Origin of the sequence: Nonomuraea sp. NPDC050680 (genome assembly GCF_040654555.1) — a bacterium.
Classification (GTDB): domain Bacteria; phylum Actinomycetota; class Actinomycetes; order Streptosporangiales; family Streptosporangiaceae; genus Nonomuraea.
Map to the genome: position 1 here is coordinate 56014 of NZ_JBFAIF010000021.1, position 56579 is coordinate 112592.

At 70.6% G+C, this 56579-nt stretch carries 50 protein-coding genes (2 of these 50 only partly in view); 23 read left to right on the forward strand and 27 right to left on the reverse strand.

What is annotated here, in order from left to right; all coding sequences use genetic code 11:
- From AB0H88_RS42280 to AB0H88_RS42310, 7 genes are all read left to right on the forward strand, one after another.
- Window positions 1-822 carry the 3' portion of a zinc-binding alcohol dehydrogenase family protein gene (locus AB0H88_RS42280; RefSeq protein WP_357654248.1) on the forward strand. It extends 141 nt beyond the left edge of the window, so only the last 822 of its 963 coding nucleotides appear in the window; the start codon falls outside the window, past its left edge; the stop codon is at window positions 820-822.
- Window positions 823-971: 149 nt separating this feature from the next.
- Entirely contained in the window at window positions 972-2795 is a 1824-nt protein-coding gene (locus tag AB0H88_RS42285; protein WP_357654249.1) for an ABC transporter substrate-binding protein, read from the forward strand.
- Window positions 2796-2798: 3 nt separating this feature from the next.
- A complete protein-coding gene (locus AB0H88_RS42290; protein WP_357654251.1) occupies window positions 2799-3806 on the forward strand; it encodes an ABC transporter permease in 1008 nt (335 codons plus the stop codon).
- Window positions 3803-4708, forward strand: a complete 906-nt coding sequence (locus AB0H88_RS42295) for an ABC transporter permease (protein ID WP_357654253.1) — start codon at window positions 3803-3805, stop codon at window positions 4706-4708. The genes AB0H88_RS42290 and AB0H88_RS42295 overlap by 4 nt, the downstream gene beginning before the upstream one ends.
- Window positions 4709-4710: 2 nt before the next feature.
- Window positions 4711-5700, forward strand: coding sequence for an ABC transporter ATP-binding protein (locus AB0H88_RS42300; RefSeq protein ID WP_357654255.1), 990 nt, complete (start codon window positions 4711-4713; stop codon window positions 5698-5700).
- Window positions 5697-6707, forward strand: coding sequence for an ABC transporter ATP-binding protein (locus AB0H88_RS42305; RefSeq protein ID WP_357654256.1), 1011 nt, complete (start codon window positions 5697-5699; stop codon window positions 6705-6707). The genes AB0H88_RS42300 and AB0H88_RS42305 overlap by 4 nt, the downstream gene beginning before the upstream one ends.
- A 4-nt stretch (window positions 6708-6711) precedes the next feature.
- Window positions 6712-7629 carry a GNAT family N-acetyltransferase gene (locus AB0H88_RS42310; RefSeq protein ID WP_357654258.1) on the forward strand — a complete coding sequence of 306 codons (918 nt, stop codon included), beginning with the start codon at window positions 6712-6714 and terminating at the stop codon, window positions 7627-7629.
- A gap of 89 nt (window positions 7630-7718) precedes the next feature.
- Here AB0H88_RS42310 and AB0H88_RS42315 read toward each other — a convergent pair whose 3' ends face one another.
- Window positions 7719-8828, reverse strand: coding sequence for a DUF1343 domain-containing protein (locus AB0H88_RS42315; RefSeq protein WP_357654260.1), 1110 nt, complete (start codon window positions 8826-8828; stop codon window positions 7719-7721).
- 57 nt (window positions 8829-8885) lie between these two features.
- Between AB0H88_RS42315 and murQ the strand changes: the two genes are divergently transcribed.
- Together murQ and AB0H88_RS42325 are read left to right on the forward strand one after the other, a co-directional pair.
- Window positions 8886-9785 (forward strand): N-acetylmuramic acid 6-phosphate etherase, encoded by a 900-nt coding sequence (gene murQ / locus AB0H88_RS42320; protein WP_357654262.1) that lies wholly within the window; start codon window positions 8886-8888, stop codon window positions 9783-9785.
- Between the two features lie 109 nt (window positions 9786-9894).
- Window positions 9895-10947 (forward strand): serine hydrolase domain-containing protein, encoded by a 1053-nt coding sequence (locus tag AB0H88_RS42325; RefSeq protein ID WP_357654264.1) that lies wholly within the window; start codon window positions 9895-9897, stop codon window positions 10945-10947.
- Window positions 10948-11670: 723 nt separating this feature from the next.
- Here AB0H88_RS42325 and AB0H88_RS42330 read toward each other — a convergent pair.
- The 5 genes from AB0H88_RS42330 to AB0H88_RS42350 are packed head-to-tail and all read right to left on the reverse strand — an operon-like array spanning window position 11671 to window position 15921.
- The gene (locus AB0H88_RS42330) at window positions 11671-12996 is read right to left on the reverse strand and encodes a cytochrome P450 (protein WP_357654266.1); all 1326 of its coding nucleotides are present in this window, start codon (window positions 12994-12996) and stop codon (window positions 11671-11673) included.
- The gene (locus tag AB0H88_RS42335; protein WP_357654268.1) at window positions 12993-13571 is read right to left on the reverse strand and encodes an ATP/GTP-binding protein; all 579 of its coding nucleotides are present in this window, start codon (window positions 13569-13571) and stop codon (window positions 12993-12995) included. Before AB0H88_RS42335 ends, AB0H88_RS42330 begins: the two co-directional genes overlap by 4 nt.
- On the reverse strand, window positions 13552-13902 hold the full coding sequence (locus tag AB0H88_RS42340) for a DUF742 domain-containing protein (protein WP_357654269.1): 351 nt from the start codon (window positions 13900-13902) through the stop codon (window positions 13552-13554). Before AB0H88_RS42340 ends, AB0H88_RS42335 begins: the two co-directional genes overlap by 20 nt.
- Complete coding sequence (locus AB0H88_RS42345; protein WP_357654271.1) at window positions 13899-14306, reverse strand: roadblock/LC7 domain-containing protein; 408 nt, start codon at window positions 14304-14306, stop codon at window positions 13899-13901. The genes AB0H88_RS42340 and AB0H88_RS42345 overlap by 4 nt, the downstream gene beginning before the upstream one ends.
- 55 nt (window positions 14307-14361) lie before the next feature.
- Complete coding sequence (locus AB0H88_RS42350; protein ID WP_357654272.1) at window positions 14362-15921, reverse strand: hypothetical protein; 1560 nt, start codon at window positions 15919-15921, stop codon at window positions 14362-14364.
- 408 nt (window positions 15922-16329) lie between these two features.
- Here AB0H88_RS42350 and AB0H88_RS42355 point away from each other — a divergent pair, with 408 nt between their 5' ends.
- On the forward strand, window positions 16330-17301 hold the full coding sequence (locus AB0H88_RS42355) for an aldo/keto reductase (RefSeq protein ID WP_357654273.1): 972 nt from the start codon (window positions 16330-16332) through the stop codon (window positions 17299-17301).
- A gap of 89 nt (window positions 17302-17390) precedes the next feature.
- On the opposite strand, the gene AB0H88_RS42360 is transcribed toward AB0H88_RS42355, so the two are convergent.
- Window positions 17391-17768, reverse strand: a complete 378-nt coding sequence (locus AB0H88_RS42360; protein WP_357654275.1) for a hypothetical protein — start codon at window positions 17766-17768, stop codon at window positions 17391-17393.
- A gap of 213 nt (window positions 17769-17981) precedes the next feature.
- On the opposite strand from AB0H88_RS42360, the gene AB0H88_RS42365 reads away from it, so the two are divergent.
- Window positions 17982-18566, forward strand: coding sequence for a DinB family protein (locus AB0H88_RS42365; protein WP_357654277.1), 585 nt, complete (start codon window positions 17982-17984; stop codon window positions 18564-18566).
- A gap of 89 nt (window positions 18567-18655) precedes the next feature.
- Here AB0H88_RS42365 and AB0H88_RS42370 read toward each other — a convergent pair whose 3' ends face one another.
- The 3 genes from AB0H88_RS42370 to AB0H88_RS42380 all read right to left on the reverse strand — a co-directional run bounded on the left by AB0H88_RS42370 (window position 18656) and on the right by AB0H88_RS42380 (window position 20951).
- Window positions 18656-19204, reverse strand: a complete 549-nt coding sequence (locus AB0H88_RS42370) for a hypothetical protein (protein ID WP_357654279.1) — start codon at window positions 19202-19204, stop codon at window positions 18656-18658.
- Window positions 19205-19253: 49 nt separating this feature from the next.
- A complete protein-coding gene (locus AB0H88_RS42375; RefSeq protein WP_357654281.1) occupies window positions 19254-19718 on the reverse strand; it encodes a hypothetical protein in 465 nt (154 codons plus the stop codon).
- 333 nt (window positions 19719-20051) lie between these two features.
- Entirely contained in the window at window positions 20052-20951 is a 900-nt protein-coding gene (locus AB0H88_RS42380; RefSeq protein ID WP_357654283.1) for a TIGR03619 family F420-dependent LLM class oxidoreductase, read from the reverse strand.
- Window positions 20952-20969: 18 nt separating this feature from the next.
- Between AB0H88_RS42380 and AB0H88_RS42385 the strand changes: the two genes are divergently transcribed.
- Window positions 20970-21824 (forward strand): phosphotransferase, encoded by an 855-nt coding sequence (locus AB0H88_RS42385; RefSeq protein ID WP_357654285.1) that lies wholly within the window; start codon window positions 20970-20972, stop codon window positions 21822-21824.
- 54 nt (window positions 21825-21878) lie between these two features.
- On the forward strand, window positions 21879-22148 hold the full coding sequence (locus AB0H88_RS42390; protein WP_357654287.1) for a zf-TFIIB domain-containing protein: 270 nt from the start codon (window positions 21879-21881) through the stop codon (window positions 22146-22148).
- 109 nt (window positions 22149-22257) lie between these two features.
- Here the strand turns inward: AB0H88_RS42390 and AB0H88_RS42395 are convergent, their stop codons facing one another.
- The 3 genes from AB0H88_RS42395 to AB0H88_RS42405 form a co-directional block, all read right to left on the reverse strand.
- Window positions 22258-23250 (reverse strand): hypothetical protein, encoded by a 993-nt coding sequence (locus AB0H88_RS42395; RefSeq protein WP_357654289.1) that lies wholly within the window; start codon window positions 23248-23250, stop codon window positions 22258-22260.
- Between the two features lie 37 nt (window positions 23251-23287).
- Complete coding sequence (locus tag AB0H88_RS42400; RefSeq protein WP_357654291.1) at window positions 23288-24880, reverse strand: ABC-F family ATP-binding cassette domain-containing protein; 1593 nt, start codon at window positions 24878-24880, stop codon at window positions 23288-23290.
- A gap of 235 nt (window positions 24881-25115) precedes the next feature.
- On the reverse strand, window positions 25116-25637 hold the full coding sequence (locus AB0H88_RS42405; RefSeq protein WP_357654292.1) for a CGNR zinc finger domain-containing protein: 522 nt from the start codon (window positions 25635-25637) through the stop codon (window positions 25116-25118).
- Between the two features lie 25 nt (window positions 25638-25662).
- On the opposite strand from AB0H88_RS42405, the gene AB0H88_RS42410 reads away from it, so the two are divergent.
- Together AB0H88_RS42410 and AB0H88_RS42415 are read left to right on the forward strand one after the other, a co-directional pair.
- Window positions 25663-25833 carry a hypothetical protein gene (locus AB0H88_RS42410; RefSeq protein WP_357654293.1) on the forward strand — a complete coding sequence of 57 codons (171 nt, stop codon included), beginning with the start codon at window positions 25663-25665 and terminating at the stop codon, window positions 25831-25833.
- A 70-nt stretch (window positions 25834-25903) separates the two neighbouring features.
- A complete protein-coding gene (locus AB0H88_RS42415; protein ID WP_357654295.1) occupies window positions 25904-27676 on the forward strand; it encodes a long-chain fatty acid--CoA ligase in 1773 nt (590 codons plus the stop codon).
- A gap of 45 nt (window positions 27677-27721) precedes the next feature.
- Here the strand turns inward: AB0H88_RS42415 and AB0H88_RS42420 are convergent, their stop codons facing one another.
- From AB0H88_RS42420 to meaB, 3 genes are all read right to left on the reverse strand, one after another.
- Complete coding sequence (locus tag AB0H88_RS42420) at window positions 27722-28816, reverse strand: acyltransferase family protein (RefSeq protein WP_357654296.1); 1095 nt, start codon at window positions 28814-28816, stop codon at window positions 27722-27724.
- Window positions 28813-29430 carry a TetR family transcriptional regulator gene (locus AB0H88_RS42425; protein ID WP_357654298.1) on the reverse strand — a complete coding sequence of 206 codons (618 nt, stop codon included), beginning with the start codon at window positions 29428-29430 and terminating at the stop codon, window positions 28813-28815. The genes AB0H88_RS42420 and AB0H88_RS42425 overlap by 4 nt, the downstream gene beginning before the upstream one ends.
- Before the next feature lie 103 nt (window positions 29431-29533).
- Window positions 29534-30499 (reverse strand): methylmalonyl Co-A mutase-associated GTPase MeaB, encoded by a 966-nt coding sequence (meaB, locus tag AB0H88_RS42430; RefSeq protein ID WP_357654300.1) that lies wholly within the window; start codon window positions 30497-30499, stop codon window positions 29534-29536.
- Window positions 30500-30606: 107 nt separating this feature from the next.
- On the opposite strand from meaB, the gene AB0H88_RS42435 reads away from it, so the two are divergent.
- Entirely contained in the window at window positions 30607-32232 is a 1626-nt protein-coding gene (locus AB0H88_RS42435) for a protein kinase (RefSeq protein WP_357654301.1), read from the forward strand.
- 60 nt (window positions 32233-32292) lie between these two features.
- On the opposite strand, the gene scpA is transcribed toward AB0H88_RS42435, so the two are convergent.
- From scpA to AB0H88_RS42460, 5 genes are all read right to left on the reverse strand, one after another.
- Complete coding sequence (scpA, locus tag AB0H88_RS42440; protein ID WP_357654303.1) at window positions 32293-34524, reverse strand: methylmalonyl-CoA mutase; 2232 nt, start codon at window positions 34522-34524, stop codon at window positions 32293-32295.
- Window positions 34521-36311 (reverse strand): methylmalonyl-CoA mutase subunit beta, encoded by a 1791-nt coding sequence (locus AB0H88_RS42445; RefSeq protein WP_357654305.1) that lies wholly within the window; start codon window positions 36309-36311, stop codon window positions 34521-34523. Before AB0H88_RS42445 ends, scpA begins: the two co-directional genes overlap by 4 nt.
- Before the next feature lie 66 nt (window positions 36312-36377).
- Window positions 36378-38264: a peptidoglycan-binding protein gene (locus tag AB0H88_RS42450; protein ID WP_357654306.1), complete on the reverse strand. Its 1887-nt coding sequence runs from the start codon at window positions 38262-38264 to the stop codon at window positions 36378-36380.
- Window positions 38265-38343: 79 nt separating this feature from the next.
- Window positions 38344-39282, reverse strand: coding sequence for an S-methyl-5-thioribose-1-phosphate isomerase (gene mtnA, locus AB0H88_RS42455; RefSeq protein WP_357654308.1), 939 nt, complete (start codon window positions 39280-39282; stop codon window positions 38344-38346).
- Window positions 39283-39327: 45 nt separating this feature from the next.
- Window positions 39328-41184: a potassium transporter TrkA gene (locus AB0H88_RS42460; RefSeq protein ID WP_357654310.1), complete on the reverse strand. Its 1857-nt coding sequence runs from the start codon at window positions 41182-41184 to the stop codon at window positions 39328-39330.
- A gap of 117 nt (window positions 41185-41301) precedes the next feature.
- On the opposite strand from AB0H88_RS42460, the gene AB0H88_RS42465 reads away from it, so the two are divergent.
- Together AB0H88_RS42465 and AB0H88_RS42470 are read left to right on the forward strand one after the other, a co-directional pair.
- Entirely contained in the window at window positions 41302-42732 is a 1431-nt protein-coding gene (locus AB0H88_RS42465) for a protein kinase (RefSeq protein WP_357654312.1), read from the forward strand.
- An 80-nt stretch (window positions 42733-42812) separates the two neighbouring features.
- Window positions 42813-43922, forward strand: a complete 1110-nt coding sequence (locus tag AB0H88_RS42470) for a DUF5925 domain-containing protein (protein WP_357654314.1) — start codon at window positions 42813-42815, stop codon at window positions 43920-43922.
- Window positions 43923-44015: 93 nt separating this feature from the next.
- On the opposite strand, the gene AB0H88_RS42475 is transcribed toward AB0H88_RS42470, so the two are convergent.
- On the reverse strand, window positions 44016-46211 hold the full coding sequence (locus AB0H88_RS42475; RefSeq protein ID WP_357654316.1) for a DUF6493 family protein: 2196 nt from the start codon (window positions 46209-46211) through the stop codon (window positions 44016-44018).
- Window positions 46208-46363: a hypothetical protein gene (locus AB0H88_RS42480; protein WP_357654317.1), complete on the reverse strand. Its 156-nt coding sequence runs from the start codon at window positions 46361-46363 to the stop codon at window positions 46208-46210. The genes AB0H88_RS42475 and AB0H88_RS42480 overlap by 4 nt, the downstream gene beginning before the upstream one ends.
- 83 nt (window positions 46364-46446) lie before the next feature.
- On the opposite strand from AB0H88_RS42480, the gene AB0H88_RS42485 reads away from it, so the two are divergent.
- The 3 genes from AB0H88_RS42485 to AB0H88_RS42495 are packed head-to-tail and all read left to right on the forward strand — an operon-like array spanning window position 46447 to window position 50717.
- Window positions 46447-47499: a peptidase C39 family protein gene (locus AB0H88_RS42485; RefSeq protein WP_357654319.1), complete on the forward strand. Its 1053-nt coding sequence runs from the start codon at window positions 46447-46449 to the stop codon at window positions 47497-47499.
- Window positions 47500-47502: 3 nt separating this feature from the next.
- Window positions 47503-49458, forward strand: a complete 1956-nt coding sequence (locus AB0H88_RS42490; protein WP_357654321.1) for a prolyl oligopeptidase family serine peptidase — start codon at window positions 47503-47505, stop codon at window positions 49456-49458.
- Window positions 49455-50717 (forward strand): M20/M25/M40 family metallo-hydrolase, encoded by a 1263-nt coding sequence (locus tag AB0H88_RS42495; RefSeq protein WP_357654323.1) that lies wholly within the window; start codon window positions 49455-49457, stop codon window positions 50715-50717. Before AB0H88_RS42490 ends, AB0H88_RS42495 begins: the two co-directional genes overlap by 4 nt.
- Here AB0H88_RS42495 and AB0H88_RS42500 read toward each other — a convergent pair.
- Window positions 50714-52273 carry an FAD-dependent monooxygenase gene (locus AB0H88_RS42500; protein ID WP_357654325.1) on the reverse strand — a complete coding sequence of 520 codons (1560 nt, stop codon included), beginning with the start codon at window positions 52271-52273 and terminating at the stop codon, window positions 50714-50716. The genes AB0H88_RS42495 and AB0H88_RS42500 overlap by 4 nt on opposite strands.
- Window positions 52274-52368: 95 nt before the next feature.
- Between AB0H88_RS42500 and AB0H88_RS42505 the strand changes: the two genes are divergently transcribed.
- Both AB0H88_RS42505 and AB0H88_RS42510 read left to right on the forward strand, forming a co-directional pair.
- The gene (locus AB0H88_RS42505; RefSeq protein WP_357654327.1) at window positions 52369-53019 is read left to right on the forward strand and encodes a TetR family transcriptional regulator; all 651 of its coding nucleotides are present in this window, start codon (window positions 52369-52371) and stop codon (window positions 53017-53019) included.
- Between the two features lie 39 nt (window positions 53020-53058).
- On the forward strand, window positions 53059-53655 hold the full coding sequence (locus tag AB0H88_RS42510; RefSeq protein WP_357654329.1) for a TIGR03086 family metal-binding protein: 597 nt from the start codon (window positions 53059-53061) through the stop codon (window positions 53653-53655).
- On the opposite strand, the gene AB0H88_RS42515 is transcribed toward AB0H88_RS42510, so the two are convergent.
- The 3 genes in view from AB0H88_RS42515 to AB0H88_RS42525 are tightly spaced (at most 51 nt apart) and all read right to left on the reverse strand, a layout consistent with a single transcriptional unit that may run on beyond the window.
- On the reverse strand, window positions 53622-55181 hold the full coding sequence (locus AB0H88_RS42515) for an FGGY-family carbohydrate kinase (RefSeq protein WP_357654331.1): 1560 nt from the start codon (window positions 55179-55181) through the stop codon (window positions 53622-53624). The two genes, AB0H88_RS42510 and AB0H88_RS42515, sit on opposite strands and share 34 nt — an antisense overlap.
- 51 nt (window positions 55182-55232) lie before the next feature.
- On the reverse strand, window positions 55233-55712 hold the full coding sequence (locus AB0H88_RS42520; protein WP_357654333.1) for an RpiB/LacA/LacB family sugar-phosphate isomerase: 480 nt from the start codon (window positions 55710-55712) through the stop codon (window positions 55233-55235).
- 38 nt (window positions 55713-55750) lie between these two features.
- Window positions 55751-56579: the 3' end of a dihydroxyacetone kinase family protein gene (locus AB0H88_RS42525; protein WP_357654335.1), read on the reverse strand. The gene runs 905 nt beyond the window's last position; only the last 829 of its 1734 coding nucleotides appear in the window; its start codon lies beyond the right edge, outside the window — the gene reads right to left on this strand; the stop codon is at window positions 55751-55753.

The following is a 56579-nucleotide window of genomic DNA, read 5'->3' on the forward strand; positions in this document are numbered from 1 at the left end:
CTGCCGCCCCGCCACCCCGCGATCTCGCCCGGCCACCAGGTGGTCGGGCGCGTGGTCGGCGGGGACGGGGACGTGGGGCAGCGGGTGGGGGTCGCGTGGCTGCGGTGGACCTGTGGGGCCTGCCGGTACTGCCTGGACGGTAAAGAAAATCTTTGCCTTTCGTCGGCCTACACCGGGTGGGATGCCGACGGCGGTTACGCTGAGTATCTGACCGTGCCCGCCGCCTACGTCTACGCCCTGCCCGAAGGGGCGCCCGCCGAGAAGCTGGCGCCCCTGCTGTGCGCCGGGATCGTGGGCTATCGGGCGCTGCTCCGCTCCGACCTGCCGGAAGGCGGGCGGCTCGGGGTCTACGGGTTCGGCGCGTCCGCCCACCTGACCGCGCAGGCGGCGATCGCCCGAGGGGCCGTCGTCCACGTGGTCACCAGGTCCCGCGCCGCCCGGGAGCTGGCCCTGGAGCTGGGCGCCGCCTCCGCCGGAGACCGTCCGCCCGAGCCGCTGGACGCGGCCATCCTGTTCGCGCCCGTGGGCGATCTGGTGCCCGTGGCGCTGGCGGCGCTCGACCGGGGCGGCACGCTCGCCGTGGCCGGGATCCACCTCACCGACATCCCCCCGCTGAACTACGAGCGCCACCTCTTCCAGGAGAGAACACTACGGAGCGTGACCGCCAACACCCGGGCCGACGGACGGGCCTATCTGGACCTGGCATTCGGGCGTCCGCCGCACGTGACGACGACGCCCTATCCCTTTGACAGGGCGGCCTCCGGGCTCCGCGATCTTGCAGACGGGCAGGTCAACGGGGCTGCGGTGCTTATGCTGGCCTAATGGCGCCGAGCGCCATCGACATGGGGCATGAAGGAAAGTTACATTAGCCTCACAACACCTGGAGATTATTGACGTGACCTGTGCGTGACCGTAGGGTCCGGCTAATCCCACGCGATCCTCAACAGGTCCGACACTCCCCGGAGCGGTACATGAAGCGACTAGCGGCGGTAGTAGCGTTGCTGGGCCTGGCCACTGCCACAGCGTGCAGCAGTGGCTCCACCAACAAGTCCAGCTCGGGCGGCGGTGGCGGGCTCTTCACCACGATCGACGTCAACAGGCCGGGCCTCGATGCCTCGGCCCCGGCCAACCCATACAACCCCAAGGGCAACTCGTTCTCGGGCTTCAACGCGATGAGAATCGCGTGGGTCAAGAACCACCTGACGGACCCGAACCAGGCTCTGCCCGGCATCGCGGCGAGCTGGGAGATCGCGCCGGACAACTCCGCGATCACGCTGAAGCTCCAGCCGAACGCCAAGTGGTCCGACGGCAAGCCGGTCACCGCCGAGGACGTCAAGATGTCCATCGGCATCGCCTACACGCAGGGGAGCACGGCCTTCTCGGTCACCCCGGGCGCGGCGGGCGCCGCCGCGGAGGTCACGGTCGTCGACAACCAGACCTTGAAGATCACGCAGGACATGGCCAGCCCCAGTCCGAAGTTCGCCCGCGGCGTGCTCGACACGGCCGTCCTGCCCGCCCACGTGTGGAGCAGCGTCCTTCCCGCGGACTTCTGGGACAAGCTGAAAGCCGCCCGTGGCGACGGCGCGGAGGCGGAGAAGGCCCGCGCGGAGATCACCGCCCTGGGCCAGAAGGTGATCGCCTTCGCCCCGCCCAAGGACGTCTCCGCCGGTCCGTTCGTGCTGGAGCGGGTCAATCCCGGAGAAGCCCTGCTGGTCAAGAACAAGAACTTCTTCAACGCCGCCAACGTGGCCCCGTCGCAGGTGAAGTTGCTCAACTACACCGGCAACGAGCAGATCTGGAACTACCTCACCGCCGGCAAGCTCGATCAGTCCGGGTTCGTCGCCGCTCCCACGGACGTGATGAACCGGATCAAGCAGGGCCCGGGCAACGAGGTCATCAAGGGCTACTCGCCGGTCGCCGTGGGCATGGCCTTCAACCAGTCCAAGAAGCCCTACGACAACGTGCACGTGCGCAGGGGCCTGGCCTACCTCATCGACCGCGACCAGGTCACCAAGGTCGCCTCGCCCGAGGGCGGCACCCCGGCCGTCACCACCAGCGGCATCCACCAGAAGGCCGCGCAGGCCTGGATCCCCGACACGCTTCCGAAGCTCGACCCGTACAAGCCCGACGCGGCGAAGGCCGAAGCGGAGTTCAAGTCGGCCGGGCTGACGAAGAAGGACGGCAAGTGGACGCTGGCCGACGGCAAGCCGTGGAAGGTGTCCATGCACGCGCCGGCCGGCTTCTCCGACTGGCTGTCGGCGCAGGAGAACATCAAGAGCCAGCTGGTCAAGGCCGGCATCGACGCGGAGATCCAGACCAGCCCCGACTTCCCCGTCTACCTTGAGGAGCTGGCGGCGGGCAAGTACGACGTGGGCTTCTGGCTCATGGCGCTCGGCCCGGCGCCGTACGACATCTTCCAGCGGCTCTACGGCGCCTCCAACGGCTGGACCAACGTCGCGGGCAAGATCGAGCACTCCCCGGCGGGCAAGAACGGCAACTGGATGGGCGGCCCCGAGCAGATCGAGGTCGACGGCGCAAAGATCGACCCGGGTGAGCTGACCGGCAAGCTGAACTCGGCCAACGAGGAGGCGGCCAAGCCGATCATGGCGCAGCTGGCGACGGCGGCCAACCAGGACCTGCCGGTCATCCAGCTCTGGGACTACGTCAACAACCAGTTCGTCAACAACAGCCGATTCACCGGCTGGCCCCACGACGACGAGATCCTTCGTCTCGGCACCGGCGTGCTCGCGTCCGGTGTGTGGATCCAGCTCGGCATGGTCAAGTCGAAGCAGTAACTTATGACACTTATCGCACGACGACTCGCGGGCCACCTGGCCCGCGGTTTCGTCATGATCCTCGTTGTGGCGACGATCAGCTTCTTCATCATCAACAACATCCCGGGCGACCCCATAGCGGCCCAGTACGAGAAGCTGCTCCAGGGCGGCATGGCTCCGGAGGCGGCCACGCAGACCGTCAAGGTGCTGTACGGGTTCCAGCCGACGGGCTCGCTGTGGCAGCAGTACACCGACTACATCGGCGGGCTGCTCCACTTCGACCTCGGTACCTCGGTCAGCCGTCCGGGACAGCCCGTGCTCGGCGTGCTCGGCGAGGCGGCCAAGTGGACCATCCTGCCGGTGCTGGGGGGCACGCTGCTCAGCTTCCTCGTCGGCGTCATCCTCGGCGTCTACGCGGCCATCAAGCGCAAGAGCAAGCTGGGCGACGCCCTGGCCATCTCCGGCTCGCTGCTGCACGGCATTCCGCAGTATGTGCTGGCTATGCTGCTCGTGGTCATCTTCGCCACGCTCATCCCCATCCTGCCCGCCGACGGGCCGGTGGACATCATGTTCGAGCCGGGCTTCAACGCCGGCTACCTCGGCTCACTGGCCGAGCACGCGGTGCTGCCGATCGCCACCTACGCGCTGTCGGCCTACGGCGGCTGGGTGCTGGCGATGAAGTCGAGCGTGGTCACCGTGCTCGGCGACGACTTCATCCTGGCCGCCGAGCTGCGCGGCATGAAGCGCTCGATCATCTTCCGCTACATCGCGCGCAACGCGATCCTGCCGCTGTTCACGATCCTCGCCCTGTCCCTCGGGCTGCTCCTCGGCGGCGCGGTGTTCATCGAGAAGATCTTCAACTATCCCGGCCTCGGGTGGCTGCTCATCGAGAGCATCAACACCCGGGACTACGCGCTGATGGGCGGGGCGTTCCTGCTGATCACCGCCGCCGTCATCGTGGCGAACATCGTGGCCGACCTGTTCTACACGGTGATCGACCCGCGGGTACGCAGCGGAGAGGACTCGACATGAGCACCGTGCTCATCCCTGAGACGGCGTCCGCCGCCGCGACCATGCGCCGTAACTTCTGGCTAGGCGTCTGGCGGGTGATGAAGCGCAAGCCGAGCCGGCTGGCCGGTGCGGTCATCGTCGCCGGCTTCGCGTTCATGGGCGCCTTCGGGCCGATGTTCTATCCGGACCAGCTGCCGGACGACTCCAACGCCATCACCCAGGCGCCGAGCTGGGCGCACTGGTTCGGCACCGATCCGCAGGGCAGGGACGTGCTCGCGCTGGTCATCACCGGCTCCCGCTACGTGCTGCTCAGCGCCGCGGTGACAGCGGTCATCACGGTGGTCTTCGGCACGACGCTCGGCCTGTTCTCCGGGTTCAAGCGGGGCCGCTGGGACAGCGTGCTCATGCGGATCACCGACATGAAGCTCACCATCCCCGCCTTGCCGCTGCTGCTGGTCCTGGCGATGGTCTGGAAGTTCGGCAGCCCGATCCAGATGGGCCTGGTGCTCGGCCTGCTCGGCTGGGGCGGGGTGGCGCGGGCCGTGCGCGCCCAGACGCTGTCCCTGCGCGAACGCGGCTTCATCGAGGCCGCGCGCGGGCTGGGCCTGTCCACGAGGCACATCATCAGCAAGGAACTGCTGCCCAGCATGGCTCCGTACATCGCGATGAACATGCTCATCGCGGTCACCGGCGCCGTCTACGCGCAGGTGGGCCTGTTCTTCCTGGGTGTGCTGCCGTACGAGGCGAACAACTGGGGCGTGATGCTCAACCTGGCCGTGTTCCAGGCGGGCGCCATGATCACGCCCAACGCCCTCGGTTATCTGCTGGGGCCGCTGCTGGCGATCCTGCTGCTCACCCTTGGCATCGTGCTCGTGGTCGACGCCATGGACGAGATCTTCAACCCCCGGCTGCGTGAGGAGTAGCAGTGGCGGACCAAGCGCCGGGAGTGCGCATCGACGGCCTCACGGTCGTCTACAAGACGCCGGCGGGCGAGTTGCCCGCCGTACGCGGCATCAGCCTGACCCTGGAGCCCGGCACGATCACCGGCATCGTCGGCGAATCCGGCTCCGGCAAGTCCACGCTGGCCCTGTCGCTGCTCAACGCGGTGCAGCCGCCGGGCAGGATCGCAGCGGGCAGCGTGGAGATCGACGGGCTCGGCGACGTGGTCGGGCTCGCGGGCGAGCAGCTGCGCAAGGCCAGGGGCGCCCACATCGGGTACGTCTTCCAGGCCGCCCAGAACTCGCTCAACCCGCTCAAGACCGTCGGCAAGCAGCTGCTCGATTTGGGCCGCTCGCACGGCGTCGAGGACCCGCGCGGCCTGGTCCGCGAGGCCAGGGAACTGCTGGGCCGGATGGGCCTCGACGGGGCCAGAGTGCTGGACTCGCACCAGCACGAGCTGTCCGGCGGTATGCGGCAGCGGGTCGGCATCATGCTGGCACTGGTGCTCAACGCGCACCTGGTGGTGCTGGACGAGCCGACGACCGCACTGGACATGATCACCCAGGCGAACATCCTGAAGATCGTCCGCGAGGTGCACGCCGAGCGCGGCCTGACCACCCTGGTGATCACGCACGACATCGGCGTGGTGGCCGAGGTGGCCGACCGGCTCGCGGTCATGTACGGCGGACGCCTGGTGGAGCAGGGGCCCACCAGGCAGGTGCTGGGCGCGCCCCGCCATCCCTACACCAGGGGCCTGATCAAGGCGATCCCCCGGCTGGTCGGCGACATCGACGAGGCCCAGGCGCTGCCGGGACGGCCGCCGACGCTGGTCACGGTGCCCAAGGAGGGCTGCGTGTTCAGGGAGCGCTGCCCGCAGCGGATGGACGTGTGCGACACCGTCGATCCCTCGGTGGTGGCGGACGGGGCGAGGATCGTGGCCTGCCACGCGGTGACGGTGAAGGAGCACGCTTCGTGATTACCGGGACGGGCATCACCAAGACGTACAAGCAGCGCGGCAACATGCTCGGCAAGCGGGAGGTCCCGGCGCTGCGCGGCGTGGACTTCGCGATCGCCAAGGGCGGGTCCGCGTCGTTCATCGGCGAGTCGGGCTGCGGCAAGACCACGCTCGGGCGCATCATCGCCGGGCTGGAGACCTACGACGCGGGCGAGATCGCGATCGACGGGACGCCCATGTCGCCGCTGAAGGTCAAGCAGCGGCAGCCGCACTTCCGCAAGATCCAGATGATCCACCAGGACCCCTACTCGGCGCTGAACCCGACCCGGACGATCTACCAGACCCTCCAGGCGCCGCTGGCGCTGCGGGCCGGGCAGACCGGCCGGCCCAAGAAGTGGATCGACGAGCGGGCCGCCGAGGTGCTGTCGCTGGTCGGCCTCGACCCAGGAACGGTCCTGTCGCGCTACCCGCACCAGCTCTCGGGCGGCATGCGGCAGCGCGTCGTGATCGCCCGCGCGCTGACCGTCGACCCCGAGATGCTCGTCGCCGATGAGGCGGTCTCGATGATCGACGTGTCGCTGCGGCTCGGCATCCTGGCGCTGCTGAAGGACCTGCGCGAGCGGCTGGGCGTCAGCGTGCTGTTCATCACGCACGACGTGGCCACCGCGCGCTACATCGGCGGTGACGGCGAGCTGTACGTGATCTACCGCGGCCAGGTCGTGGAGCGCGGGCCGGTGGACACGATCATCGCCGACCCGGTGCATCCGTACACGCAGTCGCTGCTGTCGGCCATCCCCGTGCTGCACGGGCTGGAGCGGCCCGGTGAGGAGCCGGTGGTGCCGCTGGAGTCGTTCACCGAGGCCCAGTCCGAGAGTGGGTGCCTGTTCGCGGCCCGGTGCCCGTTCCGCGGTGACGGATGCACGGACGAGCGACCGCTGCTCCAGGTGACGGAGGGTGTTCCGCAGGAGCACGCCTGCTACTACCCGCAGCGGCGCAGCGTCATCGCCCGCCCGATGAGCGAGGTGTGACCCCGTGGCCCACGTCGGCGACACCGTGACGCCTGTCCGGGAGGCGAGCGGCTCCGAGGAGCTGCGGGACGCCGCGGAGGTGGCGCGGGCGGCGCTCACGCTGGACTCGGGCGAGGGTCCCGCCCTCGTCGACCGGTTGGCGAACCCGCCCGCCGGTCGGCGCTGGACCGCCCTGGTGATCGATGGCGGGGTCGTCATGGCCTCCGTGTCGGCCAAGGATCCGGCCATCGGACATATCGACCTGCTGGCCGTACACCCCGAGGTGCGGGGCCGGGGACACGGCCGGGAGCTGGTCCGCGCGGCCGAGGAGTGGCTGCGGTCGGCGGGAGCGAGGCAGGCGCGCTTCGCCGGGAACCCGCCCTGCTACGCCTGGCCGGGCATCGACGTGCGCTACACCGCGGCCGCGTGCCTGGCGGAGAGTCTCGGCTACGAGCGCTATCACGTGGCCTGGAACATGACCGCCGACCTCGGCGCGGACCTGTCCGTCGAAGAGGAGCCGGCACGGCTGGCCGAGGCCGGAGTGAGCGTGCACGCGGCCGCGACGGACCGGGATCTCGCGACGGACCGGAAGCGTGCGGACCGCGAGCGGGTTGTCGCGTTCGTGCGTGAGCACTGGAACGAGAACTGGGCCTGGGAGGCCGCCAACGCCGCCGGGCTGCACTACGCCGAGCGCGACGGCCGGATCCTGGGGTTCGCCGCCTGGGGGGCGCGGCCCGCCTGGTTCGGGCCTATGGGGACGGCGCCCGAGGCGCGCGGGCTCGGCGTGGGCGGCGTGCTGCTGCGCCGCTGCCTGGCCGAGATGCGCGCCGCCGGACTGTCCAGCGCGCAGATCGGCTGGGTCGGGCCGCTGCGGTTCTACTCGCGCGCCGTGGGCGCGCGAGCCGAACGCGTCTTCTGGCTCTACCGACGCGATCTGGCGTGATGTCACACGCCGGTACGGATTCCGCCACCTCCGGTGCGCCGCTTCGCGCGGCCACCGTAGGTGCTCACCCCGTGACCTGTGGTGCGCCGCTAATAGAGGAGCCGTCCTTCGGGATGGACGGGGTCGGGGCAGAGGGCACGTGGGTCCTGCCCGGCGTCCAGGCACCTCGTGAGCGTGTCGGAGCCCCACAGGTGGTCCATGAACAGCTCGGGCCCCCACCAGGCCAGCTCGCCCGCGTACAGCGTGCGGGCCACGTGCAGCATCGACAGACCGGTCAGCACCGGCCGGTACGCCTCCCGGTCGTGCACGTGCAGCTGGACCCCGTGCACGGTCGTGCCCGCGTGCTTGTGGAAGGTCGGCGTGAACCAGGTCTCCCTGAAGCGCACCCCGGGCAGTCCGAGCGCGTTGAGCGCGGGCACGAACCGGTCATCGACGTACGGGGCGCCGACCAGCTCGAACGGCCGGGTGGTGCCGCGTCCCTCGGAGAAGTTCGTGCCCTCGAACAGCCCGGTGGCCGGGTAGGCGTACGCGGTCTCGACGGTCGGCATGTTGACCGACGGCATCACCCACGGCAGCCCGGTCTCGGCGAACGTCATTCCGCGCCGCCACCCGTCCATGGTGACCACGCGCAGGTCCAGGTCGAAGCCGAACAGCGTGGCCAGCTCGCCCGCGGTCCTGCCGTGGCGTACCGGCAGCGGGAACCTGCCGACGAAGCTGGCGAACTGCGGATCGAGCGGCGGTCCCTCCTCGACGGTCCCGCCGAGCGGGTTGGGCCGGTCCAGCACCACGAACCGCAGGCCCAGCCGGCTCGCCGCGGCCATCAGGTCGTACATGGTCCAGATGTAGGTGTAGAAGCGGGTGCCCACGTCGGCGATGTCGAACACCAGTGTGTCGACCCCGGAGCCGGCCACCACCTCCTCCAGTGCCGCGCCGGAGACCTTGTGCGTGTTGAAGACGGGCAGGCCGGTTCTGGGGTCGATCGTGTCGGACTCGCTGCCGTTCGCCTGGGCGGTGCCCCGCATGCCGTGCTCCGGGCCGAACAGCGCCGTCAGCGGCACTCCGGCCGCGCTGAGGGCGTCCGTCGTGGGGGTCAGATCAGGCAGGACGCCCGTGGGGTTGGTGATCAGGCCGAGCCGGGCGCCGCCGGCCAGGGTGGGATCCGTGGCCAGCCGTTCAGCGCCAGTGCGTACGTACGTCATGAACCCATTGTCTGAAAGATATTTACAAGAGAGAAGTAGAGGGTGGAAATTAGCGTCATGATTGATCCGCTCCCCGAGCTGCCCACCGAACAGAGCGATCCCCGCTACAGCCAGATCGACCGGCTGCCGACAGAGCAGGTCGCCCGGCTGATGAACCAGGCCGACGCCGCCGTGCCCGCCGCGGTCGCCGTCGCGATCCCGGTCATCTCCGCCGCCATCGACGCGATCGCCGCGCGCATGGCCGAGGGCGGGCGGCTGCTGTACGTCGGCGCCGGTACGTCGGGGCGGCTGGCCGTGCTCGACGCCTCCGAGTGCCCACCGACGTTCGGCACCGATCCGTCGCTCGTCCAGGGCATCATCGCGGGCGGACCGGACGCGCTCACCCGTTCCGTCGAGGGCGCGGAGGACGACGCCGCCGCGGGCGCCGCCTCGCTCGCGGAGCTGGAGGTGGGCCCGCTCGACTCGGTGGTGGGCGTGTCGGCCAGCGGACGGGCCCCTTTCGTGCTCGGCGCGCTGGCGGAGGCGGCCCGGCGGGACGCGCTGACCGTCAGCCTTTCGTGCAACGACGGCGCGCCCTTGTCGGCCGCCGCTGAACACGCGATCGAGGTGGTGGTGGGTCCCGAGGTGGTGACCGGCTCCACCCGGCTCAAGGCGGGCACGGCTCAGAAGCTGGTGCTCAACATGATCTCCACCATCTCCATGGTCCGGCTCGGCCGTACGTACGGCAACAAGATGATCGAGATGTCGGCGATGAACAGCAAGCTGGCGGACCGGGCGCTCCGCATGGTGCGCGACATCACCGGTGCCGACCACGACACGGCGGGCAAGGCGCTGGACGCGGCGGGCGGACAGGCGAAGATAGCGGTGCTGATGATCCGGCACGGGCTGGACGCCGGCGGGGCCCGCGCCCTGCTGGAATCGCACGGCGAGCGACTCAGCGACGCGCTGAGCAGCTGACCGGCTGAGCGGTTCATGACCGCGCTGACGGGGCGGCGCCCGCGCTGACCGGAACCGCTCGTGGGCGCGGTGAACCCACGAGCTGGTGGACTTACGGGGAGGCTGAACGATGTCCGATCGGCTGGACGCGATCCTGGCGGACGGGGTGCCGCGCGTGTGCTCGGCGGCGGTGGCGATCATCTCCGTGGACGGCTCGGTGGCGGCCTCGGCCGTCGCCGGGGAGCTCGTCCGCTATGCCGACCTCGAGCACACCCTGACCGCCGACCGGCCGGCGGCGGCCCGCGACTCGGTCTTCGACCTGGCCTCCATCAGCAAGCTGTTCACCACGACCGTGGTGCTGTCGCTGGCCGAGGAGGGCCGCCTGGACCTCGACGAGCCGGTGACGGCCTGGCTGCCGGGCGCCGATCCTCGGGTCACCCTGCGGCGCCTGCTCACGCACACGGCCGGTCTCCAACCCACCCGCCGCATCGACCTCGAACTGCCCGACGCCGATCCGGCCGCGCGCATGGCGGCGATGGTCGGGACCCCGGTCACCGGCCCGGTCGGCGGGCCGTACCTGTACACGGACGTGGGCATGGTCATGGTGGGCCGCATCGCCGAACTGGCGGGCGGCGCGCCGCTGGACGCGCTGGTCGGCGAACGGGTCACCGGCGTGCTCGGCCTGAGCGACACCGGCTACCGCCCGGGCCCGGCGACGCTTCCGCGGATCGCCGCCACCGAGTGGAAGCCCGAGCGCCAGGGACCTGGCTGTGTGCGCGGCGAGGTGCACGACGAGACCGCCTACGGCCTGGGCGGCGTGGCGGGGCACGCGGGCGTGTTCGCGACGGCCGACGACCTGCTGGCGTTCGGCGAGACACTGCGGCTGGGCGGCGGCCCGCTGCTGCGCCCGGAGACCGTGGCCGAGATGGTCCGCGACCAGGGAGCGGAGGGCGCCGCGTTCCGGCACGGGCTCGGCGTACGGATCGGCGACCCGGCCATCGTGGGCCCGCTGCGCGCCGCCTTCGGCCATTCCGGGTTCACCGGCACCTCACTGGTCGTCGACCCGGTTCGCGGGTTGACCGTGGTGCTGCTGACGAACGCCGTACACCCGGTGCGAGGCCGCGACGGCATCCGCGGCCTGCGCCACGCGGTCGCCGAGGAGGCGCTGCGACTCGCGGGCTGAAGTGCTCATGCGGTCGTCGGCGACGAACCTGCCAGTCACGAATGGTGACTGCCGTACTAGTGAATCTCGTGTCGGGCGATCTCGAGCGCTGTCCACTCGTCCAACGAGAGCTCATAGACAGAAGAAAGCGCCTCCAGACTTTGCCGCAGTCCTACCATCCGGCGATCACCGGCGGCGGGTGGTGTGGGCGGAGATGTCCGCAAAGAACGGCACATCGTCCGCCTGTGCGTCAAGGACGTGAGGGCGTGAAATGAGGTGCCCCGGAGTGTCCTGGACAATTGATCAAGCGTGGTTTCCTCCCCACTGCATCAGCCCGCACACGTCCCCCGCACAGTCGCATGCCGAGCGACTGACGTGGAACGCACCGCGTGACCACGGCCGTAACGTGCGCGTCATCGCGTGGACGTGCGAGTGCAGCAGCCCCTCCTGCGAACTGTGCCAGACGGGCGGCCAACGGTTCATCCGACGCACCCGATTCGGGCCGAGCGAGTGGATCATCGACGAAAGCGACCGATGGAATGCCAGGCAGGCGGATGCGCAGTGGAACGCCTTGCTGCTCGGTCTTGTCCGCTGAGGAGACGGATGCGGCAGCGGTCCGCGACCGTAGTGGCGCACGTCGGCTCGGCGGAGGTTCGACAGCTCGCAGATCACCCGCTTCGGTCTCGTGAGTTCTACCAAATTCGTCCGTAGTGCTCCGGCCTTCAGTTCACGCCCGCGAGGAGTTCAAGAGGACCAGGGGGCCGAGGTCACATAGCCGGCGGACTTCGGCGGGGAGATCGGCGCCGAAGGGGTCGAGGACGACGGGGAGTGCGGCGCCCAAGGGGATTCTCCCGGCTGATCGGGGCGGATGGGGGTGAAGCGCACCGGCAGGTGCGCCAGCGACCGGTGGAACGGACCCGGCCGCCACAGCAGTTCCTCGCGCGGCACGGTCAGTTCGAGGTCGCACAGGTGAGAGGTCAGGCGCTCGATCGCGGTCATGGCGATGAGCAAGGCCGGGTCGCTGGCCGGGCAGCGGTGCGGCCCGGCGCCGAAGCCCAGGTACGCGCCGCCGTCGGAGCGCAGTTCCTCAGGCACGTTGACAGGCTCGGTGTTGGCCGCGGCATAGGAGACGAGGACCAGCTCGGCCGGCTGGATCCAGGTGCCGTGGAAGTGCACGGGCCGGCGCACGAAGTACGGGCCGTAGTTCGCCATGGCGGGCTCGGCGCGCAGGGCTTCCATCAGGGCGTCGTACGTGCTGAGCGCGCCGTTGGAGAGGGAGCTGTAGTAGCGGTCGTCACTGACCATCCGGGAGATCGCATTGGAGATCAGACTGGACGTGGCGTCGAAGCCCGCGGCCAGTACGAGCACCAAGGCCTGCATCAGCTCTTCGACCTCCAACCCGGCTGGATGATCGATGAACCAGGAGGTCAGGTCGTCGCCCCGCTGGGCGTACTTGGCCTGGACCAGCTCGCCGATGTAGCGGCTGAACTCATCGCTGCCCCGCGCGCCCACCTCCCCGTCCGCCTCCATCATGTCCGACAGGGCCTTGCTCAGGCCGACGCTGTCGGAGTCGGGCCGCCCGAAGAGCAGGTTGAAGATACGCAGCGGGATGGGCCGGGCGAACTCGGCGGCCAGGTCGGCCTCGCCCTTCGCGGCGAACTGGGTGATGAGCGAGTCGGACACCTCGATCACCATCTGGCGCAGCTTGTGCGGCTGGACCAGCGTGAAGCAGTCGGAGATCACCTTCCGGTAGCGGGCGTGCTCGGCCCCGTCGGAGTACAGCGCGTTGGGCCGGTAGCCGAGCATGGCGATCATTCCCGCGGCGTCCGGAGTGTCCGGGAGCCGGGTCTGCCAGGCGCTGGGGTTCTTGCTCCAGACACCGCCGGAGTTGGTGAGCACGTCCAGGGCGGCCTGATAGCCGATCACCAGATGGGCCTCGATGCCCGGGGCGATCTCCACGGGCGCGACCGCGCCGTGCCGTCGGCGCAGCTCCGCATAGACCGCCTGCGGGTCCCTGGCATATTCCTCCCCGTACAGGCGCCCGGCGTCGGGCATGTAGCGCAGGGTCATGTCAGTACCAGCTCTCTGATGTGCTCCACCAGCGCGATCAGCGAGGCGCGGGCGGAGGCGGGGTCGCGGGCGTCGCACACCACCAGCGGCGTGCTCGGGTCCAGGTCGAGCGCCTTGCGGACGGTTTCCAGCGGGTAATCCGGCGAGTCGGCGAAGTGGTTGACGGCCACCGCGTAGCGGATGCCGGAGTTCTCCACCAGGTCGAGTACGGCGAAGCTGTCGTCGATGCGGCGGGTGTCGGCCAGCACCAGCACGCCCAGCGCGCCGCGGACCAGCTCCTCCCACAGGACCTGGAACCGGGTCTGTCCCGGCGCCCCGAACAGGTAGAGCACCACACCCGGCAGGGTGAGACGGCCGAAGTCGATCGCGGTGGTCGTGGTCGTCTTCTCGTTCACGCCGGTGAGGTCATCGACCAGCGTGCCCGCCTCGGTGAGCACCTCCTCGGTGTTGAGGGGCTTGATCTCCGAGAGCGCGCTCACGATGGTCGTCTTGCCTACGCCGAACGGCCCCGCGATGACCAGCTTGACCGGGATGTGTTCGGTACTGATACGGCTGTCAGAGAGCGCGGAGGCCACTGAGCACCAACTCCAAGATCTCGATGTCCGGCAGGTCGGCGATGGGCGGATCGCGGGTCAGCAGCGTTCCGCCGCCGACGAGCCCGGCGACCAGCAACCGCACCACGCAGTACGGCAGGCCCAGATGCGCGGCGCATTCGTACACCGACAATGGCCCGTCTCGCAGCAGGGCCAGGAGATGCGACCCCGGAGGGTCGAGCCCCTCGGTGGCGGCGTCGGGCACGATGGAGACCAGGGTCGTGCGTTCGACGGTGATGTGCTCGGGCACGGTCAACCTCGCGGCGGCCATGTAGTCCGGGACGACCCGCCGCCGCTGCCGTCCGGAGGTCATGTCCGGACGCCCGGCACCCTGGCCGCGCTGGCCTCGTTGAGAGCCTTGATCAGCTTCTGCACCTGGAGCTGCACCTCGTAGGCCAGCGAGCCGATGTTGACCGCTCCGGTGGCGGCGACGACGATGGCGGCGCGGTCTCCGGCCGGGGCGACGTAGTAGTAGCCGCTGCCGGCGGAGATGACGATGTCGACCACCTCGCCCTCGGTGCCGTTGCTGAGACCGTCGCACAGGGCGCGGGCGGCTCCCAGGACGGAGCTCGTCATGGCGGCGGCACGCTCACCGCTCTCGGCGCTGACGTCGGCCGAGCCACCGAGGATGAGCCCGTCACGGCTCAGCACCACGCCGCGGGTGACTCCGGGCAGTGCCAGCAGAGGCGACAGGACCCAGGACACGTCGAGGGACAACGGGCGACCCTTGGTCTGAACACGACCGGACGCACTGTGAGTGTCCATGGAGCGGTCAATTCCCTTCGGTGTTGTCATGCTGCTGGGGCGGGAGCGCTTCGCGGCGGCCCGCTTCGGCCCCGACCTGGAAGTCTCCCCACCGCTTCTGGGCCTCTTCCGGGGTGGTGAGCAACCTGCCGCCCGAGTCGTCAGAGTCTCCGGAGCCGCCCGGTCCGCCGGTGGGCCTGGAGCCGGACGCGGCACGCGCCGGCTGCCGTCGGCGCTGCGGCAGCGGCGCCAGATCCTCCGTCTGCTCATGCCGTTGCCGGGGCCCCGTCGCGGGTTCCGGACGGCGCGCTTCGACCGGCTCGGGCCGTACGGAGGAGGCGACGGGCTCCGGTCGGAAGGCGGCCGCGGGTTCCGATCGGATGACCGTGGCGGCGGTCGGAACGGGGGCGCGGACCGGCTCGGGTGCCAGCACCGACGGCCTGCTGCCCTCGGGCATCTCCACCAGCAGGGCTGTGGGGATGCTCAACACGGCCTGGACGCCGCCGAAGGCGCTCTTCTTGAGCGTGACCTGCATGCCGTAGTGCGCGACCTGGCGACCGATCGCGGCCCAGCCGGTGCGGGGCGGGTTGCCCAGGTCGACGAGGCGGACCGGGTGGGTGCCGCTCAGCAGGCGGGTCGCGCGGGCGTACTGCTCCTCGTTGAGGCCGACGCCGGCGTCGTCGATGACGATGGCGGCGCCGTTGTTAGTCTCGTGCACGGCGATGGTCACCTTCAGCGTGCCGTGGGAGTGGTGCACCGCGTTGGCGAGCAGCTCGGCGGTGGTGAAAAGGATCGACTCCGCCGCGCGGGCGGCGACCCCGATCCGGCGGCGCAGGTGGTTGGCCGGGCCCTCGATGCGCTGCTCGAAGTTCTCCACCCGCGAGATCGCGCCCACCATGAGGTCCACCAGGTAGGTGTCGTCACGCGACAGGCCGGGCGTGGCGCCGCAGGCGATGCCGGTGACCTGCACGCGACGGATGATGAGTTCGTTGAACATGTCGAGCCCCAGCACCTCGCGCAGCAGCGCGGTGTGCTCGTCGCCGCTGTAGCGCTGTTGCACGTCCGCGAGCAGGTCCTGGGCGCGTAGTGCCTGGGTCTGCACGCGGGATATCGCGCCTCTGACGACCGCCTGGGCCGCCTCGTCGATGCGCTCGCCCTCCTCGCGGACGCCGCGAGTGAGCGTGTCGAGGATGGCGCGGTGCAGCCTTTCGACGTTCGTGCCGGCGAGCGCCGGGTTCTGTACGCCGGGCACGATCACGTGCGGGGCACGTAGGTGCGACAGCAGGGCGGGAATCCGCTTCGAGATCAGGTACTCGGTCTCGGCGTGCACGAGATCCTGCTGGGCGCGTGCCTCGCGCAGCAGTTCCGCGCTCTCCTTGGCGTGGCGCTCCGCCCGCACCAGCCGCTGGTCCCTGGCGCTGGACTCGCCCGTCAGGTGCTCCTGCGCCTGACGGGCCTGAACGACCTGCCCACGGGCCTGGGCGAGGTCGCGGCGTAGACGCATATGGAGGATCAGGACGCCCACAAGGGCGAGGGCGAGAACGGCGGCGCCGATCATCATCGGCACGTTGAAGGAGTCAGGCGGCATGGCGATCCTGTGTTCGGGGGGAAGCCGGCGGCGAGCTCTTGGCCGCCGGAGAGCCTGCGCTAGCGGCGCGCGGGGGTTTCGCGCAACGGCCGGCTGGGACCGCGTCGGTGTGACGCGCGCCCTTCCGCGACGCCGGCACGGTTGAGCGCCTGACGCGGTTCAGACTGAGGCATGGCGGGGCCAGGCGTCATGGGCATCCTCGGTCTCGGCGGAACGATGGGAATCGGGAAACCGAAATTTCCAGAACGTCACGATAGTCCACAGTGAGTAAGATCGTAACTGCGTTCGGCCATGTATCACGAGATTTGTCCGGATCGATGGCCAAGTGATCGCCGCCGCCGAAGGACCAGGAGCGCGGGAACCATGTGGGGTACGGGACGTACCGACTAGGAAAGCGGAGGCGCCGAGATGCGTGATGAGCTGACTGTGCGGCCGATGGGGCGGAGCGGGTTGCCGGTCACTCCGGTGGGGATCGGGTTGGCCGCGCTGGGCCGGCCGGCGTACATCACCCTCGGCCGGGAGGAGGATCTCGGCGATGATCGCAGCGTCGCCGCGATGCGGACGCGGACCTGGGCGGTGCTGGATGCGGCGCTGGCGGCCGGCATACGGTACTTCGACGTGGCCCGCTCCTACGGCAGAGCCGAGGAGTTCCTGTCCGGCTGGCTGCGTGAGCGCGCCATCGCGCCCGGGGCCGTGACCGTGGGGTCGAAATGGGGGTACGCCTACGTCGGCGACTGGCGGATGGAAGCCGACCAGCATGAGGTGAAGGAACTGTCCGCCGACCGGCTGCGCCACCAGCTGGCCCAGACCCGAGCACTGCTGGGCGAGCACCTGTCGCTCTACCAGATCCACTCGGCCACCGTCGAAAGCGGTGTGCTCGGCGATGAGGACATCCTGGCCGAACTACGCGAGTTGCGCGCCGGGGGCGTCTCGGTCGGTCTGTCCACTACCGGCCCGCACCAGGCCGACACCATCGACCGGGCGAGCGAGGTCGGCCTGTTCGACACGGTCCAGGCCACCTGGAACCTGCTGGAGCGATCCGCCGGCCCCGCCTTGGCCCGGGCGCACCGGGCCGGCCTGGGCGTGATCGTCAAGGAGGGCGTGGCGAACGGCCGCCTGACCTCCCACGCCGCCCCTCCCGCGCTCGCCCGTGCCGCCCGGGAACGCGGTGCCACACCGGACGCACTGGCCTTGGCCGCCGTCCTCGCGCAACCGTGGGCCGGCGTGGTGCTCAGCGGGGCCGCCTCGGTGGATCAGTTTCACAGCAACATGACCGCGACGCGGGTCGGCTGGGATGCGGAACTGGACGAGCGCCTGGCCATGCTGACCGAGTCCCCCCAGACCTACTGGACGACCCGAAGCTCTATGAAATGGCAGTGATCACGCCTACGGGCTGAAAGCACACGGGTGATTGAATGCGGCTCGCCGCCGGCCCGGCACTCGGGGCGGGTTTCCTCAGGCAGTGGTCTTCAGGCTCGTGAAGCCGGTGCCGCGTCGAGCACGGCCCGTTCGGCGGCGCTCTCTGCCGCTGTGAGCGTCCGCGCGGACGTGAACGCCCGATCACACAGGTCATCCGCCACCTGGATGCCGGCATGGAACTCCGTCCGCAACGAGTCCCAGATGTCGTTGTAGCGGTGCCGGGCCGGCCACTCCCCGGCCGCGCCGAGGGCGAGCGGTGGCAGGGCGACGTGATCTCCCATGCTGAGAAGCGAGTACATACTCTCCCGCATGTCGCTGAGGAGCCCCACCGCGTCGTGGAAACCGCCGTTCCCCAGATCGAAGCCCAGCGACACGTGCGCCACCATCTCCTGTCGGTGCCCGAGCCAGATCGACTCTGCCGCGTACATGATGTCAGGTCGGTCCGAAAGACTCTTTCCGGACAGAACTGAACAGGGTGCTCGGTTGCCTGAGGAGTGGCCGGTGGTCGTGGTTCTCACGATGCTCGGGCCGCTGTACGGCGGCGCGGCGCGGCGCGGTCCGTCAGCCGGTCGACGGTCGCGCGCTCATCGTTCCACAGATCACGGAACGATCCTGTCCGCTATATGCAGGAGGCTGAAACCATGACCGACCAGACCTGGAACCCCCTGCTCCGAGAGCAGCTCTCCGCGCACTGGACCACGCAGCTGCGCGATCGCCTCGACGGGCTCACCGACGACGAGTACTTCTGGGAGCCAGCGCCCGGCTGCTGGAGCGTGCGCCCGCGCGGCACCGGCGACGCACCGGCGCGGGCCGGGTCCGGCGCGATGACCATCGACTTCGCGGTGCCGATGCCCGACCCACCACCGTTGACGACGATCGCCTGGCGGCTCGGGCACGTGATCGTCGGCGTGCTCGCGGTGCGCAACGCCGCGCACTTCGGTCGCGCGCCCACCGACTACCAGTCGTTCGAGTACGCCGAGAGCGCGGACGCGGCACTGGCCCAGCTCGACGCGGAGTACGCCACGTGGCTGGCCGGGGTCGAGTCCCTCGGCGAAACCGGCCTCGCCCGCCCGTGCGGGGAGGCGGAGGGACCGTACGCCGAGCGTCCTCTGGCGGCGCTGGTGCTGCACATCAACCGTGAGCTGATCCACCATCTGGCCGAGGTGTGCCTGCTCCGCGACCTTCACCTGCACACCCACCCACAGACCCGGCAGGAGGCGAGCTGAGGAATGGATTTCCGGGCATGGCCTGCGGCCCATCCACGACGCGCCGAAGAGCCCGCACAGGGCGGGCTCTTCGGGGTTGGTATTTTGAATTAAGACATCGTTTCCAGTTCGGCACGCGTCAGCTTGAGAGGGTTCTCCGGCAGCGACGCGGGGTTGCTGGAGGCGTCCAGCGGATATTTCGCCTGGACGGGGTTGAGCAGTGCGGCGGGCGAGTCAGGGTAGGTTTCCAGGAACAGGACGTAGCCGCTGTCCTCGTTCATCGGAGTGGTGTGTTCCTCCGCATAGGTCACACCTTCGAAGTCTCCCCCGAGTTCCTTGACCTCGATGGACTGCCCCACCTGGGCCTGACCCTTGAAGACCTTTACCACCTGGGCGGTGTAGACGGTGATGACCGCCGGCGGGGCCTCGGGCTGAGCGGCCACCTCGGCCGGGGCTCCCGCGTTGGGATTGAGGTTGGGATCTGTCTCCGCGGGATCGGGGGCTTCCGCCTGTTCCTGGAGATAACGCGGCTCTCCGACGATGCGGGCCTCGACGACCAGGGTCGCCTTGTCGAAGAGCGCATCGGCGCTTTGGTATTGGGGATAGTCGGCTCGATAGAGGACGGGTTCCTCATGTGCCGAGCATGCGGTCGCGAACACCGCGGCGAAGACAAGCGCGCCAAGACGCCGTAGCACTGGTCGGCCTCCTTTAGTAGTAGGCGTTGACGTCGGCGACATCGTGCGACTGGGGCTTGGTCATCGAGTTGCGGTTCCTGCTCGAATTCATGATCGAGGTGCCCGAGTTGTGCGCGAGGTTCAACGCGTGCCCGAGCTCGTGGACCAGCGTGCTGGTGACGAAGTTCGAGAAGTTCGACGCGTCCCTGTTGATCGTCCGGGAGTTCAGCCGGACGTACATGCAACTCCCGCCGCACCTTTGATAGTGCCCATAATAGGTGTTGCTGTAGGACTTCACCGTGATCGTCGAACCCGAATTCGAGTTCTTGTAGAAATTGGCCGGGCTCGCGGTCGCGTTCCAATTGGACAGCGCCTTGTTCATCGGCGTCTGCCAGGTGCTGTTATAGCTGTAAGGGTAGATGTGGATACTGGCGATGTCCTGGCCGGTGCCGTTCCAGTGGGCGAATGCCGGTGAGATGCCCACCGTCCCCACCAGCATGACGGCGAGAACCAGGAAAAGCCCTCGCCGTGCGTTACGTCCTAACGTTCCCGGATGCATTTTCGAAACGTCACTCCTTGCGTTCTGGGGGGTGCCGTGCGTGAACACAAAAGGGGGCTGACAATCGAGCTGGAAAGTCAAGGCCCGGCTATCGAAGGGGCGGCATCGGAAAGCTGATCGAAGCGCTTTGAACGGAGTATGGATCCCAGAATGATCACGTGTCAAGGAAGCGTTATTTCCCCGCGAAGAGTCCGCGCACGTGGCCTCGGCGCGGTCATGCCGGGCGACCGACGAGAGCGACCGATGGGATGTCGGGCAGGCGGTGGCCGTTCCTTAGGCGGAGGGTGCCAGGGCTTCCAGGGCCTCCTCCGCGCGGCGCATCGCCTCCTTGGCGTCGGAGGTGACGATCTCCGGGTCGAAGTTCAGGTCGTGGAAGACCTCCGTCACGCCCTGAGCCGCCAGTTCGCCGACGTCCGCCCTGATCTGCTCGTAGGTGCCCGTCAGTGGCTGCCGATCCTCCGCCCCTTCCGGGCGTACGCGGGTCACGCCCCGGCAGACGAAGCGGAACGCGTCGGCGTCGCGGCGGCCCGCCGCCGCGGCCGCCGACCTGATCAGCTCGATCCGCCCGGCGACCGCCGACAGGTCCTCCCGGCTCGAACTGATCCAGCCGTCCGCGAGCCGTCCGGCCCGGCGGAGTGCGACATCGGCGGTGCCGCCGAGCAGGATGGGCGGCGCCGGCGACGGCTTGGGGTCGATGTGGGAGCGCGGCACCTGGTAGAACTCCCCGTGGTGCTCGACCACCTCGTCCTGCCACGCTTTGCGCAGGACCTGGACGAACTCCTCACCCCTGCGCCCCCGGTGCTCGAAGCCGACCCCCGCCGCCTCGAACTCCTCCCGCAGCCACCCCAGCCCGAGCCCGGCCGTCAGCCTGCCCATGGAGAGGCTCTGCAGCGTCGCGAGCTGCTTGGCCAGCGGCACCGGCTGGACGAAGGCGTTGACGATCGCCACGCCAAGCCGGATCGTGCTGGTCACCCCCGCCAGGTAGGCGAGCGTGACGAGCGGGTCGTGCACGCTGCGATATGTCGGTCCCATCGGATGCCCCACCGGATAGAGCACCCGCTGGAAGGTCCAGAGCTCGTGATATCCCAGCTCCTCGGCGCGGGCGGCGACGCGACGCATGTTGCCCGGCGTGGCCCACGGCCCGGACTGGGGCACGGCGAAACCTATTCTCATGCCCCCTAGTCTGTACGAGTGGCTCTGGAGGAAGAGCTGGCGGGGATCGCCGGCGCTTATGGCGGCACGGGCGACGTAGTGCGCCATCCGACACGTACGGACGTGGTGGTCCTGCGCCGGGGCGAGGTGGTGGTGAAGGCGCATTCGGCGCGCGATGAGGTGGAGTCGCTGCGGCCGAGGCTGCGCGCGGCCGCGTCGGCGGCACTCAGCGGCCTGATGCTGGCGCCGCTGGATCCCGAGGTGCTGACGGTGGCGGGCCGCGCCGTCACGGTGTGGCCGGCGGGCCGTCCGGTATCCCAGGACGCCCCCGAGGCCGCGCCCTGGGAGGAGGGGGCCAGGCTGCTCGCCCGGTTACACGCCGTACCCCTGACGCTGTTACCGCCGCTGCCCGCGGCCGGAGGACCGGCTCGGGCCGCCCGCGCGGTGCGGCGGATGCCCGGAGACGGTCCCGTCGAGCAGCTCGTACGGCGGGCGTTCAGCGAGCTGCCCGAACCCGAGCCGGGCCCCGGCCTGCTCACCCACGGCGACTGGCACCTGGGCCAGCTCGTCTGCCGCGACCGCTGGCTGCTCATCGACGTCGACGACCTGGGCGTCGGCGACCCCGCCTGGGACCTGGCCAGACCGGCCGCCTGGTACGCCGCAGGGCTGCTCGATCCGGTCGTCTGGGACCGGTTCTTGGGCGCCTACCTCGCCTCCGGCGGGCCCGCCCTCGGCCGGGGCGACGACCCGTGGCAACGGCTGGACCTGCCCGCCCGGGCGCTGACCGTGCAACTGGCCGCCGTGGCGGTGCTCAACGCCTTCCGCGAGCATCGGGAACTGGACGAGGTGGAGCATACGTTGATCGAGTCGTGCAACAGAATCGTCCGAGCGTGACGGTGTCTCGCGCGGTAGGTTCTTCCCTAAACTCCAAGCCAAGGAGAGCGTGAGATGCAGTGCCCGAAGTGCCGCGGCAATATGCGGACATATGAGCGTAATGGCGTCCACATCGAGCAGTGCGACAACTGCCGGGGAATCTTCCTCGACTATGGCGAGCTCGAGACGCTGACCCGGATGGAGTCGCAGTACCACGCCGCTCCGCCGCCCGCGCCCGGCCCGGCGTGGGGCGCCCCGCACGGCGCCCCGCACGGTGGCGGCCACCACTACGGCTCCCACCACCGTGGCCAGCGCAGCTGGGTGGGCATGCTGTTCTCGACCTGATCCGGTCTCGGCCTGATCCGGTCTCGGCCTGATCCGGTCTGCTCCCCCGATCCAGCGGGCCGCGTACTCCAACTCCAAGTGCGCGGCCCCGGCCCATCAGGACTGCCCGTCAGTGCGGAAACTGCTCCGGATCCACGTCGGAGGTGCGGGCGTTGCCGCCGGAGATGGCGTGCAGCGTGACCCGCCAGTCGTGCCAGCGGATCTGCGTGGCGGTGAACGTGGTCTTGAACTTCACCGTCTTCTGGAACCGCTCGAAGCTGCACTCACGGGTGAACGACTTGCTCTTGCCGTCCCAGTCCACGCCGTGCGTGAAGAAGATCTTGTAGCTGCCGTCGCGCACGCCCCTGGCCTTGAACTTCGCCTTCTTGCGCACGTACACGCTGAACGCCGTGGACTTGCCCTTCATGACGGTGACGACCGCGTCGCGGGTGCCGCCGTTGTCGATCTGCAGCGAGCTGCGGCCCGTCATGCTGGTCTTGCGTAGATAGTGGCCGTTGCCGAGCCGCCTCGACTGCTTGCCCTTGGCCTTCACCGTGACCACGTCGGCCGGATAGCCTCCGGCGCCCTGCAGCGCCTCGCCCGCCTGGTCGAGCGAGTCGAGGCGGTCGCCCAGGTCGGTCAGCACGGCCGACGAGGTGCACAGGTTGCGGCTGCCGACCTTGCCCGCCGTGGTGCCGAGCTGGGTGGCGAATTCGCGCAGGCTGGCCACGTACGCGTCGTGCTGGGCGCGCACCTCCTGGGGCGGCGCGATGGCGGCCAGCTCGTTGGCGGCGCCCAGCAGTTGCTCCTGGGCGCGCCGCACGCGCTGGTCGAGCGTCTTGACGGTGCGGGCGCCGGCCATGGCGTTGATCGCGTCGAGCATGGCCTTGTGCTTGGTGCCCAGCTCGCTCTTGTACGCCTCGGCGGTCAGCGCGGCCGGCCCGGTCGGACCGCTGCTCTGCGGGGTGGCGGGACCGGAGTTCGCGACGATCGAACCGGTACCGCCGCCGACGCCGCTCACACTGGCCTCGCCACCGCTCGGCCGCTGGGGCGCGGCGGAGCACGCGGCCAGTGTGAGGGTCGCGAGCGCGAGCGTGGAACAGATCAAGCGAGGGGCAGCCACGTGCCACACTATCGCCGGATTGATCCCCACCCGTCAATTACGATTCGGTCAGTCCCTCCTCGCGGTCCTGGCGCAACCACCTGGTCAAACCGAGCATGTCCAGGAACGGCAGATCGTGACTGGCCACGATCAGCGCCCCCCGGTAGGCGGCGAGCGCCTGCGCCAGCTGGCGGACGCTGGGCAGGTCGAGATTGTTGGTCGGTTCGTCGAGCAGGAGCAGCTGCGGCGGCGGCTCCGCCGACAGCAACGCCGCCAGGGTCGCGCGGAACCGCTCGCCGCCCGACAGCGTGCCCACCGGCCGCGCCACCCGGTCGCCCCGGAACAGGAACCGTGCCAGGCGGGCGCGCACCTCGTTCACCGGCGCGGACGGCGCCAGCGCGCGGACGTTGTCGAGCACGCTCAGCGAGTCGTCGAGCAGGTCGAGCCGCTGAGCCAGGTAGCGGACCGGGACGTTCGCCCCGTGTTCGACGATGTGCCGCAGCAGGGTGGTCTTGCCCGACCCGTTGGGGCCGAGCAACGCGATCCGCTCGGGTCCGCGCACGACCAGTTCCGCCAGCACCCGGCCGTCCGCCTGATCGGTGTCACGCGCCCTGCGGGACAGTGGGAGTTCCAGGACGACGCGGCCGGCGGGCACCGTGGTCTCCCGCAGTTCGATGCGGATCTCCGCGTCGTCGCGGACGGCCTGCTCGGCCTCGGTCAGCCGGTCACGGGCCTCCTCCAGCTTCTCGGTGTGCATATTGCGGTACTTGCCCGCCGACACCTGGGCCTGGCGCTTGCGCGCCTGCATGATGATCTTCGGTTCCCGCTTGTTGGCGTACATCTTGTTGCCATAACGCCGGCGCTGGGCGAGCTTGGTGTGGGCCTCGATCAGCTCGCGCTGCTGCCGCTGCACGTCGGCCTCGGCGACCCGGACGCCGCGTTCGGCGGCCTCCTGCTCGGCGGCGAGGATCTCCTCGTAGGCGCCCAGGTTGCCGCCATAGCGGCGGACGGCGCCCTCGCGCAGGTCGGCGATGTGGTCGACGAGTTCCAGCAGCGCGCGGTCGTGACTGACGATCACCATCACGCCCGGCCACGCGGCGACCGCGGCGTAGAGCCGCCGCCGCGCGTCGAGGTCGAGGTTGTTGGTGGGCTCGTCGAGCAGCAGGACGTCGGGCCGCTTGAGGAACTCGGCGGCCAGCGCGACCATGACGGTCTCGCCGCCCGACAGCGTGGCGACGGTACGGTCGAGCCCCACGTGGCCGAGGCCGAGCCGGTCCAGCTCGGCCCGCGCGCGCTCCTCCACGTCCCAGTCGTCGCCGACGGCCGTGAAGTGCTCCTCGGCGACGTCACCGGCCTCGATGGCGTGCAGCGCCGCCCGGACCGCGCCGATGCCGAGCAGGTCGGACACGGTACGGGCGGATTTCAGGGAGAGGTTCTGCGGCAGGTAGCCCACCTCTCCCACGACCGAGACGGATCCGGTACGCGGGACCAGCTCGCCGGCGATGATCCTGAGCAGCGTGGACTTGCCGGAGCCGTTGGCCCCGATCAGGCCGGTGCGCCCGGCCGGGAAGGCGGCGTCGAGGCCGTCGAGCACAGGGGTGCCATCGGACCAGGCGAAGGACACGCCGTCGACGACGATGGAAAAAGACATGAGGTGGCTCCCGTCACAAAGATCGAATTTCGTGACTTGGCGGGAAACCGCTGAATACGACGCCTGATGACGACGGCCGAATACGACAAAAGATCGCATGCCGAGAGGATCGTACGCCGAAGGAATCGTCCAGGTGCGGTGCCCGCGACCTCAGACCCTCACGTCAACTGCCCCCAGGGCTCGGCGATACGTCGCAGAGCACTGTACCCGGTCGAAAATCACCCGGCAAGGCAATTTACCCGGCAAGACCCCTGGCCCGATGGGCCGCCACGTTCACCCGGTTGGAGCAGGCCAGCGAGCAGAACCGGCGGCGACCGTTACGCGAGGTGTCGACGTAGACCGTCTCGCACCCCGGCCTGTCGCACCGGCCGAGCCGGCGCCCGTCGGAGAACGAGATGGCCATGGCCAGCCCGCCCGCGGTGGTGTCCTTCGCCCTGCTGACGATGTCGGCGTCCACGGAGAAGAAGTGCAGGTGCGGCTCGCGGCCGTCGTGCGCGCTGACGTAGGGCTTGGACGCGGTGATGTCGAGCAGGTCGTTGATCAGCTTGATCTGGGTGTCCTGGTCCTGCTCGCCGAAGAGCGGGGCGAGGCGGTGCCGCCACTCCGCCAGTTCGGCCGCCTGCTCGGGCGTGACCTGCGGACGGAGCATGGCGTGCTCCGCGAGCATCGCCTCGACCGCCTCCGGCCGGAAGTCGGTGCCGTTGACCAGAGCGGCCGCCAGGGCGGCGCCATTGCCTCCGTAAGCATTGAAATGCATAAGACCATTACATCAGGCTGAAGCCATGCACTCCAGAGACCTCCACGATCCGCTGGCTCTCGCCGTCGTCTCCTCTCACATGACGTCCGAGGGCCTCGTGTCCTACCTGCGCTGCGCCTGCGGCGCGTGGGAGGTGCGGACCGCGCGCCTGGTCGGCACCGCCCGCCCGCGCGGCGGCGTACGGCAGCGCGTCTGACGATCAGGCATCGACTGGCATGGGGGGCGGCACCTAGAGTCGGCAGCAACGTCCCCACCAGGAGGTAGGCATGTCCAGCATCCCCGCCCTGCTGCGCGACCGGATCGCGGCCACCCCCGACGCGGCGGCCTATCTGGTGCCATCGGACGACGGCTGGACCTCACTGTCCTGGCGGGACGTCGGCGAACGCGTGCGCGGGCTCGCGCTCGGCCTGGCCGCCCTGGGCGCCGCTCCGGGCACCCGCGTGTCGATCCTCTGCTCCACCCGGCTCGAATGGGTGCTCACCGACCTGGCCGTGCTGTCCACCGGGGCCGCGACCACCACGATCTACCCGTCCAACACCGCCGCCGAGTCGGCCTTCGTCATCACCGACTCCGGCAGCACGATCGTCGTCGCCGAGAACGACGACCAGGTGGCCAAGCTGAGGTCCGTACAGAAGGAACTGCCGGACGTCACCCAGGTGGTCGTCATCGACGGCGCGCCCGCCGACGACGGCTGGGTGGTCACCCTGGACTCCCTGAGCTCCGGCGCGTCAAGCGACGCCGCCCAGGCCGAGTATGACGCGATGGTCGACGCCATCGGCGAGCACGACCTGGCCACGCTCATCTACACCTCCGGCACCACCGGCCGCCCCAAGGGCGTGGAGCTGACCCACGACAACTGGCTGTACGCCGCCGACGCGGTCCGCAAGATCGAGCTGATCTCCGAAGACGACCTGCACTTCCTCTGGCTGCCGCTGTCGCACTCGTTCGGCAAGCTGCTGGAGGTGGTGATGATCGACATCGGCGTGGCCACCGCGATCGACGGCCGCCTCGACCGCATCGCCGACAACCTCGGCGCGCTCAAGCCGACCATCATGGCCGCCGCGCCGCGCATCTTCGAGAAGATCCACAACACTGTGGCGTCCACGGTGCTGCGCGAGGGCGGCGTCAAGGCGCGCATCTTCGCCTGGGCCAGGAAGACGGGCATCCGGGTCAGCAAGGCGCGCCGGCGCGGCGCCGCGATCCCGCTCACCGTCCGCCTGGAGTACGGGCTGGCCGACCGGCTGGTGTTCGCCAAGCTGCGGGAGCGGTTCGGCGGCCGGATCCGCTACTTCATCTCCGGCTCGGCGCCGCTCAACCAGGACATCGCCGAGTTCTTCGACGCGGCGGGCCTGACGATCCTCGAAGGCTACGGGCTGACCGAGTCGTCGGCGGGCAGCTTCCTCAACCGGCCGGGCTCGGTGAGGTTCGGCACGGTCGGGCCGCCGTTCCCCGGTACCCAGGTGCGGATCGCCGACGACGGGGAGATCCTGATCAGCGGGCGCGGCATCATGCGCGGCTACCACGGCCTGCCGCAGGAGACGGCCGAGACGCTGGTCGACGGCTGGCTGCACACCGGCGACATCGGCGAGCTCGACGAGGCCGGGCGGCTGCTCATCACCGATCGCAAGAAGGAGCTGATCAAGACCTCGGGCGGCAAGTACGTGGCCCCCACCTACCTGGAGGGCCGCATCAAGGCCACCTGCCCGTACCTGTCGCACGTCTTCGTCCACGGCGACCGGCGCAACTACGTCACGGCGCTGGTGACGCTCGACATGGAGGTCGTCAAACCCTGGGCCGAGGCCGAGGGGCTGCCCCTCGACCCCGAGCGGCTGCGCGAGCATCCGCGCATGCGCGCGGAGGTCGAGAGCGCGGTCAAGCAGGTCAACGCCGATCAGGCCAGCTACGCGACGGTCAAGAAGTTCGCGATCCTGGCGGCGGACTTCACGGTGGAGACGGGCGAGCTCACGCCGAGCCTGAAGGTCAAGCGCAAGACCGTCGAGGAGCGCTACGGCGACACGCTCGACTCGTTCTACGCGTGATCTCCCGGCTGGGGGAGCGAGTGCCGCTCCCCCACACCGCGACGCTCACAGCACCCGTTTGGCGCCAGGCAGCGAGCGCACGAGGTAGGCCAGCCCCCAGCAGACCGGCAGCGCGATGACGGCCGCGACGGCGAACTTGACGATCGCGATCGTCTGCAGCCCGCTCAGCGCGTAGCCGATCGCGACCAGGACCAGCGGGTGGATGATGTACACGGTGAACGCCTGGGCCGACAGCCACTTGCCGCGCGGCCCCTGGTGGTTGAAGCGCTCTCTGAAGACCACGGTGAGCCCGATGATCAGGCTGACGGCGAAGGCCGACTCCCAGGTAGCGGTCACGGCGGTCGACAGCGCGCCGGTGGTGAGCTGCGAGAGCGGCAGGAGCACGGCGCTCACCAGGGCCGCGATGGCGAACCCGAGCGGCCCGGCCTTGGCGGGCAGGGTCAGGAACCAGCCGCGCCTGAAGGCGATGAGGCCGACCACGAACATGGCCGCGTACTGCGGCAGGAAGTACGGCGTGGGCAGCCCCAGCACCGGCACGTAGGAGCCGACGGGCACCGGGATGCGCCACAGCGTGGTGGCCACCGACAGCCCGACGGTGAACAGCACGATCCAGCGGGCCCGCAACTCCGCGTGCCGCACCCCGAACGGCGTCTCGACCGGCGCGCTGAAGCGCCGCCACAGCGCGTAGAGCGCGGCGAACACGATCAGCACCTCGACGAACCACATCGGCCCCGGATCCCACGACCCGATGTAGTACTGCCAGTACGGCAACGAGGCGTAGTCGGACCGGTAGGAGCCGATCGTCACCAGCGGCCGCAGCAGGAGCAGGAAGACCAGCAGCGGGATGCCCAGCCGGATCAGGCGGTCCCGCAGGAACGACCGGCCACCCTTGCGGTCGTAGGAGCCGGGCGTGAAGAAGCCGGAGATCAGGAAGAAGAAGCCCATGAAGAACGCCTGGTCGAACACCACGAGGATGTCCAGCGCGACCCCCGAGGGGTCCTTGGCGGGCTCGGTGTAGAACCAGAGCGGGATGTTCCCGTACGTGACCGCGACATGGTGGATGACGACCAGCGCGGTCAGCACGACGCGCAGGTTGTCGATGGCGAAGAGCCGCGTGGCAGTCCTCGGCTCGGTCCTCATTTGACAGCCCTCTCGAATAGGTCGGCCAGCTCTCTGGCGTGTGCGTCGAGGTCGTGGTCGGGGTAGGTCACCCAGTAGCCGAACATGTTGTCGATGGCCGACGACATCGTGACGGCCATCACGCGTACGTCGAACGTCCTGAACTCCCCGCCGGCCTGGCCGGCGCGGTAGATCCGCTCCAGCGCCGCGTAGGTCTCCTCATTGGCCTTGAAGCCGTAGCGTGGCCGGCCGTCCGCGGTGCGCAGGTTGTAGTAGATCTCGCCGAGCGCCCTGAGCTGCGTCCGGTGCGCCCTCATGTGCTCGGCGATCGCCAGGATGTACGTCCTGAGCAGGTCCGTGGCCGATTCCTGCCCCTCCATCCGGACCCGCACGTGCTCGTCGATCGCGCTGTAGACCTGGTTGACGACCTCCTCCATCAACTCGTCCTTGCCGGCGAAGTGATAGGAGATGACGCCCTTGCTGATGCCGGCGTGCTGAGCGATCCGCGCCAGCGACGCCCCGGCGAACCCGGACTCGGCGATCACCTCGATCGCGGACGCGACGATCTGGGCCCGCCGCGCCTCTTCGATGAACGAGCGCGCTTTCTGGCCGCTCGGCTCATTTTCTGACCGCATGGCCAAAATTTAACACACGTGGTCATCATCCGCGCATCGCCCTGGTCAGAGGCGGAGCCGGCGTCTCGATGTTGTCAACCCGAGATCCACTCACCTATGCCGGTCACCGGCGAGGGCGCTCGAAGGCGGCCAGGAGACGGTCGGCGGCCAGGGCGGGGGTGAGGGTGCCCGCGAGGACGTCCCGTTCGACCTCCTCCGCGATCGCCGCCACCGCCGGCGCGTCCCGGAGCTCGGTGAGCAGCCGGTCGCGCACCAGCGTCCACGTCCACCGCACCTGCTGACGGCGGCGCTTGGCGGCCAGGTCCAGCGACTTCTGATGGGCCAGCACCTTGCGCCACAGCTCGTCGAGCCCCGCGCCCGTGAGGCCGCTGCACGTGAGGACCGGCGGCGGCACGCTGTCGGAACGCAGCATGCGCAGCGCGCCCGCGAGCTCCCGCGCCGCCTTGCGCGCCGCGGGCTCGTGCTCGCCGTCCGCCTTGTTGACCGCGATGACGTCGGCCAGCTCCAGCACGCCCTTCTTGATGCCCTGCAGCTGGTCCCCGGTACGCGCCAGGCTGAGCAGCAGGAACGTGTCGACCATGTCGGCCACCGCCGTCTCCGACTGACCGACGCCCACGGTCTCGACGAGCACGACGTCGAACCCGCCCGCCTCCACCACGACCATGGCCTCCCTGGTCGCGCCGGCCACGCCGCCCAGGGTGCCCGAGGTGGGCGAGGGCCGGATGAAGGCGGCGGGGTCCATCGACAGGCGGGTCATGCGGGTCTTGTCGCCCAGGATGCTCCCGCCGGTCCTGGTGGAGGAGGGGTCCACGGCCAGTACGGCGACCTTGTGGCCCTGGCCGGTCAGCATGGTGCCGAGGGCGTCGATGAAGGTGGACTTGCCCACGCCGGGCACCCCCGAGACGCCCACCCGCGTGGCCCCGCCGGACAGCGGAGTGAGCTCGACCAGCAGCCGCTGGGCGAGCGCGATGTGGTCCGCCCTGGTCGACTCCACGAGCGTGATCGCGCGGGCGATCCAGGTACGCGAGCCTTCCCGCACACCACGGACGTAGTCCTCCAGCGAGCGCACTTGCCCCCCTTTCTCAGGCTTGGTCAGCTTAACTTCCGACAGATCCTGACTTTTGGCGCTAGGGTGCTGGACGTCCATTCTCAGCTGTCACAGGAGTCACTCCCCTTATGCCCAATGTCGAACCCCTACGAGCGGGCGACCCGGCGGCGGTGGGGCGTTATCGGCTCGTCGGACGACTGGGCGCGGGCGGTCAGGGCGTGGTCTACCTCGGCCAGGCGCGCAACGGGACGCCGGTCGCGATCAAAGTACTCCGCGAGGACATCGCGGGCGACGACCGCTTCGCCAAGGAGATCGCCGCCGCGCGGCGGGTGGAGCCGTTCTGCATCGCGCAGGTGCTCGACGCCTCGACCTCGGGCCGGCCGTACATCGTGACCGAGTACGTCGACGGACCGTCCCTGCAGCACGCGGGCCGGCACAGCGGGGCGCGGCTGCAACGGCTCGCGGTCGCGACGGCGACCGCGCTGGCCGCCATCCACCAGGCGGGCGTCGTGCACCGGGACTTCACGCCCTCGAACGTCCTGCTCGGCCGGGACGGGCCGCGCGTCATCGACTTCGGCATCGCCCGCGCGCTGGTCTCCGGGGTGACCTCGACGAGCAGCATCGTCGGCACGCCCGCCTACATGGCGCCCGAGCAGCTGGCGGGGCAGGTGGTGGGGGCTCAGGCGGACGTGTTCGCGTGGGCGTCGGTGATCGTGTACGCGGCGTCGGGGGTGCCGCCGTTCGGCGACGACTCGCTGCCGGCGGTGATCAACCGCATCGTGCACAGCGAACCGCAGGTGGGTGAGCTGCCGGAGCCGCTGCGTTCGGTGGTGCTGAGCTGCCTGGCCAAGGACCCGGCCCGCCGGCCGTCCATGCAGGACGTGCTGCTGCACCTGCTCGGCGGACAGTCCCGGCCCGCGCCGCCGCCGGACCAGCCCGCGTACGCCGCCGCGCCGGAGCAGCCTGCCTACGGCGCGGACCAGCCTGGGTACGGTGGCGCGCCGGATCAGGCCGGGTACGGTGCTGTGCCGGACCAGGGCGGGTATGGTCCCGCGCCGGACCAGGGCGGGTACGGTGCTGTGCCGGACCAGGGCGGGTACGGTCCCGCGCCGGACCAGGCCGCCACGCAGGTGAGCCCACTGGAGGCCGGGGGCGGCGGCAAGGCGCGGCCCCGGCGGCGGCGCGCGAAGACCGTCGCCATCGCGGGCGCCTCCGGCATCTCGGTGCTGGCGCTGGGCGCGGCGATCGTGTGGCTGACCCCTTCGACGCCGCAGCCGAAGACCAGGAACCTGTCCGGCGTCTCCACACCGACCCCGTCGGCCACGTCCCCCACGCGTACACCCCGCCCGAAGAAGACCCGCACGTCCCAGCCGAGCCCGGACCCCGCGAGCCAGAACGGCACCCCCAGCGCGGACCCGACGGCCACTTCCGCCGCGGACGGGCAGCTCAAGGTCCGCTCCGTGCGCGTCGGCGGCACCCTCGACAACGGCTGCTACGCCGGTGGCCAGGTGACGCTCACGGGGCTGGTCCAGCGCCAGGGCAAGCCGCTGACCTTCGGCTTCTCCTGGGTCATCGACGGCAGGACGGTGTGGCGGTCGACGGCCACCATCCCGCAGGACGGCGAGCTGTACCTGACCTCGCCCCGTAACCTCAAGGGCGCCGGGAGCACCCACCTCGCGACCCTGCGGATCACCTCGCCCGTGGCCAGGCAGCGGAGCGTCTCCGTCACACTGTGCCCGGGCGAGACGCCCTGACGATGGCCGCGGAACCGCTCCTGCCCCTGTGCGCCCCGGGCCGGATGGACTGAGGCCGGCTCAGTGCCCCAGACGGGACGCGAGCTCCTCCAGCAGGTCCAGGGCGGCGTCGGCGATCACCGTACCGGGTGGGAAGATGGCCGAGGCGCCGGCCGCGCGCAGCTCGTCGAAGTCGCCCGGCGGGACGACGCCGCCGACCACGATCATCACGTCGTCCGCGCCCAGCGCCGCCAGGGCCTGCCTGAGCGCGGGTACCAGGGTCAGGTGCCCGGCCGCCAGCGAGGACACGCCGACGATGTGCACGTCCGCCTCGACGGCCTGCCGCGCCACCTCCTCCGGCGTCTGGAACAGCGGGCCGACGTCCACGTCGAACCCCAGGTCGGCGAACGCGGTGGCGATCACCTTCTGGCCGCGGTCGTGGCCGTCCTGGCCCATCTTGGCCACCAGGATGCGCGGGCGACGGCCCTCGGCGCGCTCGAAGTCGGCGCTCGCCCGGCGTACCCGCTCGATGTTGGCGGCCGGGCCCGCCTCGTCGCGATACACGCCGGAGATGGTACGGACCTGCTCCGCGTGGCGCCCGAAGACCCGCTCCAGCGCGTCGGAGATCTCGCCCACGGTCGCCTTGGCGCGGGCGGCGTCGACCGCCAGTTTGAGCAGGTTGTGCTCGAGGCCGGGGGCGGGCTCGCCGGCGGCCTTCGTCAGGGCGTCGAGCGCGCGGGTCACGGCGCCGCCGTCGCGTTCGGCCCGCAGCCTGCGCAGCTTGTCGAGCTGCTGCGCCCGTACGGCGCTGTTGTCGACCTTGAGCACCTCGATCGGCTCGTCGGCGTCGGTGCGGTACTTGTTCACGCCGATCACGGGCTGGCGTCCTGAGTCGATGCGGGCCTGGGCGCGGGCCGCGGCCTCCTCGATGCGGAGCTTGGGCAGTCCGGCCTCGATGGCGCGGGCCATGCCGCCGGCGGCCTCGACCTCCTGGATGTGGGCCCAGGCGCGTTCGGCGAGATCGTGGGTGAGGCGTTCGACGTAGTAGGAGCCGCCCCACGGGTCGATCACCTTGGTGGTGCCCGACTCCTGCTGGAGGAGGAGCTGGGTGTTGCGGGCGATCCGGGCGGAGAAGTCGGTGGGCAGCGCGAGCGCCTCGTCGAGGGCGTTGGTGTGCAGGGACTGGGTGTGACCCTGGGTGGCGGCCATGGCCTCGACGCACGTACGGGCGACGTTGTTGAACGGGTCCTGCGCGGTGAGGGACCAGCCGGAGGTCTGGGAGTGGGTACGGAGGCTCCGGGATTTCGGATTTTTCGCGTTAAATCCGGAAACGAGGTTTGCCCACAGGAGGCGGGCGGCCCTGAGCTTGGCGACCTCCATGAAGAAGTTCATGCCGATGCACCAGAAGAACGACAGCCTGGGCGCGAACCTGTCGACGTCCATCCCGGCGGCGACGCCGGCCCGCAGGTATTCGACCCCGTCGGCCAGGGTGTAGGCCAGTTCGAGGTCGCAGGTGGCCCCGGCCTCCTGGATGTGGTAGCCGGAGATGCTGATGGAATTAAACTTCGGCATCTTTTCACTGGTAAACGCGAAAATATCCGAAATTATGCGCATTGATGGGGCTGGGGGATAAATATAGGTGTTGCGGACCATGAACTCTTTGAGGATGTCGTTCTGGATGGTCCCGGCCAGCTGCTCGGGCGCCACCCCCTGCTCCTCGGCCGCCACGATGTAGAGCGCCAGTACGGGCAGGACCGCGCCGTTCATGGTCATCGACACCGACATCCGGTCGAGGGGGATCCCGTCGAACAGCTGCCGCATGTCATAGATCGAGTCGATCGCCACCCCGGCCATGCCCACGTCACCGGCGACCCGCGGATGGTCGGAGTCGTAGCCCCGGTGCGTGGCCAGGTCGAACGCCACCGACAGCCCCTTCTGCCCGGCGGCCAGGTTGCGGCGGTAGAAGGCGTTGGAGTCCTCGGCCGTGGAGAAGCCCGCGTACTGGCGGATCGTCCAGGGCTGGTTGACGTACATGGTCGGATAGGGCCCGCGCAGGTACGGCGCGGCGCCCGGATAGGTCCGTAGGAAGTCGAGCCCGTCGAGGTCGTCGGCCGTGTAGACCGGCTTGACCGCGATCCCCTCGGGCGTCTCCCAGACCTCGGCCGCCTCCGGGCCCGGCTGAGCGGTCTGGGCGGCCTCGGTGGGCTGGGCGGCCTCGGTGGGCTGGGCGGCCTCGGCCGGGCCTGCGGCGGGCCGAGCAGGCTCGGTGGGGGTCGGGTCGGTCAGTGGGATGGCCGAGAAGTCCGGGATCATCGCGTCACCTCCAGGTCGTCGAAGGTCGTGCGGAGCACGGCGAGCGCGTCGCACCCGGCGTAGAGGCAGTCGTCGACGCCTTCGTAGCTCCCCTTCCCCGCCAGCCAGATCTTTCTCGCGCCCGCCCGCCTCAGCGCGGCGGCGACCGCCTCGGCGTGCAGGCCGTACATCTTGTCGCTGGAGCACAGGCAGGCCACGTCGCTGCCGCTGACGGCGAAGGCGGTGGCGATCTGGTCGGGATCGGTCCCCGGCCCGGCGGTCTGGGTGGCCAGGCCGCCCGCCTGGAACAGGTTCGCGGCGAACGCGGCGCGGGCCGTGTGGGCGGCGACGGGTCCGAAGGTGGCCAGGAACACCACGGGCCGCTCCGCCTGCGCGTCGGCGAGATCCCGCAGCTCCTCGAACTCCCGCGCGTACCGGATCCGCGGCAACCCCTCCTCCGCGAGCACACCCCCGTCCCTGGGGCTCTCCCCCGCGAGCACGCCCTCGCCCCCAGGGCTCTCCCCCGCCAGTGCGCCCCCGTCACCGGGACTCCGGCGGACCGGCTTCTCGTCGAGGTGGGGGAATTCGCTCACGCCGGTGATCGGGAAGCGCCGGTGTGCGATGTCGTGGGCGCGGCGTTCCCTGGTCTCCGCGATCCGCCCGGCGACCAGGCCGGAGGCCGCGGTGATCCCCCCGGCGGCCTCGATCTCCTGGAACCAGGCCCAGGCACGCTCGGCCAGGTCGGCGGTGCGGCGCTCGACGTACCAGGAGCCGGCCGCCGGGTCGGCCACCCGGCCGGCCCCGGCCTCCTCCAGCAGCAGCGCCTGCGTGTTGCGCGCCATCCGCCGGGCGAACGCGTCGGGCACCCCCAGGCACGCGTCGAACGGCTGTACGGTCACCGCGTCCGCGCCCCCCACCCCGGCGGCGAAGCAGGCGATGGTGGTGCGGAGCAGGTTCACCCAGGGGTCGCGGGCGGTCATCATGGCGGAACTCGTCACCGCGTGCTGTCGCTGCCGGCCGTCCGCCGCCCCGCACACCTCGGCCACCCGCGCCCAGAGCGTACGGGCGGCCCGCAGCTTGGCGATGGCGGCGAACTGGTCGTCGGTGACGGCGTAACGGAACTCCAGCTGCCCGAACGCCTGCTCGACGGTGAGCCCCGCATCGGTCAGCGCGCGCAGGTGTTCGACGCCCAGCGCGATCGAGCAGCCGAGCTCGTCGGCGTCGCTTCCGCCCGCGTCGTGGTACGGCGTGGCGTCCAGCAGGACGGCCCGCATCCCGGGGAAGCTCTCCGCGCACCGCGCCGCCAGCTCGGCCGTCGTGTCCCGGCCGGCCGTGCCGATCGAGGCTCCCAGATTGCCCGTCGGCGAGACGCCGCGCTCCGCGGCCAGCCCGAACAGGGCCTCGGCGGCCTCCCGCACCTCGGGCCCGGCCTCCAGGACGATCGGCGCGAGATCCAGAAGGACCTCCCGCAGCACCTCGGCGAGCCGCCCGACCGGGATGGCGCCGGCACCCAGAACCAGCCAGAGCGAGGTGACACCGTGCTCCAGATCGGCCAGTACGGCCTCGGCATCGGCCACGGCGTGCCGCTGCCGCACGTCCCACCCGGCATCCCCTGCGACGTCCTTCCGCGGAGTCTTGGGGAGGTCGGCGGCGTCGTAGAGCGGCGCGAGCGTCACCCCGTCGTACGTGATGCTGGACAGCGCCTCTTCGGGCGACCCGGCTTCGACACCCGTCTTACGCAGGACCTCAAGCGCCAGCGCCCGCCAGTCATCCCGATTGGTGGGGGGAAAACCCGCTACCAGATGCATGTTCGGATAGTAGGCGTTGCCCTGTTAGGCGAGGAACCCCGGGTTCGCCCCTGACCGACCCCACTGTCAGGGAAGCGGTGCCTCCCAGGCCAGCCGCCAGGTGGTCGGACCGACGACGCCGTCGTCGTCGATGCTCACGCTGCGCTGGAAACGACGGCACACCTCGCGTGAGCCGCTGCCGTAGGCGCCGTCGACCTCGATCTCCCAGCCGCGTACCTTCATCTGCTGCTGCCACGTACGCACGTCTTCGCCCTGCATCACGGGCGGGTACTTCAGCAGCCGCCCGGGGAACGGCGGCGCCGTCGGCAGCTCGGGCCCACCGCCGCCGCCACCCGGCCGGGGCGCGCCGCGCTTGACCCACGCGTAGAGGGGCTCGCCCGGGCAGTCGGTCGAGTAGCCGTCCCGGTGCCCCTTGATCTCCTTGCCCGCGCCGCCGCGTTCCCGGACGTACTCGACCGCGTCCAGGATGCCGTTGAGCAGGCCATCGGGCGGCTCTACCAGCCCGGCGTTGCCGACCAGGCCGAGCACGGCGTAATGGCCCGAGTTGAGCCCGGCCCCGTTGGCCGCGGGTAAGTGGTGGAGCCCCCGCCCCTCGAACACTTTTTGATGCGGACACGCGACATAGGTGTTGCCCGTGAAGTAGACACTGCCGTTACGACGAGCCAACCAGCTCTGGTTCTCCGTCCGGGGGCACCAGATCTCACCGTCATAGGCATCTCGGCTGATCTCGAAGTTCCGCTTGTGCGCGGCGGCCGAACGTGGCGACAGGTACTGCTGTTTTCTAATGTTCACCAACCACATATCGCTTTTGCAGGTCTTCGTAGGAGGCTTTACCCGCAGTGAGGCCGAATGCCCCGCCAGCAGCACGGCGAACATGAAAGCCTCGGCGGCGGCCCGGCTCTTCTGCGCAAGCTTGTCCTTCCCCGCGTTGTCGGCCGCCAAGGACGTTTCGATGAACAAGGACAGCTGTGCCCTGGTGAGGGTCAGCAGAAAGTCGAAGCTCGGCACCCTGTCCGGAGCGACTTCGAGCAGCCGGCGGCCCGCATCGGCGGACAGGTGAAACTCGGCGAGCCTCTTGCCTGTCGTCTTGTTCTCGTTAGTCGTCTCCCGCCATCGCGGAACACCGTCAGTCCGCCTGCCCAGGCGCGGGAAGGCAGCGACAGACGGGCCGAACACCTCTGTCAGCGCAGCGCGGATCCGTGCGATGTAGGCCGGACTGATCAGCGACTGGTATAGCGCCACACTGGTGGCACGAGTGCCGTCGCGCAGCGTCATGATGTGGCCCTCGGTCCAGAACCAGGCCACGAGCTCGACGAAGGCGTCAGACCATTTGGTCTCAGTGGGCAGGTCAGCGCACGGCGCGGCGATGGGTATCCGGTCCCAGTAGCCGATGGTCTCAGTGGTCACCCAGAGCCGATCGTAACCGCTGACTTTGCGTGCTGTCTTCTCCGTGGGCAGCCATCGACCGTCGGGGCCCTTCTGCCGCTCGGTGCCGGTACGCCTGCGAAGCCGTTCGACCGGCCAGCGGTGCTGTGGCGTGGTCAAGGACGAGTGGCACGTGCCTTCCATGCGTACCATTTCGCGAGGGCGTGCGGGAAACACGCACACCTCCAGGACCGGCTGCCATTGAGACACGCCCAGTTCGTGATTCAGCGTCAGTGCGATATCGCCCGCACGCAGGTCACGGTACGACTTCCAGCCCCGCTGGGTGAGGATCTCCGTTTTCTCGTCCACGCAGTAGCCGATGTCGATCCAGCCATTGCCGTCCATGTGGTAGCCCTGAATGGTCTGTACCAGCGAAACGCAGCCCGCATGGTCGTTGACGATCCCTGGGTCAACCCGGCCGCCTGTGTAGTGGACCTTCACTCCCTTAGTGGAGTCGAGCTGCGTGTAGTCGCCGTGCGGGGCACGGGCATGCCAGTCGCGTCGTAACACCAGATCGATAGCCACCATTTGCTCCAGAAAGTGAAGGATGGGACGACCGAGCGTAACGCGGAGTACGCAGACTGGTCCTATGTTTGGGGCTTTTGGTCTACGGTCTGATCACCCTTTTGTCGGTGACGATCGCGGTGATGAGGTCGTGCGGGGTCACGTCGAACGCCGGGTTCAGCGCCCGCGTGCCCTCCGGCGCCACCCGCATGCCCCTGATGGAGATGATCTCGTCGGCGCCTCTGTCCTCGATCTCGATGTGCCGGCCCGAGGGGGTGGCCGGGTCGATGGTGGTCTCGGGCGCGACGACGATGAACGGCACCCCGGCCCGTTCCGCGCCGAGCGCCAGCGCGTACGAGCCGATCTTGTTGGCGGTGTCGCCGTTGGCGGCGATGCGGTCGGCGCCGATGAGCACCGCGTCGACATCCCCCTTGGCCAGCAGGTACGGCCCGGCGGAGTCGGCGACGAGCCGGTGCGGCGCGCCCATCCTGCCGAGCTCCCACGTGGTGAGCCGGGCCCCCTGCAGCAGGGGGCGGGTCTCCAGAGCGAGCACCTCGGCCAGCCGCCCGCGCTCGTGCAGCGTCTGGACGACGCCGAGCGCGGTGCCCCGTTCGACGGCCGCCAGAGCGCCGGTGTTGCACACGGTCATGATGCGCAGCCGGTCACCCTCGAGCAGGTCGGCACCGCGCCGGCCCATCGCCTCGCATGCGGCGATGTCGTCGTCGCGGATCCGCAGCGCGGCCTTGAGCACCGCCTGCGGCCCCTTGGGCAGGTGTGCGGCGGCCTGGTCGACGCCCCAGGCGAGGTTCACGGCGGTGGGCCTGGCCGCGCGCAGCCTGGCTATGGCGTCCTGGTCGCCGGCCGCCAGCGCGACGCCGAGCGCTCCGGCCACGCCGAGCGCGGGCGCCCCGCGTACGGCCAGCCGCCGGATGGCGTCGATCAGGTCCGCGACGGTCTCGATCCGCACCATGACGTACTCGTCCGGCAGCCGCGTCTGATCCACCAGCTCGACCGCGCCGTCTACCCAGTCAATCGTCCTCACGCCCAAACCGTAGCCTTCCGGACCCATCCGCGCCGTCACCCGGGTTCAGCGTTCGGCCAGGACGATCACCGCGTCCTGCCGGTTCAGCACGATGGGCTGGGACTTCGGTGGGTTGAGGACGATGCCGTAGTGCGGCGGGATGTTGATCGCCGAGGCGTCGCGGTAGCCGATGGCCGTTTCGCCTCTGCGGCGCGCCGCCTCTATGACCGTCGAGAACGTGACCCGCGTACCCGACGCCACGTAGGAGCCGGCGGGGCGCGGGTAGATCTCCGAGCCGCGCGAGTCGAACAGGTAGCCGAACACGTCCGCCAGGTGGCGGTTCTCCGCCAGCTGGGCCAGCAGGAGACCGATCACCGTGTCACTGATCACGATGTCGTCGGCCTCGGTCACCTCCGCGAGCGCGCGGTTGTTCTCGTCGTGCATCTCGCTGACGATCGAGTAGTGCTCGCCCATCGCGCTCTGCATGTCGCGCAGTTGCAGCAGCGTCATGAGCGTGCGGGTGTCGGCGTGGTGCGGCTTGTAGCGGTCGTCCGACAGGACGATGACGTGCTGGAAGAGGCCGACACCGAGGGATTCGAGCGCGTACCGGTCCGTGGTGTCGCATTCCTTGACGTTCACGGTGAGGTTGACCAGGTCCGCGAGGCCGCTCCCGGCCTTGGGGTGGTCGGCGGCGATCTCCAGGACCGAGCCGCGGGCGACGTAGGCGTCGAGGTAGTGGACGATCTGGTCGGCCCGGCCGTTCCAGTTGAGTACGAGCGTGCGCTCGGGTTCGAGCGGGGAGCCGCCGGCGACGGCGATCGCGTTCTCGTCAAGGGCGGGCTCATCGGTGGCGAGCCGGATGGCGGAGTCGTCGTGGGCGATGACGATGATCTGGTCGGCGACCTCGATGACGGTGTCCATGGGCGGGTTCAGGATGACCCCGGTGGGCGTGCGCAGTCCGATGACGGTGGCCGTCTCGTAGGCGTGCAGCGCGTCGCCGTACGTGCTGCCCGCCAGCTCCGTCCCGGCGCGCAGGTAGATCTCGCCGCCGTCGAAGTTCAGCAGGTCCATGCAGACGACGGACATGCCCGACTGGCGCGAGGACTGGACGATGAGCCGGGCGGCGGTGTCGTCGGAGTCGACCAGGTGCACGTCTTTGCCGCCGGCCAGGTGGGCCGCGGCGATGTTGCGGCTGGCGGCGATGGCCGCCACCACCGGCGGGCGGGTGCCCTGGCGCTTGGCCAGGGCGAGCAGGATCTTGATGACGTGCGCGTCGGGGTCCTCGCCGTCGGGTGAGAGCACGACGACGGACCTGGCGGCGGCCAGGTTCATCAGATTGAGGTCACGCGGCTCGGTGGGCCGTCCCGTGCGGCAGACCAGGCGCGTCCTGCCCAGATCGCCGATGTTCTCGCGGATGTCCTCCTCCATGGCCAGCTTGTCGCGTTCGGCCAGTACGGCGATGACCGAGCCCGGCTGGCTGGCGTGTGCCTTGGCCAGCTCGGCGACGATCGTGAACACCTGATCCGACCAGCCGAGCACCACCGTGTGCCCGGACTCGACGATGCGGGAGCGGCCCCTGCGCAGCCGGTCGACCTTCTGCTTGAGGCCGTTGGACAGCAGGCCGACGAGCATGCTGACGACGAAGATGCCGCCGAGCGACCCGGCGAACATCACCGCCATATAGGCGACCGACCCCTTGTCGCTGGCGACCTTGCTCGGGGTGAGCGCGTGCATGAGCGCGATCCACATCACCTGCCCGGGGCCGCCGACGCCCTCAGGCTCCTCCGGAGCCAGCCAGAGCGTGAGCCCGGCGACCACCACGATGAGCCCGACCGACACCACGGCCAGCCAGCCGATCAGCGAGGCCGTGCCCTTCGACATGGTGTTGTCGAACCAGTACCGCACCCGCTCGCGGAACGTCACACTCGCCACCCCGAAAACCCCCACGTACGCAGTGATTCGATCAAGGACACTTTCGATCGAGGACACAAGGTACCGGGCTATCTATGCGGATGCATGGCGAGCGGTAACGTATCCGCCATGGCGACCCCCCTGGCCCCGGACGACCCGGCGTCGCTGGGCGCGTACCGGCTGGCCGGGCGGCTCGGCAAGGGCGGGCAGGGCGTCGTCTACCTGGCGCACTCCAGCGACGGCGAGGCGGTCGCGATCAAGCTGCTCAGCACCGGTGACGAGGAGACCCGCGCGCGGCTGGCGCGGGAGCTCGACGCGCTGGAGAGCATCGCCTCCTTCTGTACGGCGCGCGTGCTGGACGCCTCGATCGACGGGCCGCGGCCCTACGTCGTGAGCGAATTCGTGGAGGGACTGTCGCTGGCCGACCGCGCCCGCGAACGTGGCCCGCTGCGCGGCGGCGAGCTGGAACGCCTGGTGGTCGGCACGGCCACGGCCCTGGCCGCCATCCACGCGGCGGGCATCGTGCACCGCGACTTCAAGCCGGCCAACGTCCTGCTCGGCCCGGACGGCCCCCGGGTGGTGGACTTCGGCATCGCCAGGGCGGAGGGCGCGGCGACGCTGACCTCGGGACTGATCGGTACGCCCGCCTACCTGTCGCCCGAGCAGATCGCCGGCTCGCCCGCCTCCCCCGCGTCGGACGTGTTCGCGTGGGCGGCGACGATGGTGTTCGCGGCGACCGGTCGCAGCCCGTTCGGCGCGGACACGGTGCCCGCGGTGCTGCATCGGGTCCTGCACGCCGACCCGGACCTGTCGGAGCTGCCGCCCCGGCTGCGCGGGCTGATGGCGTCGTGCCTGGCGAAAGACCCCGTGCACCGGCCTACGGCCCGCGACCTGATGGTCTCCCTGGTCAACCCGATGTCGAACCCGGGCGCGGGGGAACGTACGGGACCGCGAGCCGCGGCGCTCACCACGGACGTCTCCAAGCGGAATCGCTCGCGTGGCCTGCTGGTCGGCGCGGTGGCGGCCGTGCTCGCCCTGGTGGCGGCGGGAGGCACCCTCCTGTGGATCAACCGCGCCCCGACCGGCACCGCGGCCCAGAGGTCCTCGACCCTCACGCCGAGCCAGAGCACCACCACTCAGGAACCCACTCAGGAACCCACGAGCACCGCTCAGGCGAGCGCCACCGAGAAGACCGCCGCCGAGAAGAAGCCTCAAAGCGGCTCGCTGAAGATCCCCGCCGCGTTCGCCGGCAAGTGGTCCGGCCGCACCACCTCCACGAACCCGCTCGACTCCGACGGCGCCGCCGTCACGATCGACCTGAAGACCGGGCAGTCCACCGCCCGGTGGACGGAGAAGGACAGCGCCGTCAGCTGCACCGGCAAGATCACACTGACGCGGGTGGCCGGGACGGAGCTCACCTCCTCCCTTCAGCCCGACACCATCGACTGCATCGCCGGCACGGTCTGGCTCACGCTCGACGGCGGCAAGCTCACCTACGTGTGGCGCGACGTACCGGGGCCCGGCCTCGTCGAGGAGACCGGAGACCTGAACAGGGGCTGACACCGGGAGCGCCAGCAATACCTCTGGAATTGCGCAAATGCCGTCGACAGACCGGGCTGCGAACCTGGATCATTACTGTTATGTCTGTGATCAAGGAGGTGCCGTTCCCCAGCCCGGACTCCCCTGAGCTCCCGATGAACATCTGGATCGACGACGCCGACTCCGCCATCGACGTCATCGACGCTCTGGCCTTGTCGCCGTTCGCGACCGGTGTCCAGCCCTGGTCCCGCCTGGCCAACCTGGAGCGCGTACGCCCCGACGCCGCGCTCCGCCCCGAGCAGGGCCGGACCGTCCGCACCGCGCAGGTGCAGGACGGTTCCGAGTCGCGCCTGATCTGCGGCGACGGCTGGACCCTGCGGGTCATCCGGCATCGCAACCGCACCGCGACCATCAGCGTCACAGCGGTCAGCGACGAGCTGGCCCGCTCGGTGCTGAAGGAGTGCACCGAGGGCGCCGAGGAGCCGGAGCCCGACACCGACCACGTCGAGATGGGCTTCTGGTGGCGCGGCTCGCACGGCGGCACCCGCTCCGAGAAGCCGATCACCGCTTCGCCATGGGACGAGATCAGCGGCAACTACTCCGCCCGCGTACGCCGCTCGCTCGACGGCCTGATGGCGGTCACCCCGGCCGACATCGGCGGCCGCCTCGTCCTGCTGCACGGCCCTCCGGGCACGGGCAAGACCACGCTGCTGCGCTCGCTGGCCAAGCAGTGGCAGGACTGGTGCCAGGTGGACTGCGTACTCGATCCGGAGCGCCTGTTCAACGAGCCGGGCTACCTGATGGAGGTGGCGGTCGGCTACGACACCGACGAGGACACCCAGCGGTGGCGGCTGCTCGTGCTGGAGGACTGCGACGAGCTGATCAGTTCCTCCGCCAAGGCCCAGACGGGCCAGGGGCTGTCGCGGCTGCTGAACCTCACCGACGGCCTGCTGGGACAGGGCCGTGACGTGCTGGTGGCGATCACCACGAACGAGGACCTGACCCGGCTGCACCCCGCCGTCGTACGTCCCGGCCGGTGCCTGGCCCAGATCGAGATCGGCCCGCTGACCAGGAACGAGGCGGTCGGCTGGCTCGGCTCGTCCGAGGGCGTCGGCCCGTCGGGCGCGACACTGGCGGAGCTGTACGCGCTCCGCTCGGGCCGCGCGATCCCCCCACCCACCGAGGGCGAATCCACCGGCCTGTACCTCTGACCTACCCACCCGCGCCCCCGACCCACCCGCGCCACCGGCCGAGGCGACATGCCCCGGCCGGAAACCCGGCCACTTGGCCGCTGGGCAGGCGGATCAGGTGAGCCGGGCGTGGAGGCGGCGGGCCTCGCGGGCGAAGCCGCTGCTCCCTTTGCGCCGCGCGATCTCCGCGACACACGGCAGCTCCCCCCGCGCCCCCGCCCACGACGCGGCCCGTACGGCGAAGCCGAGCGCCTGCGTGTGGGCGGTGCGCGGCCGCTCCCCGGGCCCCGGCAGGTACACCTCCAGGAACCCGGCCACCACCTCCCACACCTCCAGATGCGCCCCGTGCCGAGCCGCGCTCTCCAGCGACTCGACCACCGCGCTCAGCTTGTACCAGGTCCTGCGCAGCAGCAGCGCGAGCTGCCGCCCCACCTCGGCGGCGGGCAGGTCGCCCCGCCCGGCCATCTCGACCAGCACCCGGACCCCTTCGTTGGGCTGCTTCCCGCCCGACCAGGAGTCCCGTTCGACCAGGAAGTAGGCCAGGAGCAGCGCGACCCCCTCACCCGCCGGCCCATCGGCCCGGGCCAGCGCCCACAGCATGCCGGGCTCCACCTCGGGCGCGTTCCAGTGGTAGAGCAGGAACGGCAGACAGTGCAGCGCCACCGCCTCCCGGTCCGACGGAAGAACGGCGGGCCACCACGGCAGGTAGCCGCCGTGACCGTCCCGCCGCGACGCGCTCGGGTCGTCGAGCAGATCACGGAGCGGCCCGGACCCGCCGTACGGGAGGGCGATTCTGGGCACGAGGTCGGGATGCTCCCCGCCGGAGGGTTCGCGGTCCCCGGCGTAGGGAGTGGAGCCGCGGGTCCACTCGACGGCGGTCACGGGCGCGGGCCGGCCACCGCTCATCCAGCGTGCGGCCGTGGCGCCCGCCGCGGACGTCAGCCGGCCCGCCCGCGCCGCCACCTCGGGCGCGACCGAGCGGGGCAGCCGTAGGAGCGCCTGCCACAGGTCGGCGTCCATGACCTTGGCGCCGGTACGTTCGTAGCCGTCGAGCCGGTCGACCAGCACGCCGGGATCCAGGTGCCCGGTGCCGCTCGTGGGGGTCGCCAGCAGGTAGGGCGGCAGTGTGCCCGCCCGCAGCGCGGCGTGGACCTCGGCCCAGCGTCGCAGCAGGAACAGGTGCGGCGGCGACACCCGCACGGGCGAGGGCAGCAGCGACGACGACCGGCCGAGCCAGGTCTCGGGCGTGACGATCTGCCTGGCCATCGCCTCGGACCACTGGTCCAGGAAGCGCCACTCCGGCTGCACGTCCAGGCGGGTCGGCCAGCTCGTCCAGCGTGCCAGGACCGAGCGGAGCAGGTCACGGTCGTCGGTGCAGAACCGGACGAACCCCGCCAGCCACCGCTCGGCGCCCTGCCAGTCCTCGCGCTCGGGGAAGGCGCCCAGTTCCCGGATGTCACCGATCAGCGGGAAGCCGGCATCCTCCTGGGGAGTCCCGGGCAGCGGTACGGGGACGAAGCCGTCGTCGTCCTCGTCGGCCGCCACCTCACCGCCGAACACCGCCACGAGGTGTTCGCCGAGGTCGGGCGGCAGGAGTCCGAGCGCGTCACGGATCACCTCGGCGCCCGCGGGGGTGAATCGCGCGCTGTGCTTGAGCGCGAGCCGTACGGCCCGTTCCTGGACGTCGGGGGCGTCGCACGCGAAGGCGTACGCCAGGGCGAGAGCGTAGTCGTCGGCATCGTCGGCGGCGTCGCGGACGGCCTGGTCGAGCCAGCTCAGCCCGATCGACACCAGCTTGCGCTCGGGCCTGAACAGCAGCGCCTGCAGGGCCTCGGCCACGTCGGCGGGGTCGAGCGTGCCGAGGCGGCGCAGATGCCGCAGCGCCAGCTCGGCGACCGCCGCCGGTGCGGCGGGCAGCAACCGCAGGTAGTCGCGGGCCCGCGCCTCGACCTCGGCGTGGGCGGGCTCGACGAGCTCGTGCAGCCGGGCGAAGAAGCGCAGGTCACCGGCCTGGCCGCCGCGCAGGAAGCGGCGGACGCAGCCGTCGAGCAGCAGTTCCCGGTCGATCAGGCCCTCGCGCTGGAGCTCCGCCAGCGATGCCGGCCAGCTGCCCTGGCTGAGCGGGTCGACCCACTCCCCCTGCAGCGCCCTGCCCACGCCTTCCGCCTCGAAGATCAGCGGCAGCAGGTGGCCGGACAGCCGCTGGGCCACCTCCTTCCTGCCCTGGTCGTCGAGCCCGAGCACGATCTCCGCGACCTTGACCGCGTCACGGGTGGCGATGGCCTCCTCGACGATCTCCCAAGCGCTCACGCCCGAACCTCGAACCTGAGCCGGTCGCTGAAGAACCTGGGGTGGGTACGGAAGCCGGATAACGCCGCCCCACCGCAGGGCGAGAGGCTGAGTCTGCCGTCGGTCAGCAGGGAGGGTCCGGCGTAGGAATACGCCTGCACTGCTTGATTCATGGCCGGAACATTAGAGATCACCACCGACAAGATCACCGCAGTACGTAAACCTTCCGATGCGCGACAACCGGTACGAAACCACAATGGGTCCGGTGCTCACCGTGGACCCGGCCCGCGTCGCCTTCGCCCGCTTCGCCGTGCCCGCCACCCCGCTGACCTCATGGACCAGCCCGGAACACCGGATCGGCTTCATCGCGACCCAGCTCGTCCCCTCGTGGACCGCGCGGACCCCGCCGGGCACCTGGATCGAGGTGGAGCTGCAGGTCAGGCTCGCGACGGGCGAGCTGTCGAAGTGGTACGTCATGGGCCACTGGGCCGAGCACGACGAGATCCGTACCTCGTTTCCCGGCCAGGGTGACGAGGACGGCGACGTGGCCGTCGACACGTTCGTGGCGCGACGGCCGGTCACGGCCTACCGGGTGCGGGTCACGCCGCACGGTGCGGGCGCGCGCGTGGACTGCCTGGGCGTGATGGCCTCCGCCCTCCCCCAGCGTCCCCCCATTCCGAGCCTTCCGGGCACGGCCGGAGCCGTCGAGCTGGTGGTGCCCCGGCACTCGCAGTACACGCACACCGGTCACCATCCGGAGCTGGACGGCGGCGGCGCCAACTGGTGCAGCCCCGCCTCGGTGGCGATGGTCCTCGGGTTCTGGGGCCTCGGGCCCGCTCCCGAGGAGCTGTCCTGGGTGGTGGCCGGCGATCCGAGTCCCTGGGTCGACCACGCCGCGCGCGGCACGTTCGACCACAGCTACCAGGGCACCGGCAACTGGCCGTTCAGCGTGGCCTACGCGGGCCGTTTCGGGCTGGCCGGGTTCGTGACCAGGCTGCGGTCGGCCACCGAGCTGGATCTGTTCGTACGGGCGGGGATCCCTGTGATCGTGTCGCTGTCGTTCAAGGCGCACGAGCTGCCGGGGTCCGGCTACTCCTCGGGCGGGCACATCATGGTCGTCACCGGTTTCACCGCCGAGGGCGACGTCGTCGTCAACGACCCGGCCGCGCCGAGCGACGCCGACGTGCGCCGGGTCTATCCGCGGGCCGCGTTCGAGAACGTCTGGCTCCGGAGCTCGGGCAGCGGCGGCATCGTGTACGTCCTCCACCCGCCCGAGCGGTCCTTGCCCCCTTCCGATGGCAATTGGTGAGATATGAGTATTCGACCGATCGACGTGGCCCGTACCGATGGCGGCCCCCAGTGGGTGGAGGCCGTCGCCACGCCCGCCGGACCGGAGGTCTGGTGGGACGAGCCACGCCCGCACGAGGGCGGCCGGCGCTGCGTGGTACGCCGCCTGCCGGACGGCTCCCTGGTCGACGCTCTGCCTGAGGGGTGGAACGCGCGCAACCGCGTGGTCGAGTACGGCGGGCGGTCCTGGCGCCCGCTGCCCGGCGGCGGCCTGGTCTTCACCAACTGGTCCGACCAGTGCGTCTACCGCCTGGACGGCCCACCCACGACCGGCGAACCCGCAGCCGGACCACCCGTAGTCGAACAGCCCGTAGTCGGGCAGCCCGCGACCGGCGAGCCCGTTGCTGGGGAGCCCGTTGCTGGGGAGCCCGTGGCGCTCACGCCGGAGGGGACGGCGCGCTACGCCGACCTCTACCTGCCGCCCGGCCGGGACGAGGTGTGGGCCGTGCGCGAACTGGACGACGTGCGCGACCTGGTCGCCGTGCCACTCGGCGGCGGCCCCCTCAGAGTGATCACTAAAGCCCAACATTTCCTGATGAACCCCCGCATTTCCCCCGGCGGCCGCTATGTCGCCTGGATCGGCTGGGACCACCCGAACATGCCCTGGGACGGCACCGAACTCTGCGTGGCCCCTCTCGACGAGGACGGCACCGCCGGGCCGTACCAGGTGATCGCGGGCGGCCCGGCGGAGTCCGTGATCCAGGCCGAGTGGCGCGACGAGCACACCCTGTACGCGGTCACCGACCCGACCGGCTGGTGGAACATCCACCTCGTCGCCCGCGACGGCTCCGGCGCCCGCAACCTCACCCCGATGGCGTCCGAGGTCGGCACCGCGCCCTGGAAGCCCGGCAGCACCTACTTCGCGATCGCCGGCGACCGCCTGGTGCTCGTGCACGGCACCCCCGACCGCCGCCTTCTGAGCGTGCTGGACCTGGAGAGCGGTGACCTGCGCGAGATCGGCGGCGCGGCGACGTACTGGGCGCCGACGATCTCGGCGGCAGGGGGCAAGGCGGTGGCGGTGTCCGCCACTCCGTACACGCCCGCGCGGGTGACCGTGGTCGACCTCGACGGCGGCGCGCACGAGGCGGTGTCGGCGCCGAAGCCGCTGCCCGACCGGGCACTGCTGCCGACGCCCGAGACGATGACCATCGAGGGCGTGCACGCGCACCTGTACCACCCGAGCGGAGTTCAGGGGCCCGCGCCGTACGTGGTCTTCGCGCACGGCGGGCCCACCGGCAGCTTCACGATGACCCTCGACCTGGAGGTCGCCTACTTCACCAGCCGGGGCCTCGGCGTGGCGGAGGTGAACTACGGCGGCTCCACCGGCTACGGCCGGGCCTACCGCGAGCGGCTGCGGCACCAGTGGGGCGTGGTCGACGTGGCCGACTGCGCGAAGGTGGCGCGCGGGCTGGTCGAGCTGGGCCGGGCCGACGCCGCCAAGATCGCGATCCGCGGCGGCAGCGCCGGTGGCTGGACCACGGTCGCGGCGCTGGTGCACAGCGACGTGTTCGCGGGCGGCGTCGCGCACTACGCGATCACCGATCCGGAGAGCTGGGCGGCCGAGACGCACGACTTCGAGTCGCGCTACCTCGACGGGCTGATCGGGCCGCTGCCCGAGACCCGCCGGCGTTATACCGACCGCTCGCCGCTGCTGCACGCCGCGCGGGCGTCCGGACCATGCCTGATGCTGCACGGTCTGGAGGACGCGATCGTGGACGTGGGCCAGGCCGAGCGGTTCGTCGCCGAGCTGGACCGGCACGGCAAACAGTGGGCCCTGCTCACCTTCGCCGGCGAGCAGCACGGCTGGCGCCGGGAGGAGACCATCGTCGCGGTGCTGGAGGCCGAGCTGGCATTCTATGGACTGATCTTCGGGTTCGAGACGCCCGAGGTGGCACCGCTCAAGCTGAAGGGACGGTCGTGAAGAGCGTCGGCGAGATCTGCTCGGACCTGATCAGGTTCGACACCTCCAACCCGGGGTCCGGCGAGCGCCCGGCCGCCGAGTACGTGGCCACGCTGCTGGCCGAGGCCGGGCTGGAGCCGGTGGTGTTCGAGTCGGCGCCGAAGCGGACGACCGTGGTCGCCAGGATCGACGGCGACTCCCGCGACGCGCTGCTCGTCCACGGCCACCTCGACGTGGTGCCCGCCGACCCGGCCGAGTGGCGGATGCACCCGTTCTCGGGCGAGATCGCCGACGGCTGCGTCTACGGCAGGGGCGCGGTCGACATGAAGGGGTCGTGCGCGATGACGCTCTCGGCCGTGCTCGGCATGGCGGCGCGCGGCCTGCGTCCCAAGCGCGACCTGGTGCTGGCGTTCCTGGCGGATGAGGAGGCGACGGGCGACTACGGCTCGCGGCACGCCGTCACCGAGCACCGGGAGCTGTTCGACGGCGTGACGGAGGCGATCAGTGAGTCCGGCGGCTTCAGCGTCGCCGCCGGCGACCACCGGGTCTACCCGATCGCCGTGGGCGAGCGCGGCACCGCCTGGATGAAGCTCACCGCCCACGGCGTGGCCGGCCACGGCTCCCGGCCCGCAGTGGACAACCCGGTCGCGACGCTGGTGCACGCCCTGTCGCGGGTGGCCGCCCACCAGTGGCCGGTACGCCTGACGCCGTCGGTCTCGGCGCTGCTCCAGAGCCTGTCGGAGATCACCGGCCGGCCGATCGACCTCGACCGCCTCGATGCGGAGGCGACCCGGCTGGGCGCGCTCGGCCACCTGTTCAGGGCGCAGATCCGCAACTCGGCCAACCCGACGATGCTCGACGCGGGCTACAAGGTGAACGTCGTGCCGTCCACGGCCCACGCGCACGTGGACGGCCGCTACCTGCCGGGGCTCCAGGAGGAGTTCCTGGCGACCATGGACGAGCTGCTGGGGCCGAAGATCACCAGGGAGTTCGTCAATCTTGAGGACGCGCCGGACGCGCCGTACCCCTCGTCGTTCTTCGACTCGCTCGCGGGCTCGCTCGTGGCCGAGGACCCGCTCGCCCGGCCGGTGCCGTACGTGATGAGCGGCGGCACCGACGCCAAGTCGTTCGCCACGATCGGCATCAAGGGGTACGGTTTCGCGCCGCTCATGCTGCGGCCCGATCTGGACTACTTCGGGATGTTCCATGGGAAGGACGAGCGGGTGCCGGTGGAGGGGCTGGAGTTCGGGACCCGCGTGCTGACCCGGCTACTGACCTAACCGGCCCCGAACCAGGCGTAGAGGGCCTCGGCGAGACCGGCTTGCGTACCGGCCCAGGCGACGTAACCGTCAGGACGTACGAGTACGGCGGCCGCGTCGACTTGGTCCACGGCGCCTGCCACCACGCGGACGTGGTCGCCGCGGCCTTTCACGGCCGCCCGGGTCTCCGGTGAGCCCGCGAGGTCGAGCAGCAGACCGCGGCCATCCCCCAGCGACTCCCTGACCCACCCCACTCCCTCGCTGTCCACTCCCTCGCTGCCCGAGCCCTCGATCTCCCGGTCCGGCACGAACCGCCCGACCAGCTCCCAGTCCGGCACGAACCGCCCGACCAGCGAGTGTGGCGTGTCCGGCGCGTAGTCGATGTCCGTGCCGTTGGCCATGGCGATGAAGTGCGCCCGGGTCTCGGGGAGCTCCAGCGCCTCGGACAACACCTCGCGCAGCGCGTCGACCTGCGGTCCCGGCCGCATCAGGGCGACCTGGGCCCTGGTGTTGCGCAGGACGCGGGCCGCTACCGGGTGCCGCTCGGCGGTGTAGGTGTCCAGGAGCCGTTCGGGTGCCTGGCCGCGGACCACCAGGGCGAGCTTCCAGCCCAGGTTGGCCGCGTCCTGGAGGCCGAGGTTGAGGCCCTGGCCGCCGATCGGCGAGTGGACGTGCGCCGCGTCCCCGGCGAGCAGGATGCGCCCCTGGCGGTACGTCTCGGCGTGGCGGGTGTTGTCGCTGTAGCGGATGCCGGTCTCCAGGCTGAGGACGACCGCGTCCGTGGCACTCGCCCGCCGGATGCTCGCCTGCATCTCCTCGGCGGTGACCGGCGCGTCCCGCTCGGCGGGGCCACCGTCGAACTCGATGGTGGCGACCTCCCCCGGCACCAGCGACAGGTTCACCAGACCGCCGGGGGCGCGCAGGGACGAGGTGAGCGCGCCGGGGTCGGCCAGTTCGGCCACGGCGGTGCGCCCGGTCATGGTCGCGGATGTGCCGGTGAACGGGATGCCGGACTGCTTGCGCACGAGGCTCCGGCCGCCGTCGCACCCCACCAGGTACCCGGCCCGTACGACCCGGCCGTCCGCGAGCGTGGCCACCACGCCGTCGCCCTCGTCGGCGATCTCGGCGACCCGGCATCCGGACCGGACCTCGACGCCGAGCCCGGCCGCGTGCTCGGCCAGGACCCGCTCCAGCTGGTGCTGCTTGAGCATGAGCATCTCGGGAACCCGATTGCCTGCCTCGCCGATCAGCGGCAGGCCGCTGAAGTGCCCACCGCTCATACCCTGCTTGAGCATGTACACCAGCCCGTCGACGATGTCCCCCTCGGCGGGCTCGCGACCGGCCCTCAGCTCGTCGAACAGCGCCCACTGCGCTTCGGCCAGCGGCTCCACCAGCCCGCGCAGGCCCAGCGTGTGGAGGGTGCGCGCGTTGAGCGAGCGCATCCCGAGGCTGCGCGTGATCCGTTCCTGGCCGGCAGCCGCCTCCAGCACCAGCGGGTCCACCCCCGCCAGCTTCAGCTCACAGGCCAGCAACAGGCCGACCGGTCCGCCACCGACGATCAGTACGTCCGCGTTCACGGAATCTCCCCACTTACGGTGTATGCTTACGCCGTAAGTACATACATACACCGTAAGCTCTGTCAACCGGAGCCCTACGGCAGGAGGAGTGGGAGATGGCACGGCGCGAGCCGCTGAACAGGGGGAAGATCCTGGACGCGGCCCTGGAATTGGCCACGAAAGAGGGCCTCGAAGGACTGTCCATGCGACGGCTGGCGAAGGCGCTCGGCGTCGAGGCGATGTCGCTCTACAACCACGTCTCCAACAAGGCCGACATTCTGGACGGCCTGGCGGAGCGGGCCTTCGACCAGGTCGAGCTACCCGACCCGGCACTGCCGTGGCCGCAGCGGCTCCGGACCGTGGCGCTGCACATGTACGAGGTGTTCGCCCGCTCCCCCGTGGTGCCGATGGCGTTGCTGACCGACCAGTCCAACCCGACCACCGTACGGGCGCTGGCCCCGCTCGACACCGTGGTCGGCGCCCTGTACGAGGCCGGCTTCGACGACGCGGCCGTGTGGCGCGCGCTCGGCGCGGTGAACAGCCTGATCTTCGGGTCGCTGCTGCTGTCCACCGGAGGGTTCCACGGCGACGCCGGCGAGCACGCGGGACGGAAGCAGGTCGGCGTCTACATCCAGGAGATGGACCCGGCCCAGCTCCCTCATTTCAGCAGACTGCTACGGAACATCCCCCCGACCGACCCCGCCACCGACTTCGAGCGCGCGCTGGACATGCTCATTCTCGGACTGGAACAAAGCATTCCGTTCTGATATTATGGAGACACACCGGAACGAACGGAAGGACCCCTCATGAGCGACAACATGACGACCGGCTGGGACGTACTCGACGCCGCGCACCAGGCGCTCCGCCAGGCCGTGGCCGGCGTCCCCGCCGGCGGCTGGGGCTTCCCGACCCCCTGCGCGAAGTGGAACGTCACCCAGGTGCTCCAGCACGCCGCGGGCGACCAGGTGGGCTTCGCCGCCTTCCTGACCGGCGAGCCGGGTCCCGCCGAGAACCCGTTCGAGCCGACGGGCGAGCTGACCGAGGACCCCCGGGCGTACGCGGAGGCCGCGATGGAGCGCTCGGCCAGGGCCTGGGCCGGTGTCGACAAGAACGCCGAGCAGGTGCCCGTCCCGGTGCCGCCGAACACGATGGCACCGGCGCTCGGCGCGGGCGCCTGCGCGCTCGACGCGGCGGTGCACGCCTGGGACATCGCCGTGGCCACCGGACAGTCCTCACCGCTGACCCCGGAGCTGGCCAGGGAACTGCTGCCGGTGGCGAAGGCCATCGTCGAGCCGCTGCGCCAGTGGGGCGCCTACGCCGCGGTGGTGCCCGCCGAGCCGGGCGACGGCGAGGTCGCGGAGCTCCTCCGCTACCTGGGCCGCAACCCGGCCTGGACCGCCTGAGCCGCCGCGCCGGAGTCCGCGCCCGGGCCGGCCGGCCGGTGGCGGGCGCGGGACACGGCCAAGCGGCCCCAGTCGTTCATCACTCCCTCGCGGATGGCCAGGAAGTCGCCGTACAGCTCGTCGTACAGCGCGGACCGCTTCTCGTCGGGCTCGAAGACGTCGCGCGGCACCACGTGCCGTTTCACCGCGGCCGGCACGGAGGGCTCGGCGCCGGAGGCGACGAGCGCGGTGACGAACGCCCCCCTGGCCCCGATCTCGGAGTCGGCGGATCGCAGCGCGGGCACGCCGGTGACGTCGGCGAGCAGCTGACACCAGAAGTCACTGTTCGCGCCGCCACCCGTGATCCGCAGCTCCGTGGCGGGCGCGCCCGAGAACTCCAGGCATTCGCGTACGACATAGCTCATCCCCTCCAGCATGGCGCGCGCGATGTGGGCCCGGGTGTGCTCGAAGGTGAGCCCGCTCATCGAGCCGCGGGCCCGGGTGTCCCGGAACGGGGCGCGCTCGCCCGCGGGGCTGAGGTAGGGGTGGAAGAAGATGCCGTCCGCGCCCGGATCGGTGGTCCGCGCGAGGTCGGAGATCCAATTGGGCTCGTCCAGGCCGATCAGCTTCATCCCCCAGCCGATGGCCTCGACCCCGGCCATGGCGGCGAGGGAGCGCAGGTATCCACCCGGCACGCCGGAGGGCAGGGTCATCCCGGCCGGTGCGCCGGAGGTGTCCGCCGTGGCGACGGGCGTCCCGGTGGAGAGGGTGGTCCCGAGGATCGTGCAGGTCTGGCCCGAGGTGACGGCCCCGATGCCGAGCGCCGTGGCCGGGATGTCGAACGGCGCCATGACCACCGGCAGGCCGGCCGGGAGCCGCAGTTCCGCCGCCGCCAGGGCCTGCAGCTCGCCGATCCGATCGCCGTCGCCACGGACGGCGGGCAGGAGGCGTTCGGCCCAGGGCATGCCGAGGAGGTCGAGGATCTCCGGTGAGTAGGCGCGCTCGCGGATGTCGAGGAACGGCGAGGCGGCGTCGGACTCCTCGGCCGCGTACTCGCCGGTGAGCCGCAGGAACAGCCAGCCGCCGCAGTAGAGCGCCTTGTGGGAGGTGTCGAGCCGCTCCCGGTCGTTGGCGCGCAACCACGTGAGGATGGCACCGGAGGTACCGGCGAAGCCGTAGTTCCCGTTGATCCGGAAGGCGTCGTCGAGCACCCCGCCGGCCTCCCAGCGGTCGATGATGTCGGCGGCCCGTCCGTCGTTCCACAGAATGGCCGGACCCGTGGGGCGGCCGTCGGGCCCCACCAGCCAGCATCCGTCCCCCTGCCCGGTGAACGCGAGCATCCGCACCGGCTCGCGGCAGCCGTGGACGACAGACCGGATCGTGTACACGACCGCGTCCCAGACGCCGTACATGTCCTGCTCGCTGAAGCCCGGCTCAGGTCTCCGGACCCGCGTCGCCTGCCGGGCTACCTGCAGCTCGCGCCCCTCCTCGTCGAACAGCACCGCCTTGACCATGGTGGTGCCCGCGTCGACGCACAGGATGGCCATGCTCCTTCGCTCCTTCGCTTCTCGTGGCTGCGCCAACCCGGGGACGGATCCCTAGCTCGCGGTACGTTCCTCGTAGCGGGTGATGACCACGACCTTCTCATTCGACGGCGAGGAGCTGTCGAACTCGTAGCCGAGCCACTCCTTGACCAGGCGGCGCGCCAGCTCGGGCCCGATCACGCGCTGGCCGAGCGCGAGCACCTGGCAGTTGTTGGAAAGAATCGACCGCTCGGCGCTGAAGGAGTCGTGGGCGACCGTGGCGCGCACGCCGGGCACCTTGTTGGCGCTGATGGCCATGCCGATGCCGGTGCCGCAGATCAGGACGCCCCTGTCGATCTCCCCCGCCGCGACGAGCTCGGCGAGCCTGATGCCGACCTCGCCGTAGGACTCGCTCTCCGGGTCCGAGGCGTGGACGCCGAGATCGCGGACCGACTCCACCCGGTCGTCGTCCTGGAGATCCGCGAGGATCATCTCCTTGTAGGCGAGCCCGGCGACGTCGCAGCCGATCGCCATACGCCAGCGTTTGAAAACCATGAGCAGTCGTCTCCTTCGTACTTTTCTCAGGTAAGGGGTCAGCCGCGGTGCCGGGCGAGCGCGTCGCCGACGACGGTGAGGATGAGTCCCATGGAGGTCGCGCCCGCGTCCGGGGAGCCGATGCTGCGCTCGGCGAGAGGACGGGCCCGGCCGACTTTGGGCACGAGATGCGAGGTGGCCACGGCCGCCTCGACCGCCGAGCGGGCCGCCGCGGCCCACGCCTCGGCGAGCGCGGAGCCCTCGTCGAGCTGCGCGTCGAGGGCGTCGGCGAACGGGAAGACGGCGTCGAGCATGGTCTTGTCGCCGAGTTCGGCCCCGCCGAAGTCCTTCATCGCCTCCGCGCCCCGCCGCACGGCCCGGGCCAGCCGCGCCGGCTCGACGGCCTCGTCGTTGCCGAGCGACTGCCCGATCGTGCGCAGGAACAGGCTCCACAGCACCCCGGAGGTGCCGCCGGCCCGGTCGCCGAAGGCGCTCGCGGCGGCCGTGAGCACGGTCTCGACGCCGCCCCCGGCCGCCTCGGCGGCCTCCTCAGCGGCGCGCAGCCCGCGCACCATGCCGGAGCCGTGGTCGCCGTCGCCGGCGACCGCGTCGATCCGGGCCAGCTCGTCCTCATGCTCGACCACGACGGCGGTCATGGCGCGCAGCGCGTCCCTGACGACGACGGCGGCGCGCTCCGAGTCGGGGCCGGCCTGCGCGGCCGTCCCCGCCACCAGGGCCTGGCCCACCTCGGCGGCCCCTCCCGAGACGGCGTAGCGTTCGAAGGTCGCGGTGGGGGCGTTGCCCCGGCGGAAGGCGGGCGTCTGTGCCGGGGCCCGCCAGAGCTCGTCGAGTTCGTCGTCCAGCCAGGTGATCGAGAGCGAGCAGCCC

Excerpts from the sequence above, each read along its gene's own strand:
- AB0H88_RS42285 (WP_357654249.1), top strand. The coding sequence starts at position 972 with ATGAAGCGACTAGCGGCGGTAGTAGCGTTGCTGGGCCTGGCCACTGCC.
- AB0H88_RS42290 (WP_357654251.1), top strand. The coding sequence starts at position 2,799 with ATGACACTTATCGCACGACGACTCGCGGGCCACCTGGCCCGCGGTTTC.
- AB0H88_RS42295 (WP_357654253.1), top strand. The coding sequence starts at position 3,803 with ATGAGCACCGTGCTCATCCCTGAGACGGCGTCCGCCGCCGCGACCATG.
- AB0H88_RS42315 (WP_357654260.1), bottom strand. The coding sequence starts at position 8,828 with ATGACGTACGTACGCACTGGCGCTGAACGGCTGGCCACGGATCCCACC.
- murQ (WP_357654262.1), top strand. The coding sequence starts at position 8,886 with ATGATTGATCCGCTCCCCGAGCTGCCCACCGAACAGAGCGATCCCCGC.
- AB0H88_RS42325 (WP_357654264.1), top strand. The coding sequence starts at position 9,895 with ATGTCCGATCGGCTGGACGCGATCCTGGCGGACGGGGTGCCGCGCGTG.
- AB0H88_RS42330 (WP_357654266.1), bottom strand. The coding sequence starts at position 12,996 with ATGACCCTGCGCTACATGCCCGACGCCGGGCGCCTGTACGGGGAGGAA.
- AB0H88_RS42340 (WP_357654269.1), bottom strand. The coding sequence starts at position 13,902 with ATGACCTCCGGACGGCAGCGGCGGCGGGTCGTCCCGGACTACATGGCC.
- AB0H88_RS42350 (WP_357654272.1), bottom strand. The coding sequence starts at position 15,921 with ATGCCGCCTGACTCCTTCAACGTGCCGATGATGATCGGCGCCGCCGTT.
- AB0H88_RS42355 (WP_357654273.1), top strand. The coding sequence starts at position 16,330 with ATGCGTGATGAGCTGACTGTGCGGCCGATGGGGCGGAGCGGGTTGCCG.
- AB0H88_RS42360 (WP_357654275.1), bottom strand. The coding sequence starts at position 17,768 with ATGTACGCGGCAGAGTCGATCTGGCTCGGGCACCGACAGGAGATGGTG.
- AB0H88_RS42365 (WP_357654277.1), top strand. The coding sequence starts at position 17,982 with ATGACCGACCAGACCTGGAACCCCCTGCTCCGAGAGCAGCTCTCCGCG.
- AB0H88_RS42375 (WP_357654281.1), bottom strand. The coding sequence starts at position 19,718 with ATGCTGGTGGGGACGGTGGGCATCTCACCGGCATTCGCCCACTGGAAC.
- AB0H88_RS42380 (WP_357654283.1), bottom strand. The coding sequence starts at position 20,951 with ATGAGAATAGGTTTCGCCGTGCCCCAGTCCGGGCCGTGGGCCACGCCG.
- AB0H88_RS42390 (WP_357654287.1), top strand. The coding sequence starts at position 21,879 with ATGCAGTGCCCGAAGTGCCGCGGCAATATGCGGACATATGAGCGTAAT.
- AB0H88_RS42400 (WP_357654291.1), bottom strand. The coding sequence starts at position 24,880 with ATGTCTTTTTCCATCGTCGTCGACGGCGTGTCCTTCGCCTGGTCCGAT.
- AB0H88_RS42405 (WP_357654292.1), bottom strand. The coding sequence starts at position 25,637 with ATGCATTTCAATGCTTACGGAGGCAATGGCGCCGCCCTGGCGGCCGCT.
- AB0H88_RS42410 (WP_357654293.1), top strand. The coding sequence starts at position 25,663 with ATGCACTCCAGAGACCTCCACGATCCGCTGGCTCTCGCCGTCGTCTCC.
- AB0H88_RS42415 (WP_357654295.1), top strand. The coding sequence starts at position 25,904 with ATGTCCAGCATCCCCGCCCTGCTGCGCGACCGGATCGCGGCCACCCCC.
- AB0H88_RS42420 (WP_357654296.1), bottom strand. The coding sequence starts at position 28,816 with ATGAGGACCGAGCCGAGGACTGCCACGCGGCTCTTCGCCATCGACAAC.
- AB0H88_RS42425 (WP_357654298.1), bottom strand. The coding sequence starts at position 29,430 with ATGCGGTCAGAAAATGAGCCGAGCGGCCAGAAAGCGCGCTCGTTCATC.
- AB0H88_RS42435 (WP_357654301.1), top strand. The coding sequence starts at position 30,607 with ATGCCCAATGTCGAACCCCTACGAGCGGGCGACCCGGCGGCGGTGGGG.
- scpA (WP_357654303.1), bottom strand. The coding sequence starts at position 34,524 with ATGATCCCGGACTTCTCGGCCATCCCACTGACCGACCCGACCCCCACC.
- AB0H88_RS42445 (WP_357654305.1), bottom strand. The coding sequence starts at position 36,311 with ATGCATCTGGTAGCGGGTTTTCCCCCCACCAATCGGGATGACTGGCGG.
- AB0H88_RS42450 (WP_357654306.1), bottom strand. The coding sequence starts at position 38,264 with ATGGTGGCTATCGATCTGGTGTTACGACGCGACTGGCATGCCCGTGCC.
- AB0H88_RS42465 (WP_357654312.1), top strand. The coding sequence starts at position 41,302 with ATGGCGACCCCCCTGGCCCCGGACGACCCGGCGTCGCTGGGCGCGTAC.
- AB0H88_RS42470 (WP_357654314.1), top strand. The coding sequence starts at position 42,813 with ATGTCTGTGATCAAGGAGGTGCCGTTCCCCAGCCCGGACTCCCCTGAG.
- AB0H88_RS42480 (WP_357654317.1), bottom strand. The coding sequence starts at position 46,363 with ATGAATCAAGCAGTGCAGGCGTATTCCTACGCCGGACCCTCCCTGCTG.
- AB0H88_RS42485 (WP_357654319.1), top strand. The coding sequence starts at position 46,447 with ATGGGTCCGGTGCTCACCGTGGACCCGGCCCGCGTCGCCTTCGCCCGC.
- AB0H88_RS42490 (WP_357654321.1), top strand. The coding sequence starts at position 47,503 with ATGAGTATTCGACCGATCGACGTGGCCCGTACCGATGGCGGCCCCCAG.
- AB0H88_RS42505 (WP_357654327.1), top strand. The coding sequence starts at position 52,369 with ATGGCACGGCGCGAGCCGCTGAACAGGGGGAAGATCCTGGACGCGGCC.
- AB0H88_RS42510 (WP_357654329.1), top strand. The coding sequence starts at position 53,059 with ATGAGCGACAACATGACGACCGGCTGGGACGTACTCGACGCCGCGCAC.
- AB0H88_RS42515 (WP_357654331.1), bottom strand. The coding sequence starts at position 55,181 with ATGGCCATCCTGTGCGTCGACGCGGGCACCACCATGGTCAAGGCGGTG.
- AB0H88_RS42520 (WP_357654333.1), bottom strand. The coding sequence starts at position 55,712 with ATGGTTTTCAAACGCTGGCGTATGGCGATCGGCTGCGACGTCGCCGGG.